The organism is Providencia sp. PROV182, from assembly GCF_028480325.1.
Classification (GTDB): Bacteria; Pseudomonadota; Gammaproteobacteria; order Enterobacterales; family Enterobacteriaceae; genus Providencia; species Providencia hangzhouensis.
The window spans coordinates 1-57,671 of sequence record NZ_JAMPOL010000019.1 but is presented as its reverse complement, the minus strand read 5'-3'; the positions used below and the strand labels follow the sequence as shown (position 1 = coordinate 57,671).

At 41.6% G+C, this 57,671-nt stretch carries 48 protein-coding genes and 4 tRNA genes (1 of these 52 running past the window's edge); 38 read left to right on the top strand and 14 right to left on the bottom strand.

Annotated features, from left to right (window positions below; all coding sequences use genetic code 11):
• On the bottom strand, positions 1-872 hold the 5' portion of the coding sequence (locus PR834_RS15650) for a YifB family Mg chelatase-like AAA ATPase (protein ID WP_272536767.1). 655 nt of this gene lie to the left of the window's left edge; only the first 872 of its 1,527 coding nucleotides appear in the window; it begins with the start codon at positions 870-872; its stop codon lies off the left edge, out of view.
• A 479-nt stretch (positions 873-1,351) separates the two neighbouring features.
• On the opposite strand from PR834_RS15650, the gene ilvL reads away from it, so the two are divergent.
• The 6 genes from ilvL (at position 1,352) to ilvA (ending at position 7,931) form a co-directional block, all read left to right on the top strand.
• Complete coding sequence (gene ilvL / locus PR834_RS15645) at positions 1,352-1,453, top strand: ilv operon leader peptide (protein ID WP_071524553.1); 102 nt, start codon at positions 1,352-1,354, stop codon at positions 1,451-1,453.
• Positions 1,454-1,585: 132 nt separating this feature from the next.
• The gene (ilvG, locus tag PR834_RS15640; protein WP_004906130.1) at positions 1,586-3,232 is read left to right on the top strand and encodes an acetolactate synthase 2 catalytic subunit; all 1,647 of its coding nucleotides are present in this window, start codon (positions 1,586-1,588) and stop codon (positions 3,230-3,232) included.
• Positions 3,229-3,498 (top strand): acetolactate synthase 2 small subunit, encoded by a 270-nt coding sequence (gene ilvM / locus PR834_RS15635; protein ID WP_004906129.1) that lies wholly within the window; start codon positions 3,229-3,231, stop codon positions 3,496-3,498. Before ilvG ends, ilvM begins: the two co-directional genes overlap by 4 nt.
• 11 nt (positions 3,499-3,509) lie before the next feature.
• Positions 3,510-4,436, top strand: coding sequence for a branched-chain amino acid transaminase (locus PR834_RS15630; protein WP_004906127.1), 927 nt, complete (start codon positions 3,510-3,512; stop codon positions 4,434-4,436).
• 67 nt (positions 4,437-4,503) lie between these two features.
• Positions 4,504-6,354: a dihydroxy-acid dehydratase gene (ilvD, locus tag PR834_RS15625; RefSeq protein ID WP_036958820.1), complete on the top strand. Its 1,851-nt coding sequence runs from the start codon at positions 4,504-4,506 to the stop codon at positions 6,352-6,354.
• Positions 6,355-6,356: 2 nt separating this feature from the next.
• On the top strand, positions 6,357-7,931 hold the full coding sequence (ilvA, locus tag PR834_RS15620) for a threonine ammonia-lyase, biosynthetic (RefSeq protein ID WP_272536766.1): 1,575 nt from the start codon (positions 6,357-6,359) through the stop codon (positions 7,929-7,931).
• On the opposite strand, the gene ilvY is transcribed toward ilvA, so the two are convergent.
• On the bottom strand, positions 7,923-8,819 hold the full coding sequence (gene ilvY / locus PR834_RS15615) for an HTH-type transcriptional activator IlvY (protein ID WP_004906122.1): 897 nt from the start codon (positions 8,817-8,819) through the stop codon (positions 7,923-7,925). The genes ilvA and ilvY overlap by 9 nt on opposite strands.
• Positions 8,820-8,993: 174 nt before the next feature.
• Here ilvY and ilvC point away from each other — a divergent pair, with 174 nt between their 5' ends.
• Complete coding sequence (gene ilvC / locus PR834_RS15610) at positions 8,994-10,466, top strand: ketol-acid reductoisomerase (RefSeq protein WP_036958818.1); 1,473 nt, start codon at positions 8,994-8,996, stop codon at positions 10,464-10,466.
• Positions 10,467-10,795: 329 nt separating this feature from the next.
• On the top strand, positions 10,796-12,820 hold the full coding sequence (gene rep, locus PR834_RS15605) for a DNA helicase Rep (RefSeq protein ID WP_094962448.1): 2,025 nt from the start codon (positions 10,796-10,798) through the stop codon (positions 12,818-12,820).
• A 52-nt stretch (positions 12,821-12,872) separates the two neighbouring features.
• Here the strand turns inward: rep and gppA are convergent, their stop codons facing one another.
• On the bottom strand, positions 12,873-14,375 hold the full coding sequence (gppA, locus tag PR834_RS15600; RefSeq protein ID WP_112308140.1) for a guanosine-5'-triphosphate,3'-diphosphate diphosphatase: 1,503 nt from the start codon (positions 14,373-14,375) through the stop codon (positions 12,873-12,875).
• A gap of 11 nt (positions 14,376-14,386) precedes the next feature.
• The gene (gene rhlB / locus PR834_RS15595) at positions 14,387-15,673 is read right to left on the bottom strand and encodes an ATP-dependent RNA helicase RhlB (protein WP_004906115.1); all 1,287 of its coding nucleotides are present in this window, start codon (positions 15,671-15,673) and stop codon (positions 14,387-14,389) included.
• 117 nt (positions 15,674-15,790) lie between these two features.
• Between rhlB and trxA the strand changes: the two genes are divergently transcribed.
• The 19 genes from trxA (at position 15,791) to PR834_RS15500 (ending at position 33,900) form a co-directional block, all read left to right on the top strand.
• The gene (gene trxA, locus PR834_RS15590; protein WP_004906112.1) at positions 15,791-16,117 is read left to right on the top strand and encodes a thioredoxin TrxA; all 327 of its coding nucleotides are present in this window, start codon (positions 15,791-15,793) and stop codon (positions 16,115-16,117) included.
• Between the two features lie 705 nt (positions 16,118-16,822).
• Positions 16,823-18,082, top strand: coding sequence for a transcription termination factor Rho (rho, locus tag PR834_RS15585; protein WP_004906109.1), 1,260 nt, complete (start codon positions 16,823-16,825; stop codon positions 18,080-18,082).
• 626 nt (positions 18,083-18,708) lie between these two features.
• Entirely contained in the window at positions 18,709-19,794 is a 1,086-nt protein-coding gene (wecA, locus tag PR834_RS15580) for a UDP-N-acetylglucosamine--undecaprenyl-phosphate N-acetylglucosaminephosphotransferase (RefSeq protein ID WP_004906107.1), read from the top strand.
• A gap of 29 nt (positions 19,795-19,823) precedes the next feature.
• On the top strand, positions 19,824-20,882 hold the full coding sequence (wzzE, locus tag PR834_RS15575) for an ECA polysaccharide chain length modulation protein (RefSeq protein WP_094962450.1): 1,059 nt from the start codon (positions 19,824-19,826) through the stop codon (positions 20,880-20,882).
• A 98-nt stretch (positions 20,883-20,980) separates the two neighbouring features.
• The gene (gene wecB / locus PR834_RS15570; RefSeq protein ID WP_272536765.1) at positions 20,981-22,111 is read left to right on the top strand and encodes a non-hydrolyzing UDP-N-acetylglucosamine 2-epimerase; all 1,131 of its coding nucleotides are present in this window, start codon (positions 20,981-20,983) and stop codon (positions 22,109-22,111) included.
• Positions 22,108-23,370, top strand: coding sequence for a UDP-N-acetyl-D-mannosamine dehydrogenase (gene wecC, locus PR834_RS15565; protein ID WP_094962451.1), 1,263 nt, complete (start codon positions 22,108-22,110; stop codon positions 23,368-23,370). Before wecB ends, wecC begins: the two co-directional genes overlap by 4 nt.
• Entirely contained in the window at positions 23,361-24,434 is a 1,074-nt protein-coding gene (gene rffG / locus PR834_RS15560) for a dTDP-glucose 4,6-dehydratase (RefSeq protein ID WP_181489940.1), read from the top strand. The genes wecC and rffG overlap by 10 nt, the downstream gene beginning before the upstream one ends.
• An 8-nt stretch (positions 24,435-24,442) precedes the next feature.
• Positions 24,443-25,324, top strand: a complete 882-nt coding sequence (gene rfbA / locus PR834_RS15555; protein WP_004906097.1) for a glucose-1-phosphate thymidylyltransferase RfbA — start codon at positions 24,443-24,445, stop codon at positions 25,322-25,324.
• Positions 25,302-26,042: a dTDP-4-amino-4,6-dideoxy-D-galactose acyltransferase gene (gene rffC / locus PR834_RS15550; RefSeq protein ID WP_164456177.1), complete on the top strand. Its 741-nt coding sequence runs from the start codon at positions 25,302-25,304 to the stop codon at positions 26,040-26,042. The genes rfbA and rffC overlap by 23 nt, the downstream gene beginning before the upstream one ends.
• The gene (rffA, locus tag PR834_RS15545) at positions 26,029-27,159 is read left to right on the top strand and encodes a dTDP-4-amino-4,6-dideoxygalactose transaminase (protein ID WP_094962453.1); all 1,131 of its coding nucleotides are present in this window, start codon (positions 26,029-26,031) and stop codon (positions 27,157-27,159) included. The genes rffC and rffA overlap by 14 nt, the downstream gene beginning before the upstream one ends.
• Positions 27,159-28,409: a lipid III flippase WzxE gene (gene wzxE, locus PR834_RS15540; RefSeq protein WP_165880551.1), complete on the top strand. Its 1,251-nt coding sequence runs from the start codon at positions 27,159-27,161 to the stop codon at positions 28,407-28,409. Before rffA ends, wzxE begins: the two co-directional genes overlap by 1 nt.
• Positions 28,406-29,488 (top strand): TDP-N-acetylfucosamine:lipid II N-acetylfucosaminyltransferase, encoded by a 1,083-nt coding sequence (locus PR834_RS15535; RefSeq protein WP_004906092.1) that lies wholly within the window; start codon positions 28,406-28,408, stop codon positions 29,486-29,488. Before wzxE ends, PR834_RS15535 begins: the two co-directional genes overlap by 4 nt.
• A complete protein-coding gene (gene wzyE, locus PR834_RS15530; RefSeq protein ID WP_094962456.1) occupies positions 29,485-30,840 on the top strand; it encodes an ECA oligosaccharide polymerase in 1,356 nt (451 codons plus the stop codon). The genes PR834_RS15535 and wzyE overlap by 4 nt, the downstream gene beginning before the upstream one ends.
• Positions 30,841-30,849: 9 nt before the next feature.
• Positions 30,850-31,617 carry a lipopolysaccharide N-acetylmannosaminouronosyltransferase gene (gene wecG / locus PR834_RS15525; RefSeq protein WP_036958810.1) on the top strand — a complete coding sequence of 256 codons (768 nt, stop codon included), beginning with the start codon at positions 30,850-30,852 and terminating at the stop codon, positions 31,615-31,617.
• A gap of 289 nt (positions 31,618-31,906) precedes the next feature.
• On the top strand, positions 31,907-33,283 hold the full coding sequence (gene thrP, locus PR834_RS15520) for a bifunctional threonine/serine APC transporter ThrP (protein WP_262961106.1): 1,377 nt from the start codon (positions 31,907-31,909) through the stop codon (positions 33,281-33,283).
• Between the two features lie 167 nt (positions 33,284-33,450).
• Positions 33,451-33,527, top strand: a tRNA-Arg gene (locus PR834_RS15515).
• Positions 33,528-33,606: 79 nt separating this feature from the next.
• A tRNA-His gene (locus PR834_RS15510) sits at positions 33,607-33,682 on the top strand.
• Between the two features lie 15 nt (positions 33,683-33,697).
• Positions 33,698-33,783: transfer RNA gene (locus tag PR834_RS15505), tRNA-Leu, on the top strand.
• A gap of 40 nt (positions 33,784-33,823) precedes the next feature.
• Positions 33,824-33,900, top strand: a tRNA-Pro gene (locus PR834_RS15500).
• 806 nt (positions 33,901-34,706) lie between these two features.
• Here PR834_RS15500 and PR834_RS15495 read toward each other — a convergent pair.
• The 5 genes from PR834_RS15495 to hemC all read right to left on the bottom strand — a co-directional run bounded on the left by PR834_RS15495 (position 34,707) and on the right by hemC (position 39,430).
• Positions 34,707-34,946: a hypothetical protein gene (locus PR834_RS15495; RefSeq protein ID WP_262961105.1), complete on the bottom strand. Its 240-nt coding sequence runs from the start codon at positions 34,944-34,946 to the stop codon at positions 34,707-34,709.
• Between the two features lie 319 nt (positions 34,947-35,265).
• Positions 35,266-36,459 (bottom strand): protoheme IX biogenesis protein HemY, encoded by a 1,194-nt coding sequence (gene hemY / locus PR834_RS15490; RefSeq protein WP_110591031.1) that lies wholly within the window; start codon positions 36,457-36,459, stop codon positions 35,266-35,268.
• Positions 36,460-36,461: 2 nt separating this feature from the next.
• A complete protein-coding gene (gene hemX, locus PR834_RS15485; protein WP_144140426.1) occupies positions 36,462-37,730 on the bottom strand; it encodes a uroporphyrinogen-III C-methyltransferase in 1,269 nt (422 codons plus the stop codon).
• A gap of 3 nt (positions 37,731-37,733) precedes the next feature.
• A complete protein-coding gene (locus PR834_RS15480) occupies positions 37,734-38,489 on the bottom strand; it encodes a uroporphyrinogen-III synthase (protein ID WP_094962459.1) in 756 nt (251 codons plus the stop codon).
• Complete coding sequence (gene hemC, locus PR834_RS15475; RefSeq protein WP_110591032.1) at positions 38,486-39,430, bottom strand: hydroxymethylbilane synthase; 945 nt, start codon at positions 39,428-39,430, stop codon at positions 38,486-38,488. Before hemC ends, PR834_RS15480 begins: the two co-directional genes overlap by 4 nt.
• A 592-nt stretch (positions 39,431-40,022) precedes the next feature.
• On the opposite strand from hemC, the gene PR834_RS15470 reads away from it, so the two are divergent.
• On the top strand, positions 40,023-42,596 hold the full coding sequence (locus PR834_RS15470; protein ID WP_181488797.1) for a class I adenylate cyclase: 2,574 nt from the start codon (positions 40,023-40,025) through the stop codon (positions 42,594-42,596).
• A 43-nt stretch (positions 42,597-42,639) separates the two neighbouring features.
• On the opposite strand, the gene cyaY is transcribed toward PR834_RS15470, so the two are convergent.
• Positions 42,640-42,957 carry an iron donor protein CyaY gene (gene cyaY / locus PR834_RS15465; protein WP_004906066.1) on the bottom strand — a complete coding sequence of 106 codons (318 nt, stop codon included), beginning with the start codon at positions 42,955-42,957 and terminating at the stop codon, positions 42,640-42,642.
• 235 nt (positions 42,958-43,192) lie between these two features.
• Here cyaY and lptM point away from each other — a divergent pair, with 235 nt between their 5' ends.
• The 9 genes from lptM (at position 43,193) to PR834_RS15420 (ending at position 51,759) form a co-directional block, all read left to right on the top strand.
• Complete coding sequence (lptM, locus tag PR834_RS15460; RefSeq protein ID WP_094962462.1) at positions 43,193-43,378, top strand: LPS translocon maturation chaperone LptM; 186 nt, start codon at positions 43,193-43,195, stop codon at positions 43,376-43,378.
• A 21-nt stretch (positions 43,379-43,399) separates the two neighbouring features.
• On the top strand, positions 43,400-44,224 hold the full coding sequence (dapF, locus tag PR834_RS15455; protein ID WP_094962463.1) for a diaminopimelate epimerase: 825 nt from the start codon (positions 43,400-43,402) through the stop codon (positions 44,222-44,224).
• A gap of 24 nt (positions 44,225-44,248) precedes the next feature.
• Positions 44,249-44,953, top strand: a complete 705-nt coding sequence (locus PR834_RS15450) for a DUF484 family protein (protein WP_272536764.1) — start codon at positions 44,249-44,251, stop codon at positions 44,951-44,953.
• Positions 44,935-45,864 (top strand): tyrosine recombinase XerC, encoded by a 930-nt coding sequence (gene xerC, locus PR834_RS15445; RefSeq protein WP_096864363.1) that lies wholly within the window; start codon positions 44,935-44,937, stop codon positions 45,862-45,864. Before PR834_RS15450 ends, xerC begins: the two co-directional genes overlap by 19 nt.
• Positions 45,864-46,580, top strand: coding sequence for a 5-amino-6-(5-phospho-D-ribitylamino)uracil phosphatase YigB (gene yigB / locus PR834_RS15440; protein ID WP_004906059.1), 717 nt, complete (start codon positions 45,864-45,866; stop codon positions 46,578-46,580). The genes xerC and yigB overlap by 1 nt, the downstream gene beginning before the upstream one ends.
• 87 nt (positions 46,581-46,667) lie before the next feature.
• Complete coding sequence (uvrD, locus tag PR834_RS15435; protein WP_036958803.1) at positions 46,668-48,830, top strand: DNA helicase II; 2,163 nt, start codon at positions 46,668-46,670, stop codon at positions 48,828-48,830.
• A 200-nt stretch (positions 48,831-49,030) separates the two neighbouring features.
• Positions 49,031-50,455, top strand: coding sequence for a hypothetical protein (locus PR834_RS15430; RefSeq protein WP_272536763.1), 1,425 nt, complete (start codon positions 49,031-49,033; stop codon positions 50,453-50,455).
• Between the two features lie 252 nt (positions 50,456-50,707).
• Positions 50,708-51,292: a 2OG-Fe(II) oxygenase gene (locus tag PR834_RS15425; protein ID WP_196725055.1), complete on the top strand. Its 585-nt coding sequence runs from the start codon at positions 50,708-50,710 to the stop codon at positions 51,290-51,292.
• A gap of 191 nt (positions 51,293-51,483) precedes the next feature.
• The gene (locus PR834_RS15420) at positions 51,484-51,759 is read left to right on the top strand and encodes a hypothetical protein (protein ID WP_096864360.1); all 276 of its coding nucleotides are present in this window, start codon (positions 51,484-51,486) and stop codon (positions 51,757-51,759) included.
• An 82-nt stretch (positions 51,760-51,841) separates the two neighbouring features.
• Here PR834_RS15420 and prfH read toward each other — a convergent pair whose 3' ends face one another.
• Positions 51,842-52,453 carry a peptide chain release factor H gene (gene prfH / locus PR834_RS15415; RefSeq protein ID WP_272536762.1) on the bottom strand — a complete coding sequence of 204 codons (612 nt, stop codon included), beginning with the start codon at positions 52,451-52,453 and terminating at the stop codon, positions 51,842-51,844.
• Positions 52,453-53,586 carry an RNA ligase RtcB family protein gene (locus PR834_RS15410; protein ID WP_094962469.1) on the bottom strand — a complete coding sequence of 378 codons (1,134 nt, stop codon included), beginning with the start codon at positions 53,584-53,586 and terminating at the stop codon, positions 52,453-52,455. Before PR834_RS15410 ends, prfH begins: the two co-directional genes overlap by 1 nt.
• A gap of 527 nt (positions 53,587-54,113) precedes the next feature.
• Here PR834_RS15410 and PR834_RS15405 point away from each other — a divergent pair.
• Positions 54,114-54,257: a Hok/Gef family protein gene (locus PR834_RS15405; RefSeq protein WP_112308132.1), complete on the top strand. Its 144-nt coding sequence runs from the start codon at positions 54,114-54,116 to the stop codon at positions 54,255-54,257.
• A 147-nt stretch (positions 54,258-54,404) separates the two neighbouring features.
• Here PR834_RS15405 and PR834_RS15400 read toward each other — a convergent pair whose 3' ends face one another.
• Positions 54,405-56,123: an amidohydrolase gene (locus PR834_RS15400; protein WP_272536761.1), complete on the bottom strand. Its 1,719-nt coding sequence runs from the start codon at positions 56,121-56,123 to the stop codon at positions 54,405-54,407.
• Between the two features lie 101 nt (positions 56,124-56,224).
• Entirely contained in the window at positions 56,225-57,577 is a 1,353-nt protein-coding gene (locus PR834_RS15395; RefSeq protein ID WP_096864356.1) for an APC family permease, read from the bottom strand.
• Between the last annotated feature and the right edge of the window lie 94 nt (positions 57,578-57,671).

The following is a 57,671-nucleotide window of genomic DNA, read 5'->3' as shown; positions in this document are numbered from 1 at the left end:
TCACCAGGTTTGGGAAGAGAGCCACCGCCAATTAAAGCGGAAATTGATGCACTATGGTGGGGCGCTCTAAAAGGCCTTATCGGCCAATTCATGTCTTCTCTTGTGTTTTCACTCAAGCTATGTAGTGAAGCAACTTCTAAGGCTTCCTGAGAAGTTAATGGGGGAAGTAAAGTCATTAGACGGCTTGCTAGCATAGTTTTTCCTGTCCCAGGAGGACCCAACAAGAGTAAATTATGTCCACCTGCAGCACAGATTTCTAATGCCCGTTTTCCATGTTCTTGGCCAATAATATCGTTGATATCACCTTCTTGCTTGGTTGGGATAGACGCTTGATGAACTTGTTGATTACAAACTAATGTGTGTTTGTTATGTAAAAAATGGCAGAGCTCTAATAAGGATGTCGTGAAATAAACGCTATTGTCTGGAAGTAGGCCTAGTTGGTATTGGTTCTCCGTTGATAGTATTAAAGAGCGCTGTTGTTTTAATGCTGATTGGGCCGCTGGAATAGCACTGTTGACATAGCGAACATCGCCAGACAAAGCAAGTTCGCCTAAAAATTCATACTGTTTTAATGGCTCGTGGGGGATTTGCCCTGATGATGCGAGTATGGCAATAGCGATGGCAAGGTCATACCGACCACTTTCTTTTGGTAAATCTGCTGGGGCTAAATTAACCGTCATTTTTTTAGCTGGATATTCAAACCCGCTATTTAGTAGAGCGCTTCGAACTCGATCTCTTGCTTCTTTTACTGCTGTTTCTGGTAGCCCAACAAGTGTTAAACCTGGAAGCCCATTACTAATATGTGCCTCAACAGTAACAAGAGGTGCTTCTAACCCAATTGATGCTCTAGTGTAAACAATTGCTAATGTCATAAGCCCTCCAATATTTTTTACAGAGTAATATTCTGCTGAAATTAGGTTTGTTTATCTTGAGTTGATAACATATTTGCGAAGCTGCTCGATAATTTAATTGCTTAGTTACTAGGCTGTTTCAATTTGCGTCGAGTAGCTTCGAGGACTTGTTATAACAGTGATTGCGTTAATTTTATAAAGAGTGGAAGCTATACTGAACTTGGATATTCATAAGAAAAAGTAATTAGTTTTTTGGCGTGAATCTTAATGGTATTGAATGGCTGGTGCGGATGATGTAGCTGATTATGCTATGTATTCTATTGAATTTTACTGAGAAACGGTAGTTTAAGTAGTTTATAATGCTGATTTGTTTATAACGATATGATTTTTAAATAATTTAATGTTTTGAAAATAAATAAATTAAATAAAAGTTGTCAAAACGATTTTAAAATGATAACTCTAAATAATAGATAATTAAGAATATTGAAAAAGTAAAACTCATGAACGCATTTATCCAAGCAGTTAGCCTAATTATTATTAGCGTGGTGGTGATTATTATCCCACCGTGCGGGGCTGCACTTGGACGACGAAGGCTAAAATAACAGCCAGATCTCACGAGAACCCCGCACCGAAAGGCGCGGGGTTTTTTTTGACATAAATGTTGATGAATGCAAACACACTAAATAAAACATAACAAATACAAATAGATAAAGTAGACGGACAGGAGATAAAGCATGAACGGAGCACAATGGTTAGTTCAAGCATTGCGAACACAGGGAGTTGATACCGTATTTGGGTATCCTGGTGGCGCAATTATGCCAGTTTATGACGCATTGTATGATGGCGGAGTTGAGCATTTGTTGTGTCGACATGAGCAAGGGGCTGTAATTGCTGCGATTGGATATGCACGTTCAACAGGGAAAACAGGGGTATGTATCGCAACATCGGGTCCTGGCGCAACAAATGTTATCACGGGATTGGCTGATGCATTGTTAGATTCCGTTCCTGTTGTCGCCATTACTGGGCAGGTTGCTTCTGAGTTTATTGGAACCGATGCCTTTCAAGAAATCGATGTTTTAGGGTTGTCCTTAGCTTGTACTAAGCACAGTTTTTTGGTTGAAGATATCGAGGATTTACCTCGCATTCTTGCTGAGGCTTTCGCAATCGCAAATAGTGGGCGTCCTGGTCCTGTACTGATTGATATTCCGAAAGATATTCAGCTACAACAAGCTGAGTTGTCTCCATTTTTAATGCCAGTAGAGCAAGAAGTCACTTCACCTTTATCTGAAATACAACAGGCAAGAATGCTATTAGAACAATCAGAAAAGCCTATGTTGTACGTTGGTGGCGGTGTTGGAATGTCTGGTGCCGTTAAAGAATTACGTGAATTTATTGAGTTTACAGGTGTTCCTTCAGTTGCAACGTTAAAAGGGCTTGGTGCCGTGAGCCCTTTAGATGAAAACTATTTAGGCATGTTAGGTATGCATGGTACTAAAGCAGCCAACATTTCAGTGCAACGCTGTGACTTACTCATCGCTGTTGGTGCTCGTTTTGATGATAGGGTAACAGGTAAGTTGAATACTTTTGCACCGAACGCCAAAGTGATTCATATCGATATAGACCACGTAGAATTAGACAAATTACGTCAAACACATGTTGCGTTACATGGTGATGCAAAAGTATTACTCCCTGAATTAATGCTTAAAAAATCAATTGCACCTTGGCAGCAGGAAGTTCAGCAACTTAAAAAAGAATTTGGTTGGCGTTATGACCACCCTGGTGAACCAATTTATGCGCCACTGTTATTGAAACAGCTGTCGGATAAAATGAAACCAAATACGGTTGTGACCACCGATGTAGGGCAACACCAAATGTGGTCAGCACAGCATATCACCGTTGATGGCCCTGAAAATTTCTTAACCTCTAGTGGGCTTGGCACCATGGGGTTTGGTATCCCTGCGGCAATTGGTGCACAGGTTGCTAGGCCTGAGGATACTGTAGTCTGTGTATCTGGGGATGGATCATTTATGATGAATGTCCAAGAGCTGGGAACCATCAAACGTAAGCAACTTCCTGTAAAAATCCTTTTGATCGATAATCAACGCTTAGGCATGGTTCGCCAATGGCAGGAACTGTTTTTTGAGCAGCGTTATAGTGAAACGATTTTGACGGATAACCCTGATTTTGTGGCATTAGCCAGTGCGTTTGGTATTAAAGGCCAACGAATTACTGATAAGTCAGAAGTTAATGCTGCATTAGATGAATTGCTGAATAGCGAAGGTGCCTATTTATTACAGGTATCAATTAATGAACTAGAAAATGTCTGGCCGTTGGTTCCACCTGGGGCTAGTAATGAAAAAATGATGGAGAAACCATTATGATGCAACATCAAATCTCGATATTGGCCCGTTTCCGTCCTGAGGTTTTAGAGCGTATATTAAGGGTCACTCGCCATCGTGGATTTCGTATTAATTCCATGAATATGGGGCAATCAACAGACGGCGACAATGTTAATATTGAACTCACTGTAAGTAGTCAAAGGCCATTAACTCAGCTTTGTGCACAGTTAACTAAGCTTTCAGACATTACAGAAGTTGAAGTACTACAACAAGAATCACGACTATTACGCACACAAAGTGCAATGTAAGGAATATACAAATGACTAAGAAAGCTGACTTTATTTGGTTTAACGGTGAAATGACGCCATGGGCTGATGCAAAGGTTCATGTTATGTCTCATGCTCTGCACTATGGTACATCGGTGTTTGAAGGCGTCCGTTGTTATGACTCACATAAAGGTCCTGTGGTCTTCCGCCACCGTGAGCATATGCAACGTTTGCATGATTCAGCGAAAATTTACCGTATGCCTGTCAGCTATAGCGTTGAAGAGTTAATGGAAGCTTGCCGTGCAACTTTGCGTAAAAATAACTTAGTCAGTGCGTATATTCGTCCACTAGTGTTTATTGGTGATGTTGGTATGGGCGTTAACCCACCAGACGGTTACAAAACCGATGTTATTTTAGCGGCGTTCCCATGGGGGGCGTATTTAGGTGAAGAAGCGTTAGACCAAGGTATTGATGCGATGGTGTCTTCTTGGAACCGTGTTGCACCAAACACCATTCCTACAGGGGCAAAAGCAGGTGGTAACTATTTATCTTCTCTACTAGTTGGTAGCGAAGCTCGTCGTCATGGTTACCAAGAAGGTATTGCATTAGATGTTCATGGGTATTTATCAGAAGGTGCGGGGGAAAATATTTTTGAGGTGAAAGACGGCATCCTGTATACACCTCCGTTCACATCCTCTGCATTACCGGGTATTACACGTGATGCAATTTTAACGTTAGCAAAAGATTTGGGTATTGAAGTTCGTGAGCAAACACTATCACGCGAATCTCTTTATCTTGCTGATGAAGTCTTTATGACAGGCACAGCTGCTGAAATTACGCCAGTACGTAGCGTTGATGGTATCCAAGTCGGCATTGGTCGTTGTGGCCCAGTAACCAAGCAAATTCAGCAAGCATTCTTTGGCTTATTTGATGGCACAACAGAAGATAAATGGGGCTGGTTAGATCCAGTAAACCCTTAATAATTAAATTGAAATAGATGTTACAGGCGGACGTTCCCCGCCTGTTTTAAACACGGGAGTTAAAGATATGCCTAAGTACCGTTCAGCAACAACAACTCATGGTCGTAATATGGCTGGGGCTCGTGCATTATGGCGTGCAACAGGCATGACCGATGCTGATTTTGGAAAGCCCATTATTGCTGTTGTTAACTCATTCACACAGTTTGTTCCAGGCCACGTACATTTACGTGATTTAGGCAAATTAGTTGCAGAGCAAATTGAAAATGCAGGTGGTGTTGCGAAAGAGTTTAATACAATCGCAGTTGACGATGGGATTGCCATGGGACATGGCGGAATGCTGTATTCCTTACCTTCCCGTGAATTAATTGCAGACTCGGTTGAATATATGGTAAACGCACACTGTGCGGATGCCATGGTGTGTATTTCAAACTGCGATAAAATCACGCCAGGCATGTTAATGGCGTCATTGCGCCTCAACATTCCGGTTATTTTTGTTTCGGGTGGCCCAATGGAAGCGGGTAAAACGAAGCTTTCAGACCAAATTATCAAGCTCGATTTGGTTGATGCCATGATCCAAGGGGCGAACCCAAATGTGAGCGATGCAGATAGCGAGCAAATAGAACGTTCAGCATGCCCAACGTGTGGCTCTTGCTCAGGAATGTTTACTGCAAACTCAATGAACTGCTTAACTGAGGCACTGGGGTTATCTCAACCAGGAAATGGCTCATTATTAGCGACTCATGCAGACCGCGAAACTTTATTTATCAATGCAGGTAAGCGCATTGTTGAATTAACTAAACGCTATTACGAACAAGATGATGAAAGTGCGTTACCACGCAATATCGCCAATAAATCTGCATTTGAAAATGCGATGACGTTGGATATTGCGATGGGTGGTTCAACTAACACAGTTCTGCATTTGCTTGCGGCGGCTCAGGAAGCCGAAATTGATTTCACCATGGATGATATCGACCGTTTATCACGTAAAGTTCCGCATTTGTGTAAGGTTGCACCGAGTACACAAAAATACCATATGGAAGATGTTCACCGTGCTGGTGGTGTTATTGGTATTTTAGGTGAACTGAGCCGTGCAGGTTTGTTGCAAGAAAACGTAACTAATATTTTAGGGCTAAGCTTCCAAGAAACATTAGCGCAATATGATGTGATGTTAACGAAGGACGAGTCTGTTAAATCGATGTTTTCCGCGGGCCCTGCTGGGATCCGTACGACAAAAGCCTTTTCACAGAATTGCCGCTGGCCATCATTGGATACTGACCGTGAGAATGGGTGTATCCGTAGTATTGAGCATGCGTATAGTTTGGATGGAGGGCTGGCTGTCCTGTCTGGAAATATTGCAGAAGATGGCTGTATTGTTAAAACCGCTGGAGTTGATGAAGGCAGCTTAACATTCCGTGGCCCAGCCAAAGTGTTTGAAAGCCAAGATGACGCAGTAGAAGCCATTCTGGGTGGCAAAGTCGTTGAAGGAGATGTGGTTGTTATTCGCTATGAAGGGCCAAAAGGTGGTCCAGGCATGCAAGAAATGCTTTATCCAACTTCATACCTCAAATCAATGGGATTAGGGAAAAGCTGCGCATTAATAACGGATGGCCGTTTTTCGGGTGGTAGTTCTGGCCTTTCTATCGGTCATATTTCGCCAGAAGCAGCGAGTGGTGGCTTATTAGCATTAGTTCAAGATGGCGATATTATTGATATTGATATTCCAAAAAGAACGATGGTGCTGGATGTGAGTGAAAGCGAATTGAATCAACGCCGTGAAGCTGAATTAGCTCGAGGCAATAAAGCTTACACCCCGCGTAATCGTCAGCGTGAGGTTTCTTTTGCTCTGCGTGCTTACGCTTCTTTGGCGACGAGCGCAGACAAAGGTGCTGTTCGTGACAAGTCGAAATTAGGGGGCTAATTGTGGCTGCAGCAAAACCATTACCGGCTGCCCCAATCGGAGCCGATTACTTAAAAGCGGCGCTAAGTGCGCCGGTTTATGAAGCTGCACAAGTAACGCCTCTTCAACAGATGGATAAAATATCTTCACGCTTGGGCAATACCATTTTAGTAAAGCGCGAAGATAGGCAGCCTGTACATAGCTTTAAGCTCCGTGGTGCTTACGCCATGATTGCGAGTTTAACCGAAGAGCAAAAAAGCAAAGGTGTGGTGACCGCTTCTGCAGGGAACCACGCTCAAGGCGTTGCATTATCGGCAAACCGTGTGGGTGTGAAAGCAAAAATCGTCATGCCAGTCGCAACAGCAGATATCAAAGTGGATGCAGTACGAAGCTTCGGTGGCGAAGCTATTTTACATGGCGCTAATTTTGATGAAGCGAAAGCGAAAGCCATTGCAATGGCAGAAGAGGATGGCTACACCTTCGTTCCACCTTTTGATCACCCTTCAGTCATTGCAGGTCAAGCTACGATAGCACTGGAACTATTGCAACAAGATGTTCATTTAGACCGAATTTTTATCCCAGTAGGTGGCGGTGGGTTAATTGCGGGCGTCGCTGTGATTATTAAGCAGTTAATGCCAGAGATTAAAATTATTGGTGTGGAGTCTGAAGATGCCGCCTGTCTAAAAGCAGCATTAGAGGCGGGACACCCTGTTGATTTACCCCGTGTTGGCTTGTTCGCAGAAGGTGTGGCAGTCAAACGTATTGGCGATGAAACCTTCAGATTGTGCCAGCAATATGTTGATGATGTTATCACTGTTGATAGTGATTCCATTTGTGCAGCATTGAAAGATATTTTTGAAGATGTTCGCGCGATAGCAGAGCCTTCAGGCGCTTTGGCATTGGCTGGATTGAAAAAATATGTACAGCAGCACAACATCAAAGGCGAACGTTTAGCACATATTTTGTCCGGTGCGAATATGAATTTCCACGGGCTGCGTTATGTTTCTGAGCGCTGTGAAATTGGTGAACAACGAGAAGCTTTGCTGGCAGTGACCATTCCTGAGCAAAAAGGGAGTTTCTTACGTTTTTGCCAGTTACTAGGCCATCGAGCCATTACGGAGTTTAACTATCGATATACGGATGCCGATCCTGACCGTGCTTGTATTTTTGTTGGGGTGCGTTTAAGTGGCCGTGATGGCGAGCGCTCGGAGATTATCCAAGAACTTAGAAGTAACGGCTATGAAGTCAATGATTTATCAGATGATGAAATGGCAAAACTTCATGTGCGTTATATGATTGGTGGTCGCCCATCAAAGCCATTAGATGAAAGATTGTATAGCTTTGAATTTCCAGAGTCTCCAGGTGCATTACTGAGATTCTTAGAAACACTCGGGACTCATTGGAATATTACGTTATTTCATTATCGCAGCCATGGTACAGATTATGGGCGAGTGCTGGCGGCGTTTGAACTGGCTGGGCCAGAAGTACGTTTTGATAGGCATCTTGATGCGTTAGGTTATGAATATCATGATGAAACAGGAAACCCGTCTTTCCGTTTTTTCTTAGCGCCGCAAGATAGCCAAAGAACCTTAGATTGAGTTGTCTGGGAGTAATTCCCAAAACGCTTTAATTAATGGTTCACTCAGGCGTTTGCTTAATAGGCAAACGCCGAGTTCAAAAGGTTCTACCATTGAAATATTATCGAGCTGTGAAATACGGCTGCGTACGGGTTCTGGGCTGTTATCAACGACCACACTAGGAATCAAGGCAATACCGCATCCCAAAGCCACCATTGACACAATTGCCTCATGGCCTGATACCGTCGCATAAATGACAGGGTTATTGATATTATGGCGACGGAACCAGAGTTCGATACGTTTACGAGATGGGCCGTGCTCAGGCAGGATAAAGGGGACGGTAGACCAATCAGGTTCCGCTTCTGTTACCATGCTTCGTACAGCACAGGGTAGTGATGGAGCAATCAAAACGAGAGGGATTTCGCCGATTTTTGCAAAACGGACGTTATCAGGTAAGCGCTCGGGTTTCCCGGCGATGCCAAGATCAGCTTCATGAGTTTCCACTTTTTCGACAGCATCCGCTGCGTCCCCTGTCGTGAGTTTAATTTCCACTAATGGGTGTAGCGCACGGAATTTATCTAAAACTTCGGGTAAATGACTATAAGCTGCTGTAACTGAGCAAAAAAGATGTAGTTCCCCACTGAGCGATGGACTTTGCTGGTTGAGAGCATGTTGCAGCTGTTGATATTGCAATAATGTTTGTTGGGCAAATTGCTTAAGGTGTTCCCCTGCTTGGGTCAATTTAACTGAGCGGTTATCTCGCACAAATAGTGGGTGACCAAGCTGTTCTTCGAGACGTTGTATTTGTCGAGACAACGTGGAAGGGCTGACATGCATCGCTTTAGATGTGCGCCCGAAGTGGCAACTTTGTGCTAAATGCAAAAAAAGCTTGAGATCGCGAATGTCCATTTTGCCCTCTAATTAACATAATTAATGGCGTTGCAGATATTGCAACATTGTATTGTTAATATATCAATTTAAGCAATGCGAAACATCGCATATAGTAAATCCATAAACGCTCAAAAATGAGCGACAGGCAGACTGCCTGACATAACGAACACAACAGAACAATGGAGTATGACAATGGCGAATTATTTTAACACATTGAATTTGCGTGAGCAGTTAGCTCAATTAGGCAAGTGCCGTTTTATGCAGCGCGAAGAGTTTGCAGATGAAGCAGGTTTTCTGAAAGGTAAAAAAATCGTCATAGTCGGTTGTGGAGCGCAAGGTTTAAACCAAGGCCTGAATATGCGTGATTCAGGTTTAGATATTGCTTATGCATTACGTGATGAAGCAATTGCAGAGAAACGTGCTTCATGGCGCAAAGCGACAGAAAATGGTTTCAAAGTTGGTACTTATGAAGAACTGATCCCTACCGCTGATTTGGTTATTAACTTAACGCCAGACAAGCAGCACTCAACCGTTGTTCGCGCTGTTCAGCCTATGATGAAACAAGGTGCAGCACTGGGTTATTCACATGGCTTCAACATTGTTGAAGTTGGCGAAGAAATTCGTAAAGATATTACTGTTGTGATGGTAGCGCCAAAATGCCCAGGTACTGAAGTTCGTGAAGAATACAAGCGTGGTTTTGGTGTTCCAACGCTGATTGCAGTACACCCAGAAAATGACCCGAAAGGTGAGGGTATGGCGATTGCCAAAGCGTGGGCAGCAGCGACTGGTGGCCACCGTGCAGGTGTTCTGGAATCCTCATTTGTTGCAGAAGTTAAGTCTGACCTGATGGGCGAGCAAACGATTCTGTGTGGAATGCTGCAAGCGGGTGCATTACTGAGTTACGACAAAATGGTCGCAGACGGTGTTGAGCCAGGCTACGCAGGAAAATTAATTCAGTTTGGCTGGGAAACTATCACCGAAGCACTGAAACAAGGCGGTATCACGCTGATGATGGACCGTTTGTCTAACCCTGCAAAAATTCGTGCTTATGCATTATCTGAACAACTGAAAACCATTATGGCGCCATTGTTCCAAAAACATATGGATGACATCATTTCAGGTGAATTTTCTGCAACCATGATGGCAGACTGGGCAAATGATGATAAAAACTTGCTGACATGGCGTGAAGAGACAGGCAAAACAGCATTTGAAAATTACCCTGAATATGAAGGGAAAATCGCAGAACAAGAGTATTTTGACCACGGTGTTCTGTTAGTTGCAATGGTTAAAGCAGGCGTTGAGTTAGCGTTCGATACGATGTTAGAAGCGGGTATCTTAGAAGAATCGGCTTACTATGAATCACTGCATGAATTACCACTGATTGCGAACACCATTGCTCGTAAACGTTTATATGAAATGAACGTGGTTATCTCTGATACTGCAGAGTATGGTAACTATCTGTTCTCATTCGCAGTTGTGCCAATGCTGAAGGATTTCATGACGAAATTACAAGCAGGGGATTTAGCGAAACCAGTTGCCGATAATGGCACTGATAACGCACAGTTACGTGATATCAATGAAGCTATCCGTAACCATCCGATTGAGAAAATCGGTAAGACGTTACGTGGTTATATGACGGATATGAAGAAGATTGCGGTCGGCTAACTCATTATCCTTCCCCTTTCACGCTCTAGGGGTGTCAGCTTCTTAAGATTACCCAAGTCACATACTTTAGTATGCTCCTTGGGATAATCTTATTTGCTTCCTACCTAGAACGCGAAATGCTTTGGATAATCACCATGTTTTCTCTTGCAATAGTGTAGAAAAAAGCATTGATGTTATAAAAGAAAAAGAACAAAACCACATTATTCGGATGGATGATGTGGTTTTTTGTTTTTTATAAATAGAGAAGATCGTTGCTCAAGAGTTGGGTCGGTTTCTGCTACAATCTGTAGCGAATTCCTTTTTGAATAACTGAGTGATGTAGATAAGCCATGCGATTGAATCCTAGCCAACAGCAGGCAGTTGAATTTGTCGATGGCCCGTGCCTTGTATTGGCGGGGGCGGGGTCAGGCAAAACACGTGTTATTACCAATAAAATTGCGCATTTAATTCGCCAATGCGGTTATCAGCCTCGGCAAATTGCAGCGGTGACTTTCACCAATAAAGCGGCGCGGGAAATGAAAGAGCGCGTGGCACAAACCTTGGGTAAAAAAGAAGCGCGTGGTTTGATCATATCCACCTTCCATACATTAGGCTTGGAAATTATTAAGCGTGAATATAAAGCGCTGGGTATTAAAGCCAACTTTTCGCTATTTGACGACCAAGACCAGATGGCATTGTTGAAAGAACTCACTTTTGACTTACTAGAAGAAGATAAAGACTTACTCAAACAATTGATCTCAGCGATCTCTAATTGGAAAAATGATCTTATCTCGCCACAACAAGTTATAGGCCAAGCACGGAGTGAGAAAGAGCATCACTTTGCCGAGTGTTATCGCCGCTATGAACTTCATCTGAAAAGTTGCAATGTGTTGGATTTTGATGACTTAATCAGCAAACCTACCATGTTGTTATATCAAAATGAAGAAGTTCGTGAACGCTGGCAGCAAAAAATTCGCTACTTGCTGGTGGATGAATATCAAGATACCAATACGAGCCAATATCAGTTGGTTAAATTGCTTGTGGGGCAGCGAGCAAGGTTTACGGTTGTGGGTGATGACGACCAGTCAATCTATTCATGGCGTGGCGCAAGGCCACAAAACTTGGTTTTATTGAATCAGGACTTCCCTAAGTTAAATGTCATTAAGCTTGAGCAAAATTACCGTTCATCTGAACGAATTTTAAAGGCTGCAAATATTTTAATTGCCAATAACCCTCATGTATTTGAAAAAAAATTATTTTCTGAATTGGGATATGGAGCGCCACTTCGGGTTCTTACGGCAAACAATGAAGACCATGAAGCTGAAAGAGTGATTGGGGAGCTTATTGCACACCATTTTATTAATAAGACGGAATATAAAGATTACGCCATTTTGTATCGCGGTAATCATCAATCGCGTATTTTTGAAAAAATGTTGATGCAAAATCGTATTCCGTATCGCATTTCGGGGGGGACTTCGTTTTTCTCCCGCCCTGAAATTAAAGACTTATTAGCTTATTTGCGAGTATTGACGAACCCTGAAGATGACAGTGCTTTTTTACGCATAGTAAATACTCCACGACGAGAGATTGGTCCTAAAACTATCCAAAAACTTGGGGAATGGGCAAACCAGCGAGGGAAAAGCTTATATCAGGCCAGCTTTGATCTAGGGCTTGAACAAATTTTAAAAGGCAAAGGATTAGAAGCATTACAGCGTTTCACTCATTGGATGGACAGTATTGTTCGAACGTCGGAACGTGAACCTTTAATTGCGGTGCGTGATTTACTGCGCGAAATGGATTATGAAAGCTGGTTATATGAAACGTCGACCAGTACTAAAGCTGCTGAAATGCGAATGAAAAACGTCAACCAATTGTTCACATGGATGAGTGAAATGGTGGAAGGTGATGATCTCAATGACCCAATGACATTGAGCCAAGTGGTTACACGCTTTACGCTGCGCGATATGATGGAGCGTGGTGAGGATGATGAAGAATCAGACCAAGTTCAACTCATGACGTTGCATGCGTCTAAAGGCCTTGAATTTCCTTATGTTTTTTTGGTCGGTATGGAAGAAGGGCTGCTGCCACATCAAAGCAGTATTGATGAAAATAATATTGATGAAGAACGCCGTTTAGCTTATGTAGGGATCACAAGAGCGCAAAGAGAGTTATTCTTTTCTCATTGTCGTGAGCGTCGTCAATATGGTGAATTGATCCGTCCCGAATTAAGCCGTTTTCTCCTTGAATTGCCACAAGATGATTTACAATGGGAGCAACAGCGTAAAGTGGTTAGTGCGCAGGAGCGTATGCAGAAAGGGCAATCAGCTTTAGCCGATATTAAAGCGCGTTTAGGGCTAAATAAAAAAAGTGAGTAACCACAACTAATTGAATTTCCACACTAGAGTAGACCTAGTGTGGAATATATTATCAATTTGAACTATTACGTTCTTCCAACTCTAAAATCCAATTCACATAGCCCTGCCATTGAACTTCTTGCTGTAAATTTTCCGCTCGTAGAGGGTGAGCAGATAACCAACGATAAGGCAGTGTAATGGTTAGCCTTTGTGCATTCACATTAAGTCTTAGTGCAGGCAAGGTATCATCCCGTCTGCGGCTCGCAAAAATAATGGCGAGGCGGAGTAAACGACATAAATCATATGCATGCTGCATGGGTAGCGCGTTTTGTTGGCTTAATGGTGTTAAATCGACAGGGCCTTGCTGATTTTTCAATAATGCAGCAAGTAACCGTTTTTGAGCTGGAGTGAAGCCAGGTAAATCAAGGTGTGTTATGAGGTAGCTCGCGTGCTCGGGGCCTTTACGGAAATCGACACTCAAGCCGATTTCATGTAAGGCGCATGCACTCGATAGTAAATCACGACAGCGTGTATCTAAGCCCCAATCTTTCGCGACTTGTAAATAAAAATATTCTGCAAGTTGACGGACTCGGCCAGCTTGTTCGATATCGACTTGGAAGCGCCGTTGAATATTGCGAACGGTACGAGCGCGAATATCCTGCTCAATAGGAAGCTGTAACATACCATAGACAAGCCCTTCACGAAGTGCTCCGCCAGCAAGTGTCATGTTATCAATGTCTAATGCTTCAAAGATAGCAATCAAAATAGACAAGCCGCTTGGAAAAACAAGGGCACGTTCGAAGGTTAAGCCGTCAATTTCAAGCTCTTCAAGTTTTTGGCATTGAATGGCTTTGCGCTTAAGCTGTTGTAACTTAGAAAGGGTGATCAGTTCATCCATGCCTTGGGCAATCATGATTTCCTGAATGGCTTGTACAGTACCGGATGCTCCAACACATATTTTCCACCCATGTGTCTTGAGTGACTCTGCAATAGGGGCGATGACATTATGTGCAGCGGCTTGAGCCGCTGAGAAGTTTTCTTCGGTTAAACTTCTATCGCCAAAGTAGCGTTCAAGCCAAGTCACACAACCCATTTCAAGACTATAGAGTTGCTCCGCTTTTGCGCCAGTACCTGTAACAAGTTCAGTACTTCCCCCACCAATATCAACCACTAAGCGTTGATCTGGCCCACCAGTTGTATGTGCAACACCTTGATAAATTAAGCGAGCTTCTTCTTCCCCTTGAATAACTTTTACAGGGTTTCCTAAAATTTGACTGGCTTTTTCGATGAAAACATCGGCATTTTTAGCTAAACGCAAAGTCGCAGTCGCGACAACACGAATTTGTGTATTCGGAATATCTTGTAAGTGTTCCGAAAACAGGCGTAAACATTGCCAGCCTCGCTCCATTGCTTGCTTAGAAAGCAGGTTATTGTTATCTAACCCTGCAGCAAGACGAACTTTGCGTTTAACCCTAGAGATCACCTGAATGCTACCAGCGGTTTCACGTACGACTAGCATATGAAAACTGTTTGAGCCTAAATCGATGGCGGCATAAAGAGAAGAAGATTTCAGCATATCGTTTTTACTCAGCCTGGACGTTTATGGTTGTTACGTGGGCCATTGTGGCGACGCTGCGAATTTGAATTACGGCGCTGGCCTCCAGGACGTGGGCGATGACGGCGTTTTGGTGCCGGTAAATCGCTCAATAATGCATCACTGTTATACTTACTAACAGGAATTGAGTGTTGAATATATTCTTCAATAGCAGGGAGGTTAAGTGAATATTCTTCACAGGCTAAGCTAATTGAGTTTCCACTTTCACCAGCACGACCAGTACGACCAATACGGTGTACGTAATCTTCACAGTCATCAGGTAAGTCGTAATTAAATACATGAGTAACTGATGGAATATGTAAACCACGAGCTGCAACATCAGTTGCCACTAAAATATCTAAATGGCCTTGTGTGAATTGCTCTAATATACGCAGTCGTTTTTTTTGTGCGACATCGCCGGTCAACAAACCTACACGATGACCATCGGCAGCTAAATGCGCCCAAATATCATCACAACGGTGTTTTGTATTGGCGAAAATAATACAACGCTCTGGCCACTCTTCTTCAAGAAGCGTTTGGAGTAAGCGCATTTTTTCTTCATTAGAAGGGTAAAATAACTCTTCTTTGATACGATGACCTGTTTTTTGTAAAGGTTCGACCTCAACATATTCAGGGTTATTCATTTGCTCGAAAGCTAATTCTCTTACTCGGTAAGATAAAGTTGCAGAAAACAGCAAATTAAGCCTTTCTGCAGCACCTGGCATACGACGGAAAATCCAGCGAATATCTTTAATAAAACCAAGGTCATACATGCGGTCGGCTTCATCAAGTACCACAACTTGAACTGCACTTAAGTCGACATGGCCTTGTTTCGCGTAGTCGATTAAACGGCCTGTTGTACCAATAAGGATATCAACACCGTTTTGTAAAACCTTAAGCTGCTCATCATAGCCGTCACCACCGTAGGCTAGCCCCATTTTCAGGCCAGTATACTCAGCTAGCTCTTTAGCATCCGAATAAATTTGTACCGCGAGTTCGCGTGTCGGTGCCATAATCAGCGCACGAGGCTGATTCGCTTTTTTACCCTCAATAGCGGGGTGAGTTAATAAATAATGGAATGTAGACGTTAAAAAAGCTAACGTTTTACCTGTACCAGTTTGCGCTTGACCCGCCACGTCTTTGCCTTCGACAGTAAAAGGCAAGGTGGACGCCTGTATAGGCGTGCAAAAATTGAAGCCTTTTTTATTCAGAGCTTCAATGACTTTAGGGTGCAATGCGAAGTCGGAAAACTTCTTTTCTGTCAAGTGTGCTTTACTCATAGTATGTTAGAATATCAGTTAACGGTTGGTTTACGAAAGTGTATCTTTTGAAATAAAGCATACTGCTGCCAATAATGTTACACTAAGTCTGCAAAAGATGATCCTTTGGAGTACAACATGAGCGATAAAATTATACATATAACTGATGCAAGTTTTGCAACTGAAGTTCTGAACGCAAGTTCACCTGTTCTCGTCGATTTTTGGGCAGCATGGTGTGGTCCTTGTAAAATGATCGCGCCTATTCTTGATGAAGTTGCTGAAGAATATACAGGCAAACTGACCATCGCAAAACTGAATATTGATGAAAACCCTGCTACCGCTCCAAAATATGGAATCCGTGGTATCCCGACCTTGCTTTTATTCAAAAATGGTGAAGTCGCAGCAACGAAAGTTGGGGCATTATCAAAAACGCAACTGAAAGAATTTTTAGACGAAAATCTGTAAGTTATCGTTATATGTAAGCTAAAACGTTTAGCGGTATATCTATTTTATCTAGAGAGCCGCTAGACGTCTTCACTTAAGCATGATAAGTTATCGTCATTCCTCGTATAGCACCCATATGAATTACCTTGTATTCCATTGCTCTTATCTTACATATCTAGCTTGTTAGTTCAGTATTGTGATGATTGTTATTGATCAAAAAACTGATGGCGTAATGATTTTAAATATGAAAATTGAAAGTTTAGACATTGAGTTATAGCAGTATTCAATATCTTCGGTTTCAATGCATCTCTCATATGAATTAAAGATAGCGCATAAGCGAACGCAATGAAATTCAATATTTTTATATCATAGGGATATAAAAACGAAGTGGGACAGGTTTGTCTTTAGCAATTATGTGTTTTTTAATGCTAATCTGACATTAAATTTGCGATATTGGGATGGATGTTGTCCTAAATGTACAAAAAACTATTGCTAATATTGTGTGTGTTTCTAATAATATGTCACACATCATCAAGATGAGTTGCAGTCAAATGTTAGAGCAATCTTAGTAATGGCTAGCACAAGATTTTTTTGCATTGTTGTTTGCTTTTGGTAAAAATTAGTGAGCAACAGGGCAGTATAAAGTTAAACTGGCACTTAATAGTAAGCTGCCGTCAATTTACGTTCATAGTTCGAGAATTACCCCGAGTTAAAGAACCCACCATTATGAATCTTACCGAATTAAAAAATACGCCAGTATCAGAATTGATTACGTTAGGCGAAAACATGGGGCTAGAGAACTTAGCCCGTATGAGAAAGCAGGATATTATTTTCTCTATTTTGAAGCAGCATGCGAAAAGTGGCGAAGATATTTTCGGCGATGGCGTACTGGAAATATTGCAGGATGGATTTGGTTTCCTCCGTTCAGCAGACAGTTCTTACCTCGCAGGTCCTGATGATATCTACGTTTCTCCTAGCCAAATCCGCCGTTTTAACCTACGTACAGGTGACACAATTTCAGGAAAAATTCGTCCTCCTAAAGAAGGTGAACGTTATTTTGCCCTCCTGAAAGTCAACGAAGTTAATTACGACAAACCTGAAAATGCCCGCAGTAAAATTCTTTTCGAAAACCTCACTCCATTACATGCAAACCGTCGTCTGCGCATGGAACGTGGTAATGGTTCAACTGAAGATTTAACTGCTCGTGTACTAGACTTAGCGGCTCCAATCGGTCGTGGTCAACGTGGTCTGATTGTGGCTCCACCGAAAGCCGGTAAAACAATGTTACTGCAAAATATTGCAGCGAATATTGCACACAATTACCCTGATTGCGTTCTGATGGTTCTGTTGATCGATGAACGTCCTGAGGAAGTGACAGAAATGCAGCGTTTGGTTAAAGGTGAAGTTATTGCTTCAACTTTCGATGAGCCTGCAGCACGTCACGTCCAAGTCGCTGAAATGGTGATTGAAAAAGCGAAACGTCTAGTTGAACATAAAAAAGACGTTATCATTTTACTCGACTCTATTACGCGTCTAGCTCGTGCATATAACACGGTTGTACCTTCCTCTGGGAAAGTATTAACCGGTGGTGTGGATGCTAACGCATTACACCGTCCAAAACGTTTCTTCGGTGCTGCTCGTAATGTTGAAGAAGGTGGAAGCCTGACAATCATTGCAACTGCACTGGTTGATACTGGTTCTAAGATGGATGAAGTTATTTACGAAGAGTTTAAAGGTACAGGTAACATGGAACTGCACCTATCTCGTAAGATTGCAGAAAAACGTGTTTTCCCTGCAATAGACTACAACCGTTCAGGTACGCGTAAAGAAGAGTTACTTACATCGCAAGATGAGTTACAAAAAATGTGGATCCTACGTAAGATTATTCACCCAATGGGCGAAATCGATGCGATGGAGTTCCTCATCAGTAAGTTAGCGATGACAAAAACCAACGAAGAGTTCTTTGATTTTATGAAAAGAGCGTAACCGTTAAGGTTCTCTGCGTATTATAAAAAAGGTGCCTGTTATGGCACCTTTTTTTTGTTTTCATACTCGATAGTTGTGTATAAAAATTAAAGCCTACCATATTAAGCAGGTTTAATATTTTACTGATTTATTTTCAATAAATTAAGAACATGTTTTATTTGGTTCATTTATAAATAGCATTGGGTAACAGATGGAGTTTTTATTAAAAAATTAATAATAAACGATAGGAAATACTAACGAATATTCTTTAATTTATTGAATTAAAAGATAAATTTATGAAAATATTTATTTTGTGATTAGCGTTAAATTTATTTTCGCCACTTTATTATTTAATCATCAAGCGCCTATTTAAACATCAATCGATTAACTCAATTTTAGAGTATTGCTTTTATGGCATGCATATTGCAGCTATTCAGTATAAAATTACCGGATGTTTCGTTATTAAATCAAACACACTAATAAAGTGTAAAAACTAATAATGTTACAGGAATCTCTTTATGAATAAAGATTCGTCTTATAGCAGATTTCAGTACCAAGATGATAATGCATTGGCGTATGCTGGTTTATCTGCATTCGCTAACAAATTAGTTTTGAAAGTTAAATATAAAGATTAAGAGAGTCAAACAGTGGACACCATACACTTTGTAACCAATCTCTTCTACGTTTTCTTGTTTTCATTAGTTTTTATTTTTCTGGCTCGAGTTGTTGCAATAAAAATCGGGTTAGTTGATAAACCTAATTTCAGAAAGAAACACGTAGGATTAGTTCCTCTTGTTGGGGGAATTTCCGTTTTCTTTGGGATCTGTTTTGCATTTTATATTACCGGAGAATACATTCCTCATAAGTGGCTATACATCGCTTGTGCAGGGTTATTAGTCTTTATTGGCGCATTAGATGATAGGTTTGACATTAGTGTGAAACTAAGGGCTGGTATTCAAGCGATCGTTGCGGTTGTTATGATGACAGCGGCAGGGTTGAAACTTGATTCACTCGGTCATGCCTTTGGCCCATGGGAACTGGTACTGGGTCCATTCGGTTATATCGTTACCCTATTTGCAGTATGGGCAGCAATTAATGCTTTTAACATGGTTGATGGCATTGATGGGTTACTCGGTGGCTTATCTTCTGTTTCTTTTGGCGCTCTCGGCTTTTTGCTATATCAAAACGGTAACTATGCGTTAGCATTTTGGTGTTTTGCCTTTATTGCAGCTATCCTTCCTTATATTCTTCTGAATTTAGGTGTGCTAGGCCGTCGTTTTAAAGTTTTCATGGGAGATGCGGGAAGTACGCTGATTGGGTTCACTATTATTTGGATCCTTGTGGCTTCGACCCAAGAAGAAGTACATCCGATTAACCCAGTTACCGCTTTATGGATTATTGCGATCCCGCTAATGGACATGGTTGCCATTATGTATCGTCGAATTCGTAAAGGGATGAGCCCATTTTCACCCGATCGCCAGCACATTCATCATTTAATTATGCGTTCTGGTTTTACACCAAAAGGGGCATTTGTACTGATTACACTATCAGCGGCCGCTTTAGCATGTGTCGGTATTATTGGTGAACACTTAACATTTGTACCTGAATGGGTAATGTTGGCATTATTTTTGCTTGTATTTATGATGTATGGTTACTGCATCAAACGAGCTTGGAAAGTCGCCCGTTTTATTAAGCGAGTGAGACGTAGAGCACGTAGAGGAGCAGTACGGTAACGACAAAACGAAAATAGAGGTTCTGTGCAGTGAATAACTCAGAAACACAACCGAGTCAGCATCAATCGCCAATAGAGCCGGAATTGGATATCCGTGGTTTATGTCGCTCACTGTGGCAAGGTAAAATTTGGATCGTTGCATTTGCCGTTATTTTTGCAGCAATTGCCTTGGGAGCGTCCTATTTTATGCAGCCGAAGTGGAGTGCGACAGCAATTACGGATTTACCAACCGTCAATAATCTGGGAAGTTACTATTCTCAGCAGCAATTTCTGCGCAACCTCGATTCCCGTATTAATACTACGGGGCAAGAAGGGCAATTACCGACAATTGCAAAAGAAGCTTATCAAGAATTCACAAAGCAGCTTGGCTCTTATGATACACGTCGTCAATTTTGGCTAAATACGGATTACTATAAGCAGCGCTTAGAGAATGATCCTAAAGCAGATGCCGCATTATTGGATGAGCTCATCAACGATATTGAGTTTACGCCAGCAGATGAAGTCAAAAATTTAACAGATAGCATTAAGTTAGTGGCGGAAACTTCCGCAGATGCGAACCAGTTGCTGCGTCAATACACTCAGTTTGCTAACCAACGTGCCACAATGAATCTAAATGATGAAATTAAAGGCACTTGGGCAACGAAAATGCAATCCATGAAGGCATTAGTTAAACGTGAAGATATGGTGGCCAAGGCCGCTTATGAGCGACGTTTGAATGCACTGGAACAAGCATTAAAAGTTGCAGAAAAACAAGGTATTGTACGTAATCAAAGCGCAACACCTGTGGATGAAATCCCAGATTCAAAAATGTTTATGTTAGGTGCCCCTTTATTACAAGCACAAATTGAAACATTGAAAGCAACCGGCCCCGATCACGACAGTGATTACGACCAAAATATTGCCATGTTATCAACATTGAGCGTCGGGCCTACCCTCCAAGATAATTTTCAAGCATATCGCTATTTACGTACTCCTGAAGAGCCCGTTAAACGCGATAGTCCTCGTCGAGCCTTTATGATGGTTCTATGGGGAGCCATAGGGATGTTAGTAGGTGCCGGAGTGGTACTTGCTCGCCGCCGCCCATCTTGATTTTGGGATAAGCCACTGGCGAATTTTCCAGTGGCATATAAAGTTATTAAGATTATACAAAGCAGCTCACTGCGAAAGATAAATATAAGAGAGTCACTGTGAAAGTATTGACTGTATTCGGCACACGACCTGAAGCTATTAAAATGGCACCACTGGTTCATGCATTGGCTGAGGATACAGACTTTGAAGCTAAAGTTTGTGTTACGGCACAGCATCGTGAAATGCTAGATCAAGTACTGAAACTGTTTGAGATCATTCCAGATTACGATCTCAATATTATGAAGCCAGGGCAAGATTTAACTGATATCACTTGTCGTATTCTTGAAGGGTTGAAAAGCGTTTTTGCTGATTTTCAACCGGATGTTGTTCTTGTTCATGGCGACACAGCTACAACGATGGAAACTAGCCTTGCGGCATTTTACCATCGTATACCAGTAGGGCATGTTGAAGCGGGATTACGTACAGGAAACCTGTATTCGCCATGGCCTGAAGAGGCAAACCGTAAGATTGCTGGCCATTTAGCGATGTATCACTTCGCGCCAACTGAAAATTCACGCCAAAATTTGTTAAAAGAATCTATCCCTGACAGTCATATTTTTGTCACCGGTAATAGTGTGATTGATGCGTTATTGTGGGTACGTGATAAAGTCATGAGCGACCAGCATATGATGGAGAAATTGGCTGCAAATTACCCATTTATCGACCCAAATAAAAAAATGATTTTAGTCACGGGCCATCGTCGAGAAAGTTTTGGTGGTGGCTTTGAACGTATTTGTCACGCTTTAGCAGAAATTGCACAAGCGCATCCCGATGTGCAAGTCGTATATCCAGTTCACTTAAATCCAAATGTGAGTGAGCCTGTTAAACGTATACTGCATGATATTGATAATATTATTTTAATTAGCCCTCAAGACTATCTACCGTTTGTTTATTTGATGAACCATGCTTATTTGATTCTAACAGACTCAGGTGGTATTCAAGAGGAAGCACCTTCTCTCGGTAAGCCTGTTTTGGTGATGAGAGATACCACAGAACGACCAGAAGCTGTTGATGCAGGTACTGTTCGTCTTGTGGGAACAGATACACAAAAAATTGTGAAAGAAGTTAATCGGTTACTGACAGATGACGCGGAGTATCACGAAATGAGCCGCGCACATAACCCTTATGGGGATGGTCATGCATGTCAGCGTATTCTTGCAGCATTGAAAAGTAATCAGGTGAAATTATGAGTTTTGAAACTATTTCTGTTATTGGCCTTGGTTATATTGGTTTACCAACAGCAGCAGCCTTTGCATCACGTAAAAAACAAGTGGTTGGTGTCGATGTTAACCAACATGCCGTTGATACTATTAACCAGGGTAAAATCCACATCGTGGAGCCAGAACTGGATATCGTGGTCAAAAAGGCGGTTGAAGAAGGCCATCTGAAAGCTTTTACTAAGCCGCAACCTGCAGATGCTTATCTGATTGCTGTGCCTACGCCATTTAAAGGCGAGCACGAACCTGACCTCGCGTATGTACGTGCTGCAGCTGAGTCTGTTGCTCCGGTGCTGAAGAAAGGGGATTTAGTCATCCTTGAGTCTACATCGCCAGTAGGAACAACAGAGCAAATGGCAGAGTGGATGGCAGCTGCTCGCCCTGATTTAACCTTCCCTCATCAAGCAGGGGAAGAAGCCGATATCGATGTAGCGTACTGCCCTGAGCGTGTGTTACCAGGTCAAGTGATGGTCGAATTAATTAAAAATGACCGCGTTGTTGGTGGTATGACGCCAAAATCCTCTCTGCGTGCAAGTGAGCTATACAATATTTTCCTTGAAGGTGAGTGTGTAATTACTAACTCAAGAACTGCGGAAATGTGTAAGTTAACGGAAAATAGCTTCCGTGATGTGAATATTGCTTTTGCGAATGAATTATCATTAATTTGTGCGGAACAAGACATCAATGTGTGGGAGTTAATCAGCCTCGCGAATCGTCATCCACGCGTTAATATTTTGCAACCAGGCCCAGGTGTTGGTGGGCACTGCATCGCGGTTGACCCATGGTTTATCGTTGCGCAAAATCCAAAACAATCACGTCTTATTCATACCGCTCGTTTAGTCAATGATGGCAAACCAATTTGGGTTGTTGACCAAGTGAAAGCGGCAGTGGCTGATTGCTTAGTGGAAACCGGTAAAAAAGCCAGTGAAGTGACCATTGCCTGTTTCGGCCTGTCATTTAAACCTAATATTGATGATTTACGTGAAAGCCCAGCAATGCACATCACCAAAATGGTGGCGAACTGGAACCCAGGTAAAACGTATGCGGTTGAGCCACACATTGATGAATTACCGACCTCTTTAAAAGGCATTTCTGAGCTAGTTTCGATTGAAAAAGCCGTTAATGAAGCGGATGTGATCTTAATGTTAGTTGACCACAATATGTTCAAAGGCATCCAAGGCTCTGCGATCCCACAAAAATGGGTTGTGGATACAAAAGGAGTATGGCGTTGAAACGCATTTTAATCACTGGAGGCGCCGGGTTTATCGGCTCTGCTGTTGTTCGTCATATTATTGAAAACACTGACGACAGCGCAGTGGTTCTGGATTGCTTAACCTATGCAGGTAACTTAGAGTCCCTTGCAACGGTTGCGAATAACCCGCGCTATGCTTTTGAGCAGGTGAATATTTGTGATAGAGCTGCATTAGATGCCGTTTTTGAAAAATACCAACCCGATGCCGTGATGCATTTAGCGGCAGAAAGCCATGTTGACCGTTCAATTGATGGCCCTGCGGCATTTATCGAAACCAACATTGTGGGAACTTACACATTGTTAGAGGCGGCTCGCCATTACTGGTCTGCACTGAATGATGAGAAAAAAGCGGCTTTCCGTTTTCATCATATTTCGACAGATGAAGTTTATGGCGACCTCGAGGGGCCTGATGGTTTCTTCACAGAAACCACGCCTTATGCGCCAAGTAGCCCTTATTCCGCATCGAAAGCATCGAGCGATCACTTGGTTCGTGCATGGCAAAGAACCTATGGTCTGCCGACGATGATCACCAATTGTTCAAATAACTACGGGCCGTATCATTTCCCAGAGAAATTGATCCCCTTAATTATTTTGAATGCTTTAGCGGGTAAGCCTCTGCCTGTTTATGGGAAAGGTGAGCAAATTCGTGACTGGCTGTTTGTTGAAGACCATGCACGAGCACTGCATTTAGTTGCGACAACCGCACAACCTGGCACCACCTATAATATTGGTGGTCATAATGAGCGCCGTAATATTGACGTTGTAGAAACGATTTGTGAGCTGCTTGAAGAGCTGCATCCGCAGAAGCCACAAGGTGTGGCGCACTACCGTGACTTAATCACGTATGTGAAAGACAGACCGGGCCACGATATGCGTTATGCCATTGATGCCGCGAAAATTGAGCGCGAATTGGGGTGGACGCCACAAGAAACCTTCGAATCAGGTATCCGCAAAACGGTGCAGTGGTATTTGAACAATGAAACGTGGTGGCGCCGCGTACAAGACGGTTCCTATGCGGGCGAACGTCTAGGTCTAGGAAATTAGGTGACAGTATGAAAGGTATTATATTAGCTGGAGGGTCGGGGACGCGTTTGCATCCTATCACTCGCGGTATTTCTAAACAGTTATTGCCTATCTACGATAAGCCGATGATTTACTACCCGCTTTCAGTCCTGATGTTGGCGGGAGTTCGTGAGATTTTAATTATCTCTACCCCTGACGACTTGCCGATGTTTAAGCGTTTATTAGGGGATGGTCATGAGTTTGGGATTGAGCTGAGCTATGCAGAACAGCCATCACCAGACGGCCTTGCGCAAGCGTTTATCATTGGTGAAGAGTTCATTAACGGTGATTCGTGCTGTTTAGTATTGGGCGACAATATCTTTTTCGGCCATTCATTTAGCCCAAAATTAAAATCTGTTGCTAAACGAGTAAATGGCGCAACGGTTTTTGGTTACCAAGTGATGGATCCTGAGCGTTTTGGTGTCGTGGAATTTGACGATAATTTTAAAGCACTGTCGATTGAAGAAAAGCCGGTTAAACCTAAATCGAATTGGGCGGTGACAGGGCTGTATTTCTATGACTCACAAGTAGTTGAATTTGCAAAACAAGTTAAGCCTTCTGAACGAGGTGAGTTAGAAATCACGTCAATTAACCAAATGTACTTAGAACGTGGCGAATTAAACGTTGAATTGCTCGGTCGTGGTTTTGCTTGGTTAGATACAGGTACCCACGATAGCCTCATTGAGGCAGGTACTTTTGTACAAACCGTTGAAAAACGCCAAGGCTTCAAAGTTGCTTGTTTAGAAGAAATAGCATGGCGTAACGGCTGGCTGACAGACGAGCAAGTCGCTTTTTCAGCACAACAGCTGAAAAAAACAGGTTATGGGCAATACTTAGAGGATTTATTACGTGTCCGTCCGCGCCAGTATTGAGAGCCTGCCATGGGAGAGCGAATTTTTTCATCGCTCAACGGCAAAGTTGAATTTTACGGGGGATAATCTCGAGACCCTCCTTGCTTATCAAATAAATGAATACGATATCGTGCAAGCAAAAGTCGCCGCGTCTGAAACGCAGCTGATTGATGATTTGGCTGGTATGGGTTTTTCATTTGTTGAAGGTGAAATCGATTTCGCTCTTACTATTGGCACAGAAAATGCTTATTTAAAGGCAGGTTTAACAGCGGAAGATCACATTGTTGTCGCACAAGTGGATGATATTCCTACTTTACGGCAAGCCGCTGAGTCTGTCTTTAGCAAAAGCCGCTTTAGAGCACCTTGGTATCGTGATGGTGATAGCGGTCAGTTTTATGCGTTGTGGATAGAAAAATCAGTACTTGGTACGTTTGATCACACTTGTTTACTAGTTAAAGACGCGTCTGGTGCGATATTGGGCTTTGTGAGTTTACGGCATCTTGATGCAGAAACAGCACGGGTTGGCCTACTAGCGAAAATGCCAGAAGCGAAGGGGCAAGGTGTAGGGCGTAAGTTGATGTCTGCAGCATTTAATTGGTGTGTGGAACACCAAAAAACACAGTTAAATGTGGCCACGCAAATCAGTAATGTTGCGGCATTAAATCTTTATTCACGTAGCGGTGCAGCAATTGCCAGTACCGCTTATTGGTTATACAGGGGACAACATGATTCCATTTAATAAACCACCAGTTGTAGGTACTGAATTAGAGTATATGAGACAAGCCATGGAAAGTGGCAAACTGTGTGGTGACGGTGGCTTCACGAAACGTTGTGAAGAATGGATGGAAAAACGGTTTAATTGCCCGAAAGTGCAGTTAACGCCATCTTGTACGGCCTCATTAGAAATGGCGGCGATCCTGATTGATACTAAGCCGGGTGATGAAATCATCATGCCAAGCTTTACTTTTGTATCAACCTCTAACGCATTTGTATTACGTGGCGCTAAAATCGTGTTTGTTGATATCCGTCCGGATACCATGAATATCGATGAAACTAAAATTGAAGCCGCAATCACTGAACGTACGCGTGCCATCGTTCCAGTCCATTATGCAGGTGTTGCTTGCGAGATGGACACCATTATGGCTATCGCGAAAAAACACGATTTATTCGTGATTGAAGATGCGGCACAAGGTGTGATGTCGACGTATAAAGGCAAAGCACTGGGGACTATCGGCCACATTGGCTGTTATAGCTTCCATGAAACTAAAAACTATTCTTCAGGCGGTGAAGGTGGGGCAACGCTTATCAATGATAAAGACTTGATTAGCCGTGCTGAAGTGATCCGTGAAAAAGGAACGAACCGTAGCCAATTTTTCCGTGGTCAAGTCGATAAATACACATGGCGTGATATCGGCTCAAGCTACTTGTTGTCTGATTTGCAAGCGGCTTACTTATGGGCACAGTTAGAAGAAGCCGACAAAATTAATGAGCGCCGTTTACTACTATGGAAACGGTATGATGAAGCGTTGCAGCCATTGGTTGATGCGGGACGTTTAGTCCTAGCAACTGTGCCAGAAGGCTTAAAACATAATGCCCATATGTTCTACATCAAACTTAAAGATATCGAAGAGCGTACCGAATTCAATGATTACATGAAATCTCATGGCATTTTGACGGTATTCCACTACGTTGCATTACACACTAGCCCGGCAGGTATTGAGTTTGGCCGTTTCCATGGTGAAGATAAATATACAACATCAGAAAGTGATCGCTTAGTGCGTTTACCGATGTTCTACAACATGACTGATGACGAACAGCAGACGGTCATTGAGCGAATCAAAGCGTTCTTTGCCTAATGTCTCTTGCTAAAGCATCGGTTTGGACTGCTGGCTCTACCCTGATTAAAATCGGGGTAGGCCTGTTAATCGTTAAGTTGTTTGCAGTCTCATTTGGGCCCAGCGGTGTGGGGCTGGCGGGTAACTTCCGCCAATTGATTACTGTACTAGGGGTGTTATCTGGTGCAGGGATTTTCAATGGTGTCACAAAATATGTTGCAGAGCACCACCAAGACCCACAAAAATTACGTGCGGTTCTGGGAACTTCATCGACGATTATTTTAGGATTTTCAGCGCTACTTGCGCTTATCTTTTTACTTTGCAGTGCGCCAATTAGCGTGGCGTTATTTGATAGTGAAAAATACAGCTCAGTTATTCAAATAGTCGCCTTAATTCAAATGGGTATCGCGTATGCGAACTATTTTCTGGCTATTTTGAAGGGCTACCGAGACGCATCAGCAAACGCATTAGCCATTATTTTAGGTAGCGTAATTGGTGTAATTGCTTATTATTTATGCTATCTAGTGGGCGGGTATGAAGGTGCACTAGCGGGGTTAGCATTAGTTCCTGCACTTGTGGTATTGCCTGCGGCTGGGATGATAATTAAACGCAAGCAGTTTGCGTTATCGTCATTGAAGCCAGCATGGGACAAAGCGATTGCGACTAATTTAGGCAAATTTACGGTCATGGCGATGCTAACGGCAGTCACACTGCCAGTCGCTTATATCATGATGCGAAACTTACTTGCCCAAACCTATAGCTGGGATGAAGTGGGGTTATGGACCGGTGTGACCACCATTTCAGATGCCTATTTGCAGTTTATTACCGCGACATTTTCAGTGTATTTATTGCCGACGTTATCGCGTTTGCAGCATAAAAATGAAATCACAGCAGAAATTGTTAAAGCATTGAAGTTTGTTTTACCTGCTGTTGCCGTTGTGAGTTTTACAGTTTGGTTACTACGTGATTTCGCGATTTGGTTGCTGTTCTCAAAAGAATTTACAGGGATGAGAGACCTGTTTGCATGGCAGCTAGTCGGTGATGTATTGAAAGTGGGGGCGTACGTATTTGGCTATTTGGTCATTGCCAAAGCCGCATTGCGTTTTTATGTCCTCACTGAAGTGAGTCAATTTTTATTATTAACGGGCTTTGCCCATTGGCTTATCCCTGAACATGGTGCAGTAGGTGCAACTCAGGCTTATATGGCCACTTATATTGTCTATTTTACCTTATGTTGTTGCGTATTTTTGATTTACCGTAGGCGAGCATGACAACCTTAATACATGTACTGGGATCGAATCTCCCACACCACAACCAGACGGTACTGACGTTTTTTAATGACGTCATTTGCCAAGAAATGGCTTCGTCATCAACGCCGCATTTTATGGTGGTAAGCGATGATGCGCAGCTTGCTGACGCTTATCCTCAGCTAAAAATAGATGTTTTTGCGAATAAACAGGCCATTGCTAATAGTGTTATACAGCGTGCCAAGGCAGACCGCCGTACTCGCTTTTTCTTTCATGGGCAATTCAACGCCCCTATTTGGTTAGCGCTATTATTTGGTCAAATCAAATCCCATCAGTTTTGGTGGCATATATGGGGAGCTGACCTCTATGAAGAATCTAGCTCTCTAAAATTTAAGTTATTCTATATTTTGCGTCGTTTAGCGCAGAAAAAAGTAGGGCATGTGTGTGCAACACGTGGCGATTTGTGCTATTTCCACCAGTCGAACCCTAAAGTGCCTGCCACTGTGTTGTATTTTCCAACACGAATGGACCCCGCATTGACAATTAGCGAGCCTAAGGCACGTGAAGGTTCTCAACTGACTATTTTGTTGGGTAACTCAGGTGACCGTTCTAATCGTCATGTAGAGGCGCTGAGTGCGATTAAACAGCAATTTGGTGATGAGGTTAAGGTTATTGTCCCAATGGGCTATCCTGCAAATAACCAAGGCTATATTGAACAAGTCGAACAGGCTGCAAATAGTGAGTTTACTTCAGGGCAAGTAGAAATTCTGAAAGAGCGCATGGAGTTTAGCGAGTACCTTAATTTGCTCAAATCCTGTGATCTTGGCTATTTTATTTTTAATCGCCAGCAAGGTGTTGGTACGGTTTGTTTGCTAATTCAATTTGGTATTCCTTTTGTGATCAGCCGTCAAAATACATTTTGGCAGGATCTAACTGCTCAAAATGTCCCTGTATTTTTCTATGGTGACAACCTGACGATACCACTAGTGGATGAAGCTCAGCGCCAAATGAGCTTATTAGATAAACAGCATATCGAATTTTTTGCTCCTAACTTTACTGAAGGCTGGAAAGCCGTTCTCAGTGCCGTGGAGGAGCGAGCATGACACTGACGGAGTTAGGTGGCTTAGCACTGGTCTACCTGATATCAATTATTTTTATTGGTACTTTGTTGTACAAAGAGTTTTTACGTGCTCGGTTTAACTTCAATATTTTCTTTTCAATGCTGTATTTATTGACGTTTTACTTTGGTTTTCCATTAACTTGTGCGTTAGTGTTCCAATTTGATGTTGCGGTTGTGAAAGCGGATTACTTACTTTACGCCCAACTAGCGGCTACCAGTTTTTATGCGATTTATTATGTTGCTTATAAAACACGGCTTTCTAGGCAACCAGACGCACCACGGCGTGCGTTGTTTAGCATGAACAAAGTGGAAACGAATCTAACCTGTCTGTTATTGATACTGATTGCAGTCGTGACAGTAGGTATATTTTTCATGCAGAACGGTTTTTTGCTGTTTAAGCTAAAATCCTATAGCCAAATTTTCTCCAGCCAAGTTTCTGGCGTGGCATTAAAACGCTTTTTCTATTTCTTCATACCGGCAATGTTGATTGTTTATTTCTTGCGACCGACACAGAAACGTTGGATTTTCTTCCTCGTTAGTACCGTTGCATTTGGTTTCTTGACCTATGTTATCGTTGGAGGAACCAGAGCGAACATTATTATTGCTTTCGCACTATTCTTATTTATTGGGATTGTCAGGGGTTGGATTACGCTGTGGATGCTAGCTGCAGCCGGGGTCGCAAGTATTGTAGGTATGTTCTGGTTAGCCTTAAAGCGCTATGGGCTAGATGTCAGTGGTGCCGAAGCGTATTACACTTTCTTGTATTTAACACGGGACACATTCTCCCCGTGGGAAAACTTAGCATTACTGCTAAGCCACTATGATGAGATGGACTTTCAAGGCCTAGCGCCGATTATCCGTGACTTTTATGTTTTTATTCCTTCTTGGGTTTGGCCAGAACGCCCAGATACGGTATTGAATTCCGCCAACTATTTTACGTGGGAAGTACTAAACAACCATTCTGGACTGGCAATTTCCCCAACACTGATTGGTTCATTGGTGGTGATGGGTGGGGTGATTTTTATACCACTCGGAGCCATAGTTGTGGGGCTTATCATCAAATGGTTTGATTGGATCTATGGCATGAGCCTGAAAGAACCGAATCGCTATAAGGCTGCCATTATGCAGGCATTTTGTTTTGGTGCCATTTTTAACATTATTGTTTTAGCGCGTGAAGGCGTGGATTCTTTCGTCTCACGGGTGGTTTTCTTCTGCTTAATATTCGGACTGTGTCTGGTGTTAGCAAAATTACTGTATTGGTTATTTGAAAGTGCAGGGCTTATTCGCACAAAAACAGCTTCTTTTTTAAGAAGCCAACAGCGTGAAAGCCGCTAAAGGAGTATCATGGAATCGTCATCAACTCAGTCTTCATCCGTTACACAGCCATCTATTCCACAATATAGTATTCGTGGTCATAATATTTGGGGCTTTAAAAATATGGCCCATTTTTTAGACTACTTATTTGCTGGTGGGGAAACGAAAACGGGAACGCTCGTTGCGATTAATGCAGAAAAAGTGATGATCGCTGAACAAGATACGGCTTTAAATACGTTACTAGGCCAAGCCGAATATTTATATGCTGACGGAATTAGTATTGTCCGTGCTATTCGTCGTAAATACCCCCAAGCTGAAGTTTCCCGCGTGGCTGGTGCTGACTTGTGGGAAGGGTTAATGGAACGGGCCGGTAAAGAAGGTACGCCAGTTTTCCTAGTGGGTGGCAAACCAGAAATTCTAGAGCAAACTGAAAGCAAGCTACGCTCGCAGTGGAATGTGAACATTGTAGGTTCGCAAAACGGCTATTTTACTGCTGAAGAGCGAAGTGCATTGTTCGAACGCATTCGTGCAAGTGGTGCAAAAATTGTCACTGTTGCGATGGGGTCCCCGAAACAAGAAATTTTTATGCGAGATTGCCGAAGTGTGTACCCAGATGCCTTATATATGGGCGTTGGGGGGACTTATGATGTGTTTACAGGGCATGTAAAACGTGCACCGAAAGTTTGGCAAAACTTAGGGTTGGAATGGTTGTATCGCTTACTATCTCAGCCTTCCCGTATTACTCGCCAGTTTAAATTACTGAAATTTTTAGGTTACTATTACGGCGGTAAGCTTTAATTTTTATAGTGATTTGATTTTTATCGTTATTATCGATGTATTTTACTGGCCGCAAGTAGGCCTAATCCCTTGCTTGCGGTCTGAATTCTCCGAATGACTGGTCTCTTTCTTCAAATATTTCTATAATCCCTCAAAAATAATCATATTCGCACCAGTTTGTGCTTAATCTTGCGGCTATGGCATTTTTTTAATCGCCTAATTGATGCTTTTCAAATAATTGCAGTGATTATTACTAACTGAGTTTCAATTAAAACTGCATTTTAAATATCTAATTTTGACAGGGGTATGTATGGGAAATCCACAGCAAGGGCTTCAACGTGGGTTAGAAGCACGGCATATCGAGCTGATTGCGCTCGGTGGGACTATTGGCGTTGGGTTATTTATGGGGTCGGCCAGTACACTAAAATGGGCTGGGCCTTCTGTCTTACTGGCTTATATTATCGCAGGAATTTTTGTTTTCTTCATTATGCGTTCAATGGGGGAAATGCTATTTCTTGAGCCTGTAACCGGTTCTTTTGCTTCGTTTGGTTATAAATACTTAAGTCCGTTTTGGGGATGTCTCACTGCGTGGGGCTACTGGTTTATGTGGGTGGCCGTTGGTATCTCAGAGATCACTGCCATTGGCGTATATGCTGAATATTGGTTCCCTGACGTGCCTCAATGGATTTTTGCCATTATTGCCGTGGTATTAGTCGCATTAGCTAACCTAGCTGCTGTTCGGCTGTATGGAGAGCTTGAGTTCTGGTTTGCCATGATCAAAGTGACCACGATTGTAGTGATGATTTTAATTGGCTTAGGGCTGATTTTTTTTGGCCTTGGTAATAATTTTGAACCGATTGGGCTAGCAAATCTCACTGAGCATGGTGGTTTCTTTGCAGGGGGTTGGAAAGGTTTCTTATTTGCGTTGTGTATCGTTGTGGCCTCTTATCAAGGGGTTGAATTAGTTGGGATCACGGCAGGTGAAGCGAAAAATCCTCAAGTTACATTAAAAAAAGCGATCAATAATATTTTATGGCGCATATTAATTTTTTATGTGGGTGCTATTTTTATTGTTGTGACACTCTTTCCGTGGACGGAAGTGGGTTCACAAGGTAGCCCATTTGTTCTTACGTTTGCGAAAGTGGGGATTGTGTCCGCAGCCGCTGTAATTAACTTTGTGGTGTTAACTGCGGCGTTATCTGGTTGCAATAGTGGCATGTATAGTGGTGGGCGAATGCTATATGCCTTAGCGCAAAATAAGCAATTACCTAAGTCATTATTGAAATTAACGAAAAATGGCGTACCAGCACGTTGCGTTGGCTTTACTATTCTCTGTTTAGTGGCGGGTTCTAGCTTGAATTACATCATACCGAATCCAGAAAAAGTCTTTGTGTATGTCTATAGTGCGAGTGTGTTACCAGGTATGGTGCCTTGGTTAGTGCTATTGACCAGCCAAATCCGTTTTCGCCAACAAAACAAAGAAAAGCTTATTGGGCATCCTTTCAAATCGATCCTTTTTCCATGGGTTAACTATGCGACCTTATTATTTTTAGCCTGCGTATTGGTTGGGATGGCGATTAACCCAGATACCCGTTTATCTTTAATCGTTGGCGCCATCTTTTTAGGGGGCGTTTCACTGCTCTATTTCATTATTCGCCAGTTCAATAGCCGCAATGCAAAAGTTTAGTGGTAGTGCTTCGACGGATTTTTATTAGTCGTATAGTGAAAAAGAGGGTAAATATGCTCTCTTTCTCAGCGAAATGGATAAAAGGCAAGCAATCGATATTTTTATTTCAAAAAGGACTAGACAGCGGGAGGATAAATCCGTACTATCCTCTCCCGCAACGGCGTTAAGCGCCCGTAGCTCAGCTGGATAGAGCGCTGCCCTCCGGAGGCAGAGGTCTCAGGTTCGAATCCTGTCGGGCGCACCAAATTTAGCGCTTCGCTACGGTTGGCAAAATGACGTTGTATGTAGTAATATAGCAACGCTTTGAAAAAAGTGAAGTTATGGTGGCTATAGCTCAGTTGGTAGAGCCCTGGATTGTGATTCCAGTTGTCGTGGGTTCGAGTCCCATTAGCCACCCCATTTTTTTGTGACATTGCGAGGGTGGCGGAATTGGTAGACGCGCTAGCTTCAGGTGTTAGTGTCCTATGGACGTGGGGGTTCAAGTCCCCCCTTTCGCACCACGAAGAAATGTAATAGGTATTAATAAGTACTACAAAATTTCGGCGAGTAGCGCAGCTTGGTAGCGCAACTGGTTTGGGACCAGTGGGTCGGAGGTTCGAATCCTCTCTCGCCGACCAATTTAAAGAAACCCGTCTTAACCGACGGGTTTTTTGCTTTTTATGCTTTATAATCATCACACTTCAACCCATCGCATTGTTGTCTGCGTTAGTCTCCTAGAATCACATATTTGTGTATATTCATCGGTATATCTTCACTTACCGCCTAGCTATAACCTGAATTGTTTAAAGTCTACTTAGTGCTGTTTCTTCAATAATGATTGGCTATGGTTAATTGCTTGTTTTTATTTGTAATTTAGCAGGTTAACTAGCCTGTGTCGTAAAATAGATACAATTCATTATATTGGTGTCGCCAAAAGGAGACATTTTACTTGTTGATTTATAAGGGAATATAAATAACTGTTTTATGCTGTCTCTAAACTGCGACAAAATAGCAAGATAAGATACAGGCACCACATTAGTGAATTCTTTAATGTTAGGGGGATTTCTTTCCAAGAAGGAAAATTATGTGTAAAACCGAGAGATGAGAGCTAAGCCAAAAGAGTAAGCTTAAAAAAACTTCGTTTTAAAAAGTTGGCATGCATTGTGCATTATTTTATATGTAGATGCTCATCTCACTTCTTATGACAGCGAAGCTTCATAAACCCAGAGATGACGCAAAGCCGATTATCGGTGCCTATTGTCCAACTTAGATGATCAAGAGCTCATCCTCTTACCATCAACGAACGGGCGAAACGTTGAGTGAGGCACCATCCGTCTGTAGACCTGATTGTATTTTACACCTGCCTTGTGCAGGTGTTTTTTTTGTTTATGTAAAAAGCCAAGCCCCTTAGAAAATGACTAAGAGGCTGAAAATAAGATAGGTATTAGCTTCTACCTTTACTAAACCATTTACTAAACCATTTACTGAACCAGCGAGTAATATAGGTATAGCAGAGGATAATGAATGTAATAATGAAAATGTCTTTACTAAGATCTTCGGTATTAAAACCAATAATCATAATAAAAACAAAAGGTGATAATACTAACAGCAGAAGATCAAAGAATATTTGTAAACGGTTTGGGGTTGCAATAATCCAGCGCCAAATAGTTTTAATTACATTCATATCGATATCCCTAATTCATTCAAAGCAAAGATGTATATAAAGCTTTATACACTATGTGTTTATTTTATAACATAGCCAAGTGTGTTTTGCTGATCCTTAAATAACGATTATTGGTTAAACATTGAGTTATTGATCTGTAATGTTACTAATCATAAACCTCATATTCTCCTTTTCCGATGATTTAATACGACTAACGCAATGTATTTAAATTCTTTTCTGCGTTTTGATTGGGGAAGCTAGGCTTAGTGGCAGTTAAGTTTATGAATAAAAAAACTCCACTAAAAGGTGTGGAGTTTTTAGAAAAGGATAAGCAAGAATATTAGTTTCGTTCTTGTTTTAATGAATGGTTTAATGCATCTTGGCGAATTTTTGCCGCATCACTAGATTTATGTTGCCTGTCAAACGCATCGGCTAACCATGATGCATCCTGAACATCAAAACGTTGTGCTAAAGCGGCCTTAAAGTAGGTCTCTGCTTTGTCCCATTGGGCATGCTGTAGCGATAAAACACCTAATGTACTGTTGAGTAACGGGGTGGCACCGTTTTGCTTTTGCAGATGTAAAAGGGTTTTTTCGATAACTTCAGGGCGTTCACTATTCAGTTTTGGCACTAGCAGGAGTAAGCGTTCATCATATTGCTGTTTTAAACCATCAATAATCATTTTTTCTGCACTTGCAGTATCGCCACATTCAATTAAATGTTCTGCTAAGAAAGCTTGCAATGCGGTTTCATGACGAACTCGGCGAGGTTGTGCTTTCCACCAAGCTTTTAGCCCATCACTACCCCCTTCAGCCATATATTGGTTCATCAACCCTTTGTAAGCCTTTAATTTCAATGCATCGAGCTCATCTTCATTGTGTAACTGTACTTTAGCCATAACAGGAAGTAATTCAATCAGTGACTGATAGGCGCCCGAACGTAAATAAGCTTGTTCCGCAAGACGCAATACTTCAGGGTGTCTTGGGGCTTTGTCGAGAAGTTTATCAATACCATTGCGAGCAGCATGGACTTCTCCTTCCGCTAATTGGATACGGACACGGCTGATATCAACAGGAAGCTGGTCACTTCCTGCGGCTTCGGCGGCTCTATCCAAGTATTGGTGAGTGCGATATTCATCACCACGCTGTTGAGCAGCTTCGGCTGCCATGAGGTAGTTAATGACCGGTTGTTGAGAAAAATCAGCATGTTTGCTCATTAATTTTTCAACTTGCTCGAAATCACCTTCTGCTAATTTCAGTAGCGCTTTTTGTGTTTGGGTATGCGCTTTGTGGTATTTACGACCACTTACCCAACCTCGGGTACGTGATGTCGTGCTGATAAAGCGGCGGTAGCACCAACCAAGGAATAACAGCACAAACTGGAGCAAGATAAAGCCCAAAACGAGGCTGGTTACACTGGTCGTAATGTCATAATTATCTGTACGGATAAAAACATAACCTTGGTGACCCGCTAATAATGGGCCTAAGATTATCCCTGCAATAAGTACTATAAATAGGATCAGGACTTTTATCATAATTACCCCCTATTGCCAGCAGGCTCTGCTGATTCTGAAGGGTGTGAATTGTCAGCTGACTCTGCTTTTTGCGTATCCGTGGCAGGAACAGCGGCATCTGCTGCGGCTTCTGTTGGTGCTTCAGTCGCATCCGCTGCGGCATCAACGGCACCATCGCTAACTTTTGTATTGTCGGATGACTGAGAAAGTAAGCTACGAACCCGTGTTTGCATGATTTTTTCTAGCTTTTCTTGGCTTTCCAAGGTATCAGGCATGTCAATATCAATCGGCTGATTGATTAGGTCGTCAATGGTTGATAGGAATGCTTTGGTTTCCGGCGCCTCAGTATCAAAATAGGCTCTTACCCAAGTCGATGCCTGCTCTAATGACTGTTTGTAGGTGGCTTCTTGATAACGTGGTACGGCTTGCGCTGCAATTAATAGCTGAGAGCGAATGTTTTCACGTAGGTAAATGTCTTGATTTGGTGCAAGGAGAGGGGCTTCTGAGCCATCACGAGCTCGTACTGTGACAAAGTCATTTGCAAAACTTTTCCAGCTACGCGCCAAATTTTGTTTCCAATCCGAAATATCATCGCTAATGTCAGCGTTATCCTCAGCTTTCGCATCTCCACTGTTTAAATCTGCTAAACGTAAGTTATCGACTTCATTGCTTAGTTGGTTTAAACGTAAAATAATGCCGTCATAGTCAACTTGGTTGATTGCGGCTAATTTAGCCATATCACTGTTAATTGATTTACGAATGTCGAGTAGGCTTGGGTCATTCATTTCTGCCAAGCTTGAGTCAGCGCTTTTTAGCAAAACGGCCGCGGTTACTGGGTCGCGATCATTCCACAGCTTTCTTCCCGCCATTTTGACCATAAAGTCAGCTTGTGCAAGTAGCCAACTTTTAACATCAGCGCTAGATAACGCAGTAACGTGCGCTTGCAGCTCTTGCATGCGGCGGTTGAGATTCTCTTCATATTCACGAGAATGGCTTTTTATTTCAGCATTAGCCGCAACTAATGCATCTAACCGCTGCCTGTCTGAGTTTTGTTGTTCGATTAAATCACTTAATTTTTGTTTTAATTCATTGTTTTCATTGACTAAGGTGGCATTACTTTGTTGAGTGAAATAGTACAGCCCACCGCCAATAGCGATGATAATAGCGATAGCAATTACACCGCCTATCAGACCAGAACGTTTTTGTTCCGAAGAAGGTTTAGTTTTTGGGTGCTGTTGTTCTGCACCAGCTTCTGGGGTAACCGTCTCGGTTGTTTTATCGTGTTCCGTCATAAATTAGCATCCCATATCGATTGAAATTAATGCTTCTAATAAAGCATTATTATCTGCGCTATTAGCTACACAGACCTTTTGCCATCCGCCTCTGCGGGCTTGGTCTGCAATCCGTTCACTGACGACAAGTAGGCGGCGGGAAAACCACCAAGTTTGGTATTCTTCAGTGATTAATTCTTCTAACAAGGCTAACATTTGACCACTCGTGATCACAACATCTGTAATACCGGTTTGAAACCACTGCTGATTGAACAGAGCTTTATCATAATCAACCGGGTACCTTGTATAACATTCACAATAACTGACTTGCGCACCTCGAGCCCGTAATGTTGACGCGAGAAGCTCTCGCCCGCCATTTCCACGTAATAACAGGGCGTTTTTCCCTTCGAGAAATTGAAGCTCAGGGTGTGTCAGTAGTATTTCACTGGTTTCGCCTTGCTCCGCCCAACGTATGTCTTTTCCGGTTACTTGCTGAAAATATTGCCCTGTAGAGCGGCCAATTCCGTAGTAAGATAACTTATCTGACCAGCTACGCCCCATTTGTTCAAGTGTTAAATTTGCATATTCGACTGCATTTTTAGATAAAAGAAAGACTAAATCATTTGCAGTAAGGCTATCAAGTTGAGGAATAAGGGTATTTAATTCAGCACCGGGCCCTATGCGAATTAAAGGAGAGGCGAAGGCTTCCCCCCCTTTGGTGGTGATTGCCGTGATCAGCTCTGAACATGCGGGCTCAGGGCGAGTGACAAGCACTTTCATGCAGGCGGGTTTCCTTGATAGACATCCGCCAAAATATCCCTTGCACCGCGTTCAAGTAATTCTTCAGCCAATGATACCCCTGCTTGGTTAGCTTCACTTGGTGAAACTCGTCGTTCTCCACGAATAATCACACTACCGTCTGGCGCTCCAACCAAGGCGCGTAGCCATATTTTGTCATCTTGCCAAATAGCATAACTGCCAATGGGAACTTGGCAACCACCTTCAAGGCGCATATTCATTGCTCGTTCAGCCAGAACACAGGTCGATGTTGCGTCATTATTTAGTTTCGCGAGTAACTCACGGGTTTTACTATCATTTAAACGGCATTCGATGCCGACAGCACCTTGGCCAACGGCAGGCAAGCATTGTTCAGGGGCAAGGGCGGTTTTAATTCGAGTTTCTAGCCCCAAACGTTTTAACCCTGCAACGGCCAAAATAATGGCATCATATTCACCGTTATCTAGTTTTGATAAGCGTGTTCCGACATTGCCGCGTAAGTCACGAATGACTAAATCAGGGCGGAGCTCCCTTAATTGGCATTGACGACGCAAACTCGATGTTCCGACAATACTGCCTTTTGGTAGTGCCTCAAGGTTGTCATAGTGGTTTGAGACAAAGGCATCTCGGGGGTCTTCACGTTCACAAATCGTGACTAATCCTAAGCCTTCAGGAAATTCAACAGGGACATCTTTCATCGAATGAACGGCAATGTCTGCGCGCCCTTCTAATAAGGCAAGTTCTAATTCTTTGACGAATAACCCTTTCCCGCCAACTTTCGCGAGAGGTGTATCAAGGATGATATCGCCTTTTGTCACCATAGGCACGAGTTCAACCAGCAAACCTGGGTGAAGTTGCTCTAATTTGTCTTTGACAAAGTGCGCTTGCCATAGGGCTAAAGGGCTTTTGCGCGTTGCAATACGCACGATATTTGTTGATGTCATTTTACTGTTTTCTCTGGCGAAAAATGCCGCAGATTAACCATACAATTGGCCTTAGTTTTAACATGTTAAGGATATTTTTTCCAGTTAGGCGCAAAACCACTCTCTGAATTGTTGATAACTGATTTACTTTTTCTTCCATGATGCAAGAACGCGATTCAAAATGAGATGACCTAGAATAGCTATTAAGCAATTTCTTTAGCTTATCGTGCTATCTTTCGTGTGAAACACTCTGCGGTTTGTATTAATTCGTGTTGAAGCGAGTAAGCGCAGACACTGTGCGTATTGTACTTAATATCGTTTGATTTTGCTGTTTTACTAAACAATTGGGTAAAAAGAAATTATTCCATTGAAAAACAAGGGATATTTTATAGATTAAAAAATAAAAAGCCTTTTTATACAATATGTTGAAAAGCATTTTGTATCAAAAATAAGCGTATAAAATTATGTGATCTACTTTACCCTTTTGATGCAAGGTGTTAAATTGATCACGTTTCCGACAATCCATTTGAAAATTATTTTAAATCTATCTCTATCTGTTGGGTGCTGGGAAATTCTCAGGTTTGTATTACTTTCATTCAATCAGGCGTAACCTTTGTATCTCTATATTGAAACCTTAAAACAAAGACTGGATGCGATAAACCAATTACGGTTAGAACGTGCAACAGCTTCTATGAGTGAAACCTTCTCGAAGGTTTATAGCTTGCTGCCTGTCTTGTTTCATTATCATCATCCAATGATGCCTGGTTTTATTGAAGGTAATGTCCCCCATGGTGTCTGTTTTTTCTCTCCTGATACAGAGCAAAAAAAATGGTTGGCACCTTTCGAACGTTTTTTACCCACGATTGAAACCGAAGCGAATGGCGAATTACCTATTACGGGTATTTATTCGATGGGAAGCACTTCATCTGTTGGGCAAAGTCAGTGTTCAGATATTGACGTTTGGGTTTGCCATCCTTCTTGGTTGGACCATGAAGAAAAACGTTTTTTGCAAAAGAAGTGTACCTTAATTGAGCAGTGGGCTGCGTCTTTGGGGATTGATGTCACTGTTTTTTTAATCGATGAAAATCGTTTTCGCCATCATGCTAGTGGGCATATTGGTGGGGAAAACTGTGGTTCAACGCAACATATCTTATTGTTAGATGAATTTTATCGAACAGCTGTACGTATGGCGGGTAAACGTTTGCTGTGGACTATGGTGCCAGTTGAAGAAGAGCAGCATTACGATGAATATGTTATGGGGTTATATGCACAAGGCGTGCTAACACCGAATGAATGGCTTGATTTAGGTGGTTTAAGTGAGCTTTCTGCGGCGGAATACTTCGGTGCAAGTCTATGGCAGCTATACAAAAGTGTTGATTCCCCCTATAAAGCCGTATTGAAGAGTATTTTACTGGAATCCTATTCATGGGATTACCCTAACGGTAAATTATTAGCGATGGAGTTTAAGCGTCATTTACATGCAGGCGAAATTGTGTGTTATGGCTTGGACTCATACTGTTTGATGTTAGAGCGTGTGACACGTTACCTGACTGAAATTAATGATCTAACTCGTCTTGACCTTATCCGCCGTTGTTTCTACCTAAAAGTGTGTGAAAAACTATCTGAAAAAGAGGATAACACATGCTCAGGCTGGCGCCGTGATGTGTTGTCTCAATTGGTTGAATCATGGGGGTGGGGAGCAGAACGTTTGTCTATTCTCGACACACGTAATCAATGGAAAATTGAGCGTGTCCGTGAGGCACACAACGAGTTACTTGATACGATGATGCAAAGTTATCGTAATCTCATTCGCTTTGCGCGTAGAAATAATTTAAGTGTTAGTGCAAGCCCACAAGATATTGGGGTACTAACCCGTAAATTATATGCGGCTTTCGAGGCGCTCCCTGGTAAGGTGACATTAGTTAATCCACAAATTTCACCTGATTTGAGCGAAGCGCATCTCACCTTTATTTATGTACCCGAGGGGAGAGCTAACCGTAGTGGTTGGTATTTGTATAACCAAGCGCCAAATATTGAGGCCATTATTGGTCATCAACCTCTTGAATATAATCGCTATTTAAATAAATTAGTGGCATGGGCATATTTTAACGGCCTGTTGACTGAGAATACTCAGGTTTATATGCATAACGGGAAGTCTCAGTGTGATGAACGAAAGCTGCTTGAGTTGATGCATGATGTATCAAGCCATTTCCCTATCAGGTTACCCGCTCCAACGCCAAAAGCGCTTTATAGCCCTTGTGAAATCCGCCATCTTGCAATCATTGTTAACTTAGAAAAAGACCCAACACAGGTATATTCTGAGCAAGTCGTCCATGTTGATTTTAGAAAACTGGATATTTTCAGTTTTGGAGAATCACAACGGTGTCTGATTGGTAGTATTGATTTGTTGTATCGTAATTCGTGGAATGAGGTAAGAACGTTACATTTCAGCGGAGAACAATGCATGTTAGAAGCACTTAAGACCATTTTAGGGAAAATGCATCAAGATGCATCACCTCCTGAAGCGGTTGAAGTGTTTTGTTATAGTGAGCACTTACGCGGGCTGATTCGTACCCGTGTACAACAGCTGGTATCGGAGTGTGTAGAACTGCGTTTATCAAGCAACCGAAATGACCCTGGGCGTTTTAAAGCATTACGTATTGCCGGGCAGACGTGGGGTTTATTCTTTGAGCGCCTAAATGTATCTGTGCAAAAACTTGAAAATGCCGTTGAGTTCTATGGGGCTATCTCCCATAACAAACTACATGGCTGGCCAGTTAAACTTCAGGCGAAGGGTGATAACCATTTGCCTGCTGTTGTCGATGGTTATGCAAGTGAAGGGATTGTACAGTTTTTCTTTGAAAATACCGCAGATAACACGGGTTTTAATATTTACGTTTTAGATGAAGCAAATCGGGTTGAAATTTATTCCCACTGTGAAGGGTCAAAAGAAGACCTCGTCCGTGACGTGAGTAAATTCTATTCTTCTTCCCACGACCGGTTTACCTATGGTGCAAACTTTATCAATTTCAATTTACCGCAGTTTTACCAAATCATTAATCAAGATGGTAAAAACCAAGTTGTTGCATTTTCTGGTGCGACATGGCCATTTACGGCAGAAGATGATGACGTTGGGTATGAAAGGCAATCTAGCCAACCGCAGCACCCACAAGCACATTATTATTGATGGTAGGCAGTTTTGCGCTGCCCACCGTATAAATTCGTAAAGCTTAGAACGAAAAGGGCTCTTGGCTTTGAAAAGCAATTGCCTCGGCTAGTTTAGTTTTGAATTCATGCCCTGAACGGTCACAAACCCAATTACCTTGTTTATAATCATAATGGTACCCACCCTGTTTAGTTGCTAACCATATTTGGTGGAATGCCTCTTGTTTGTTAATAATAATTTTACTGCCATCTTCAAAGCTAAGAGTCATCACACCACCATTGATTTCACAATCAATATCGGCATCACCCTCATAATTATCTAAATGCTCCTCGATGGTGCTCAGTAGCGTTTCTGCTAGCTGATGAAATTCGCTGTCATTCACGATTAATTTCCTGTTTGCTCACAATGGTTTAATTGAAATTATTATTGTTAATTGAAATTATAGGAGGGAACCTGCATTGGGGTCAATCTCAGCATACCCACTAAAAATTTCAGACTAAATTTAGCCTAAAGTATATAATATCAACATGCTGGATAAACAGGCGTGATTTGCGAGGCCACTCCTGTTATTGTGTAAAATATCAGATGTCAAAAGTGAGTATTACGGGCGAAAAAGAATGAAAAAAAGTTTAATTGGGCTTAGTGCACTAGTTGTTTTATTTACCCTTTCTGGCTGTGGCTTAAAAGGCCCGTTGTATTTTCCGCCGGAAGAAACTGCAGCTCCGGCTAAGGCATCTGATGTGCAACCTACCGCACAAGACAGTACTGCCAAAGAGCCAGCTCAAACACCAAATAATCAGTAAGCCACCTCTATGGAGCGTGAAATGCAATTTTCTAAAATGCATGGCTTAGGCAATGACTTCATGGTTGTCGATGGCGTTACACAAAATGTATATTTTTCGCCTGAATTGATTTGTCGGTTAGCAGATAGGCATACAGGCGTTGGGTTCGATCAACTACTATTAGTTGAAGCCCCTTATGACCCTGACCTTGATTTTCATTACCGTATTTTTAATGCAGATGGCAGTGAGGTCGCTCAATGTGGTAATGGAGCCCGCTGTTTTGCTCGTTTTGTTAGGCTCAAAGGCTTAACGAATAAGCAAAAAATTAAAGTCAGCACTCAGTCGGGTCGTATGACATTAACCATAAATGAGAATGATGATGTCTGCGTTAATATGGGCGAACCTGATTTTGAACCACAGAGAGTGCCATTTCGCGCAGTTAAAGAAGAAAAGACCTATATTATTCGAGCACAAGAACGTACAGTGCTGTGTGGGGTTGTCTCAATGGGTAACCCGCATTGTGTCATTCAAGTTGAAAGTATTCATACGGCAGAAGTCGAAGTTTTAGGCCCCGCTTTAGAAAATCATGAGCGTTTTCCAGAACGTGCCAATATTGGCTTTATGGAAATTATCAGTGCTGACCATATTCGCTTGCGCGTTTATGAACGTGGAGCAGGGGAAACTCAAGCTTGTGGTAGCGGAGCATGCGCAGCTGTCGCGGTTGGGATTACTCAAGGGCTACTAGCGAAGCGGGTTAAAGTCGATTTGCCGGGGGGCTCATTAGATATTTCTTGGGAAGGTCCTGGGTCGCCTCTTTATATGACAGGTCCTGCAACGCATGTTTATGATGGAGTCATTCAACTCTAATTTTGAATAGCCGAAGAGGAAAAAATGGATAAAACCAAAAAAGCACAGGAAATGGTTCATCAAATTGATGAGCTTGATGTCGTGCGCTATTTAACGGAAAACCCTTATTTTTTTCTTCGTAATGCACAGCTGTTGGAGCAACTAAAAGTCCCACATGTTGTGCGGGAAGCGATTTCATTGCCTGAGTTAGTCATGAGCCGTCAACGGTTGAAAATCAAAGAGCTCGAACAAGATATTCGGTTTATGGTTGAGCAAGCTCATGAAAATGTAGAGCTTTTTGATGAGTTGTTAGTGTTGGTGATTGAAATGTCATCAGCAGAAAGTTTACAGAAAATGCTGTTAGCGCTAAACCGTTGGGCAAAAAAACTGGGTTTATCCGGTGCTCAGGTACGCTTGTTTAGTGACAGTTGGCATTTGTCTGCACCTTTGGATGCACATCAATTAGTTATCTCGCGTCGTGTTTTTGAACCCGTGAGGATTCAACGCTTTGGTGATAAGCGTAACTACCTCGGCCGGTTAAATGGCCCTGAAATCCAACTACTTTTACCTGATGCGTTAAATGTCGGCTCAGTCGCCATTTCATTGTTTGGTCATCATGGTGAATCAGGTATGGTCATCTTTACTAGCCGTGATCGTGAACATTATCAACATGGTATGGGAACGGTCATGTTGGAGAAAGTCGCTCAAATTCTACCGAGGTTATTATGCCAATGGATAGAACGCCTGTAAAAAACCAGCCGGAAGGGCTGATGAGCCAAATTGAGGCCTTTCTGTATTATCTGCGTGTTGAACGCCGGCTAAGTCCGGTTACTATTACTAACTATCGTCGCCAACTGAGCGTTATTGTGGAGATGTTAGCCTTATTAAATATCCACGAATGGCAAAAAGTAGATGCGACGATTGTGCGCAACATTGCGGCTAAAAGTCGCAAATCGGGTTTACAAGCAGCAAGTATGGCGTTGCGGTTATCATCGCTGCGTAGTTTTTTTGATTGGATGGTACACCAGGGGGAATTACCCGCAAACCCCGCAAAAGCAATCCATGCCCCTAAATCCAAAAAGCGCCTTCCTAAGAATATGGATGTGGATGAAGTCTCCCAACTTTTGAACATGGATAGTGGCGACCCTCTTGTTGTACGTGACCGAACGATGCTTGAAGTGATGTATGGCGCGGGGTTACGCTTATCTGAACTAGTCGGGCTAGATGTTCGCCATCTTGATTTAAATACGGGCGAAGTGTGGGTAATGGGGAAAGGGAGTAAAGAGCGCAGAGTGCCAATGGGTAAAACTGCGGTGAGTTGGCTACAACGTTGGCTTGAGATGCGAGAGCTCTATGACCCTGAAGATGACGCCGTTTTTATTTCAACCCAAAGCGGTAAACGTATTTCGAATCGGAACGTACAGAAACGTTTTGAGCAATGGGGAATAAAACAAGGGGTTAATAGCCACATTAATCCCCATAAATTACGCCACTCTTTTGCGACACATATCCTTGAATCAAGTGGGAATTTACGTGGAGTGCAAGAACTTCTTGGGCATGCAAATTTATCAACAACACAAATCTATACGCACCTTGATTTTCAGCACTTAGCAAACGTGTATGATGTGGCTCATCCGAGAGCAAAGAGGGAGAAACCTTAATGCATTTTTACCGTCCGTTATCACCCATTCTGGCGATCACGTTTGATTTGGATGACACGCTTTACGATAACCACCCAGTTATTGATAAAACGGAAGAAGAAGTTTTACGTTTTGTTCGTGAATATGATCCGCGCTTTAATCATTTTAGTAATGAAGATCTTTATGCTTTTCGCCGTCTTGTTGAAGAACAAGAGCCTGATATTTATCATGATATATCACGTTGGCGTTGGCTCTCTTCCAAAATGATGCTTTGCCATTATGGTTATTCGAAAGAAGCGGCACAAAAAGGGGCGGATGACATCATGGCGCATTTCACATATTGGCGAAATAGAATCGATGTCCCGAAATCCACCCATGAAACATTGTGCCAACTTGCAGAAAAAGTTCCGTTGGTGGCGATTACTAATGGTAACGCAGAGCCGGAAGCATGTGGGTTAGGCCAATATTTTCAATTTGTATTGAAAGCGGGGCCTGATGGGCGCTCAAAGCCATTTTGTGATATGTATCGTTTAGCAGCAAAGCGACTTGAAATTGAGCCACAATTTATTCTTCATGTCGGGGACAACCTGTTAACGGATGTTGAAGGTGCAATTAACAGCGGTATGCAAGCTTGCTGGATAAACACAGAACAAAAAACACTGATGGAAGAGAAAGAGGGTCGTTTATTACCGCATGTAGAAATTTCGCGGTTGGATTCTCTCTTATCATTGGTATAATTATTTCCTGTATAAAAATACAGTGGCAATAGCCATTGTTAATAACCTCACAGTGGTATTAACCACTGTTTTGCTTTGATGGTAACTATGGACGTCTCTTATCTGCTTGAAGGCCTTAATGACAAACAGCGCGAAGCGGTTGCCGCCCCGCGTACCAATTTACTTGTCCTTGCGGGGGCAGGTAGTGGTAAAACTCGGGTGCTAGTGCATCGAATTGCATGGCTGATGTCTGTGGAAAATGCTTCCCCATTTTCAATTATGGCAGTGACGTTCACGAACAAAGCGGCAGCAGAAATGCGCCATAGAATCAATCAATTGATTGGTACTAGTGAAGGCGGTATGTGGATAGGAACATTCCATGGCTTAGCGCATCGTTTATTACGCCAACATTATATGGATGCCAATTTACCGCAGGATTTTCAAATTCTCGATAGTGATGACCAATACCGTTTAATTCGTCGCTTACTTAAGGCGATGAATTTAGATGAAAAACAATGGCCACCACGTCAGGGTATGTGGTACATAAACGGTAAAAAAGATGAGGGTTTGCGTCCTCAGCACATTGAAGCTTACGGAAACCCAGTCGAAGCGACATGGCTAAAAGTATACCAAGCTTACCAAGAAGCCTGTGATAGAGCCGGACTGGTGGATTTTGCTGAGCTATTATTACGTGCCCATGAACTGTGGTTAAACAAGCCCCATGTACTACAGCATTATCGTGAGCGCTTTACGAATATTCTCGTCGATGAATTCCAAGATACCAATAATATCCAATATGCATGGATCCGTGTACTCGCTGGGGAAACTGGCAAAGTCATGATTGTTGGTGATGATGACCAATCAATCTATGGCTGGCGTGGGGCTCAAGTAGAAAATATCCAGCGCTTTCTCAATGATTTTCCTGGTGCAGAAACTATCCGCCTTGAGCAAAACTACCGTTCAACGAATAATATATTAAAAGCGGCGAACGCATTGATCGCGAATAACAGTGACCGCTTAGGGAAAAATTTATGGACAGAAGGCGGAGATGGTGAACCCATTTCCCTCTACTGCGCTTTTAATGAGTTAGATGAAGCACGTTATGTGGTTGGGCGCATTAAACAATGGCATGAAAATGGTGGAGCCCTACAAGATTGTGCCATGCTGTACCGGAGTAATGCACAGTCTCGTGTATTAGAAGAGGCGCTCATCCAAGGTGCTATGCCATATCGTATTTATGGTGGGCAACGTTTCTTTGAACGCCAAGAGATTAAAGATGCACTTTCTTATTTAAGATTAATAGCAAATCGTAATGATGATGCTTCCTTCGAGCGGGTGGTCAATACACCAACACGTGGCATCGGAGATAGAACATTAGATACTGTTCGCCAAACGGCACGGGATCAACAACTAACATTATGGGAAAGTTGTGAGTACTTACTTCGCGAGCAGGTGTTGGGAGGTCGGGCAGCCGCTGCAATCGAGCGTTTCTTAGAATTAGTCGATGCATTAGCTAAAGAAACCCAAGACATGCCATTACACGTTCAAGCTGATAGAGTGATTAACGACTCAGGCCTACGAGCGATGTATGAGCAAGAAAAAGGCGAAAAAGCACAGGCTCGAATTGAAAACTTGGAAGAGTTAGTCAATGCAACCCGTGATTTCAGCTATCAAGACGAAGACCAAGACTTAATGCCATTGCAGGCTTTTCTTTCTCATGCAGCATTGGAAGCAGGAGATGGACAAGCGGATGTTAGTCAAGATGCCGTTCAATTGATGACTTTGCATTCGGCTAAAGGCCTGGAGTTTCCAGTTGTATTCATTGTGGGAATGGAAGAAGGTATGTTCCCAAGCCAAATGTCGATGGATGAAAGTGGTCGTCTTGAAGAAGAACGTCGCCTTGCTTATGTCGGTATTACCCGAGCAATGGAAAAACTGACTATCACCTACGCTGAAAGTCGTCGTTTATATGGCAAAGAAGTTTATCACAGGCCTTCTCGTTTTATCGGTGAGCTACCAACCGAGTGTGTTGAAGAAGTTCGTTTGCGAGCGCAGGTTTCAAGACCAGTTAGCCATCAACGCCTTGGTACCCCGATTAGCCAAAATGATTCGGGTTATGCATTAGGGCAGCGTGTAGTTCATCCTAAATTTGGAGAAGGCACGATTATTAACCTTGAAGGTAGTGGTGAACACTGTCGTTTACAAATCGCTTTCCAAGGTCAAGGAATTAAATGGCTGGTGGCTTCATATGCGAAGCTTGAGAAACTGTAATAGACAAGTATAAATAAAGTAGAAATCTGAATAATATTTCTACTTTATTTATTTAAATGAAATATAGGTTTAAAATAATTATAATTTGTTTTTATTATACAAATAATAAATTAGTCACTCCTTTGTCTTTAATATAATATAAAAACGCAATATAGATATCAAATTATGTTTTTAATTATATGAAAATCAAAGGGATTAATATGGAAATTAATTTTAATTTAAATAGTTATGATTTTAAAAAAATAGACTCGTTAATTTTTTCTGCTGAAAATCGTTTAAATAAAATTAAGAAACTGAAGTCTTCATTAGTAATGAAAATTCAAGATGAATATGGTTATGAATATTTATCTGAAAAAACAAATATAAATAGTGAAGTGACCGCTAAAATAGATGAGGTGAATAAAGCTATTAAATTTTTTGAAGGTAATTTACTAGCAATGAAAAATCTTGCTAGTAAATATAACAAGGAAAATATCGGTAATGAGATTTTATATTTTGAGGCTAGTGAGTTTTCTAAGTATAAAATAGAGTTGGAAATAAATAAGCAAAATAAAAATATTGGTGGTGACCATAAACTACTAGAAAGTATTTTTGTAATCAAAAAAATCCCTCATGAGACAAAAGAGGGTATGTTAAATAATGAAAAATCTACTTTAGTAAAGATAAATAATGAAATAACCCATCTAAATACTTCGTTTAATAAAGTTAAAACAGGTATTGTATCTATCTCAATAAATTATCATAACGCTAAGCTAAAATCATTGAAAAACAGAGCATCTAAGTTATTAGAAGATGAACGAAAAATTGATTTACAGTTAGATAACATAGAAATTGAGACAATAAAAAATAAAAAAGAGATAGATGATGAAATTGAAAAATTTGTTTCGTCTATAAATGATTTGAAATCTCGTTCAGTACAGATATTAAATAAAGGAAGAGCTTGGGGCTCCAGTTCGGTTGTTACTGATAAATATAGCCAAAAACAGATAGATGATTCGATGAGAATGTTAGAGGAAAAAGTTCATAAAAATGTAAAAGTATTTGATGAACAATTAAATGTGTTTAAAGGCCTAAGTGAGTTGAACGAACATAAAACTAATTCAGAAATAGAAGAAATAAGGTCATTACGTAGAAATATTTCATTGTATAGAGTAGAAAGCCCTAGCATAGCAAAAGATAAGCATGTATTAAATGAGTTAAGTAGGATAAGTGAACTACAGGAATCAAATTTACTAAAAGTATTAGACGAATTAAATCAATATATTGATAAGCTAAATATTGAAATGGAAAAACAAGGCGAATTAGAAGTGAATTCAGGGCCTTTTAAAAATCATCTATCTTTAAATATTAAAAGATATAATGAAGAAATGCATAGCATTAAAGAAACTATCAAAGATGTTGAACTTCACTGGTCAATTCGTTCTCAAAAAATGATTGAAAATCAAGATGGTAATACATTAGTTCAACCCGTAATTCAAAGCGAATTAATTTCAGAACGAATTACGGCTTTCCAATCGACGGAAGAGGGAAATAGTGAAGTAAATAAAAACCTAGGGCAGGTAAGTCTTCTTAACCCAGTGGCACGTTGTTCTTGTGGTGGTATTGGAAGAACTGCATTCTGCTAAGTCAATCAATCGTTTAATTTGATTTTATAGTAAGCACTCAATATGGATGGAGTGCTTTTTTACTATGGAATGAGTATGTTATTTATGTAATTTTGAATCTCTTTTCTAGTTTACTCTATGATAACTATCACTATCTTTTTAGTGATTGACTTTGATATGCCGTATCAATCATCAGGATTTAAGTTTTTAATTTTAAAACTATATCTCAATGAAGTATAAAATATTACCTAATTAACTTTTCTAAGACTCATCATGTCAATGGATAAACTTATTGATTCACTTTCCTCACAAGGTTGGTATGTGTGGGACGATTTCATGAGCCTGCAACATATACAAACCATCAAAAATAGTATCCCAGATACCCTACAGGATGCACGTATTGGGCGCGGCGATACCTTACAAGGAAATAAAAGTATTCGTACTGATCAAACTGTTTGGCTAGAACCTGAAATGGGGGAGCCTATCGTTAATTATCTCGATAAAATGGAGCAGGTTAGGCAAGAGCTTAACTGCCAGCTTTATCTTGGTCTGCGTGATTTTGAAACGCATTTCTGCCGTTATCCTAATGGTGGGTTTTATAAAAAGCATCTTGATAACCCAAGAGGACAAGGGCGTCGCAAGGTAACCACTGTTTTATATATGAATGAAGCATGGCAAGCTGGAGATGGAGGTGAACTTGTTGTCTATGATAAAGAAAACAATCAATTGTTTGAATTGGAACCGCTTGCAGGTCGAATAATTTTTTTTATGTCTGAAGAATTTCCACATGAAGTGTTACCGACTCAACAAAAACGAGAAAGTATCGCAGGCTGGTTTTTAACAGAAAAATTACTCTAATCCGTTCAGGCTATTACCACCTCTTATTGAGGTGGCTGATAGAGATTCTTCCATATTTATAATATCTAATTAATATTATATTATTTTCTTTAAAATTTAAGATTAACTCTATTCAATTTAACTTGTTTTAATCGGTTATATCAGCCATTTTACTTGTGATTTTTCAATGTACATATAAAAGGAGCTTGTAGATGAACAGCGTTGATAAATTTGGTTATGGTGATAAGCAGATTCAACAAGGAATGAGTATCATGGAATATGAAAAACAATTAGAAACAGCATTTAATAGCTTAATGAATAAAAATAAGGGTGATATTGTACCTATTAATTATGATGTTGATCATTCGTCACTAATACAAACAACAAATTGTTTTTCTTCACAAAAAGAATATAGTTTTATCATTGAACCAAATTATTATATTGCTGAATGTCAATTTAATAATTCAATGTGTTATTTAGTGAATTAAATATTGTCTGGGTAGTAAAGCACAAAACAGTAAGGTAGATATCTTAAATTATATACCACCTCTTATCTGAGGTGGCATTGTTTTATTTTAAACGTTTAAATTCATTTCCTGAAAAAGTAATTACAGCGTTTCCTCTTTCAATTTGATAATGGGAATGATGACGTTGTTTATCCAGTTCATTAAGTTGCTGCGATTGATGTTCATTCAATTTCCATTGAATTAACTGTTTCGCAAGCTTTTTGTTAGCGTGCTGGCTGCGTTCAGATTGCACTTTGACAGTGATACCCGTAGCGACATGTTTTGCTCTAACCGCAGACGAGGTTTTATTAACGTGCTGCCCTCCAGCCCCCTGTGCTTTAGTAAATTCAAACTCAATTTCACTCTCTTCAATTGGTTTAATGGGAGAGAAACGGGTGACACTCAAAAACCAATTTTTACGTTTATGTCGTGGCCTAATTTGGCTTTGGCACTGCCATTGAATAGTGCCAGTCCATTTTTGGGATAGTATTTCTGCATTCTCACCTTCCAATGAAATTAAGGCAGATTTCAGTCCGTAGCGTGATGGAAAAAACTCAAGTGCATCGGCAATGACTGAAAGCTTTTTAGCCTCTTGGAAAAAACAAGCAAGTGCTTTTTCCACCGCTATGCAACATTCTTCAGGCCCCTGCGCAGAGGAAAACTGTAATAATATCATTAGCAATCTCCACTGGTTTTATAGGTTATAACAGGTTTAAGGCGTGCAACAACTTGGATGATGCCAATATTCACCATGCTTTCAATTACAGTATCAATAGATTTATAAGATTGAGGGGCTTCTTCGTAAATCAATTGTTTGTTTGCGCAGATAACACGGCTACCTAATACCGTCCTTGATAATTGAGTCGGTGTATATTTATGTGATAAACGCCCTTTACACTCAGCCCGCATCCACTTCCGTCCAGCTCCATGAGCAAGAGAATTCAGACAAACTTGACTTGGTTGTGGAGAAACGAGATAACTGTAATCACCTCGAGAACCAGGGATAACGACTAGCCCGCGATCTGATGGTGTCGCTCCTTTTCGATGTATCCACCCTTCAATACCATTGATTTTACAGTATTCAACTAGGTTATGATTAAGGTCGAGTACGAGTTTTCCCTTTGATTTTACTTGTTGCAGCATACGTAAACCGATCATTTGCCGATTTAGTTGGGCAAAATCTAATGCATTCTGATGAGCTTCCAGATAATCTTTTGCATCTTGAGTATTGTCTATAAGTCCATCATGGCTATATTTTTCTACATGTTGGCGAAGGATTGATTGGCCTAAGCCACGAGAGCCACTATGCACTAATAACAGTAATTGTTGTTTATTTAATCCACATATGCTGAACAATTCTGGATTTAATATTTCATCAACGCCCTGAAATTCAGCAAAATGATTTCCGCCACCAATAGAACTTAATGATGACATAAAGTCATGTGATTGCATGTTATTTGGAACATGCTCTTCAAGCCATGACAAAGGCGCATGATCTGACATTTCAGAAAGTTGTTTTTCGAGTTTATCGAGGTTAACTTTCGATTTTTTAATATCAGTTTGGAACAGCGCCATTCCACAACCGATGTCATTACCAACTAGCGCAGGATAAAAGCGCTTGGTTGAGAAAAATGCCGCACCAATTGGGTATCCACGGCCTGGATGTAGGTCAGGCATGCCAACAACAGAGACCATATTAGGTAAGTTTGCGGTTGTTTGTAACTGTTGGATTGCTTTACTTTCAATCCATGTTGATTCTGTGGCGATATAGCTGACTTGCTGATCCACAGTATGTAAGGTATTGCCCATAAGCTATTAACTCATTTTTAATTGAAAAATAAGGTGAATTAGCAGGCAAAATTAAGAAAATAGATTAACTAACGAGAGTGGCTATTTCTGAGTGTGCCCGCAAAGAGTTTGATTAATTGTTGTCATGGTAAACCTCCTTGCAGTTAGTAGATGAATATAAAACGCTGCGGATACTAACGGTAACTTTTTTCTTTTGCAAGGGCTATTTTAAAGATAGCCGATTTTTAGCCTTTTTCTGAAACCAATATATAAAATCAATATATAAATTAATTAATATTATACAAACTAATAATTAGATAATTAAATTTATATTTTTATTTATTCCAATGGAATTGAGCGTGAGTGAAATATAAAAATTTGCTATCATTTGGGCGGGTGCTTGAGCCTTTCTGGTTCAAGCTTATTATGTTGGATAAAATGTTTGGATTAGAAATGGAAAAGCCCCGTTAGTTATTATTAACCAACGAGGCCCAAACCTAACCCGACAGTTAGGATTGTGCCTCTTAACCATTAAGAGGTCAAGGGAAATGAGCAAGTTCGCAGTGATTGCGTTTGTTTCAGCGTGTATTACCGTGTTTAGTATTTCAGTACTAATGCGAGACAGACTTTGTCTAATTGTCATTAGTCATGGAAATACAGTTGTTCAAACAACGTTTTCTTACGAAGAGTAATGTTGCTTTACGAGGGAGCGTATTCCCTCGTAATTTCCCGATTTAATTGTGTGTATTCAGGTTTGGAATTAAGTGCCCAATTAAAAACACCCCAAGATATTATTTAATCTTTGGGGTGTTTATTTAATTAGTTATCTAAATAAATAATTAAGCAATATGTACAGTTTTTCCACCAATAATTGTACGTAATACTTTTACATTTTCAATATCATCAGCGGGGATCTCAAATACATTGCGATCTAGCACGATCATATCAGCAAATTTTCCAGCCTCTAATGAGCCGAGTACATCTTCACGGTGCTGTGCATAAGCAGAGTCAATGGTTGCAGAGCGCAAAACTTCAATTACCGTCAAATCTCGGTCATTATCGAGTCTCGGTGCTTTTTGGCCATTAATATCGCGGCCACGGCGTGTCGCTGCGACTTTTAAATCATACCATTCATCGAAATCATCGATTGGCCAGTCACTACCAAATGCAACAACCGCGCCAGCATCGACAAATTTAGCGATGGGTTCAAGTTGCTCAAAACGTTCATCACCGAGCATTTTTTTCTCAAAAGCCGCTAGCTCTGGAGTTGGGGCTGCCCACTGGAAAGATAAACAAGCGATGGTTTTTAAGCGCGCAAAACGGGCGTAATCATCCGCATGGACTAGTTCATTGTGAGCGAGTCCTGGGCGAATATCTTTTTCTGGGTGCGCTGCTCGCATTTTTTCAATCGCATCTAATACGATGGAAACGGCACCTTCACCAACAGTATGCAAGTGAGGGTTATAGCCTGCTGCGGCAATTTTTTCCATTAATTCATCAAGAATTTCAGCTGTGAAATACAGATCACCATAGTTATCCGTTTCTACCCAATTAGGCGTGTCATCTGTGCCTTGATTAATGCGGTATGGCTGCAATAACGACGCTGTCATTGTTGGAAATTGCATGACACCATCAACAAACATTTTAATATTATTCAAGCCAATACCTGGGGTTGGTATCCAATCAGCTTGGTGCCATTTTTTGGCAAATGCAACGGCTTTATCCACGGCTGCCGCTACTGAAGCAACATCTGGTGTTTCATCGGGGGTGATTTCACGAGCAGCTTGGAAACGGATCGTAAGGTCACCACGTTGCTGTAATTGAGAAAAGGCTTCAAGCTGTTGTTCTGAAACGCGGGCGTCCATCACCATCGTCACACCTTGCTGGTTAAGTACTTTCTGTACTAATTCAGCAACTTCAATTGCTTGGTCGTCACGAATTGAAGGAATGCTATCGGCAGCACGCATAGCGGGTGCATCTTCAAGGATGCCATTCAACTCACCGTTCTCGTATTTGCCAATTTTACCATCAGGTGGCTCAGGCGTGTCTTTAGTGATACCAAATAGTTCGAGAGCACGGCTATTGGCTAGCAATGTATGGCAGTCATTTGAAAATAATACGACAGGGCGTTTTGTATTGAGCTTGTCCATATCTTCACGATACATATCAACACCCGCCGGGATCATTCCTTGACGTAGCCATGCAGTGACTTTGAGCCAATCATTTTCCCCGGTACGAGGGTCTTTATCGAGGTGATCTTGTACACGCTCTAAAATTTGCTCGATAGTTAACGATTCATAATTTAAATGACAACCGAAGAGTTGAATACCGCCCCAAAAAGGGTGCATATGACCATCAATGATACCAGGCATCATCATTTTGCCTTCGAGATCGATACTCTCTGTTTCAGGGCCAACATACTGATGAAGTTCATCAGAAGTGCCTGTGGCAAGAATGTAACCATCACGAACAGCAACCGCATCGACAACGCGATTTTTATCATCCGCAGTATATATATAACCGTTAAAATAAATAACGTCAGCTAATTGATTATTCATTGTAAACCGTCTGTATCAGTGGTGCTTTGGTGGCACCAGAGCTAAAAAAACAACGGGGAAGGCAAGTGCTCCCCCGTAATCATTTATAAGACTTGAAATGCTTAGTTAATAATCATTTCAGTTTCATCGTCAGAGATTGCAGGTGGACGACGAGTAAAACCATGGGTCAGCAGTGCTAAGTAAATTGCCCCTGCGGCTAGCCACCATAAACCCACTTTAAAGGCTTCGCTATCAAGGCTTGTCCATAACCATAATGTTAGGATAACACCAATAGAAGGCATAATCAGGCAAGTGATAATTTTTGTATTATCCAGCGGTGCTTTACGGTCAATGTAAAAATGTTTAATGACCGATAAATTCACAAAAGTGAATGCAATTAAGGCACCAAAACTAATCATTGAGGCGACCATGCTGAGTGAAAGCACTAATGAAAGCAGTGATGCTAACGCAACAAAGATAATTGAGTAAACCGGTGTATTGAGTCTTGGATGCAGATAAGCAAACAGCGAACGTGGTAACACACCTTCACGGCCCATCGCATAGAAAATACGCACAATACTGGCTTGTGAGGTCATTGCCGAGGCAAATACACCGATAACATAAGCGGTGATAAAGCTAGAAGCCATCATCGCACCACCAACTTGTTTCATTACCGCAAGGCTAGCAATATCTGTGTTAGGAATGAAATCTTGCCACATCGGGTAAACCAAGTGCGCACCATAGGAAATGATGACAAATAGCGTACCTGCGATAAACACGGTGTATAGAATCGCTTTTGGTAACGCACTACGTGCATCTTTGGTTTCTTCTGCCATGGTGGAGATCGCATCAAAGCCAAGGAAGGCTAAGCAGAGTACCGCTGCACCAGCAAATAACCCTGATACTTGTTCTGACATTACCGTAATAGGTGCCAATAAAGCATCAGTATCCAATACAAATGAAGTTTTAAAACTCAAGTATAGGAACACTGCGATAAATACAAATTGCATTAAAATGATTAGCATATTCATTGAGGAAACTAATTTAATTCCCAAAATATTCATAATGCTAACAATTGTGATGGTACTGCAAATAATCACATACATTGGGATATCGGGGAACGCTTCATGAACAAAGATCCCAATTGCAATGTAGTTAATAATTGGCAGAAAGAGATAGTCGAGCAATTGTGCCCAACCCACTAAAAACCCGAGTGTGCCGCCAAAGGTTTTTTGCACGTATGAATAAGCAGATCCTGAAAGAGGAAGTGCGCTTGTCATGCGGCAATAGCTCATGGCGGTAAAAAAGACGGCAGCTAATGTAATTAAATAAGCGATAGGCAGATGGCCCTCACTCAATACAGTTACTTGTCCATAGGTGGTGAAAATTCCGAGTGGCACCATATAAGCCAGCCCGAAAAAAACTAACGCAGGAGTGGTCAGTACGCGTTTCATTTGAACGGTATTCTGTTGCATTTTTAAGCCCTTCCCAAAAGCCCTTAACAACGTTAACTCTGTCTGAATGCACAGGCCGAGTGAACCTAAAATGCAGCCGTACTCGTCATACTTC

Bases quoted from the DNA above. Each gene is read 5' to 3' on its own strand.
- ilvL (WP_071524553.1), top strand. From the start codon at position 1,352: ATGAACGCATTTATCCAAGCAGTTAGCCTAATTATTATTAGCGTGGTG.
- ilvG (WP_004906130.1), top strand. From the start codon at position 1,586: ATGAACGGAGCACAATGGTTAGTTCAAGCATTGCGAACACAGGGAGTT.
- ilvM (WP_004906129.1), top strand. From the start codon at position 3,229: ATGATGCAACATCAAATCTCGATATTGGCCCGTTTCCGTCCTGAGGTT.
- PR834_RS15630 (WP_004906127.1), top strand. From the start codon at position 3,510: ATGACTAAGAAAGCTGACTTTATTTGGTTTAACGGTGAAATGACGCCA.
- ilvD (WP_036958820.1), top strand. From the start codon at position 4,504: ATGCCTAAGTACCGTTCAGCAACAACAACTCATGGTCGTAATATGGCT.
- ilvY (WP_004906122.1), bottom strand. From the start codon at position 8,819: ATGGACATTCGCGATCTCAAGCTTTTTTTGCATTTAGCACAAAGTTGC.
- ilvC (WP_036958818.1), top strand. From the start codon at position 8,994: ATGGCGAATTATTTTAACACATTGAATTTGCGTGAGCAGTTAGCTCAA.
- rep (WP_094962448.1), top strand. From the start codon at position 10,796: ATGCGATTGAATCCTAGCCAACAGCAGGCAGTTGAATTTGTCGATGGC.
- gppA (WP_112308140.1), bottom strand. From the start codon at position 14,375: ATGCTGAAATCTTCTTCTCTTTATGCCGCCATCGATTTAGGCTCAAAC.
- rhlB (WP_004906115.1), bottom strand. From the start codon at position 15,673: ATGAGTAAAGCACACTTGACAGAAAAGAAGTTTTCCGACTTCGCATTG.
- trxA (WP_004906112.1), top strand. From the start codon at position 15,791: ATGAGCGATAAAATTATACATATAACTGATGCAAGTTTTGCAACTGAA.
- rho (WP_004906109.1), top strand. From the start codon at position 16,823: ATGAATCTTACCGAATTAAAAAATACGCCAGTATCAGAATTGATTACG.
- wecC (WP_094962451.1), top strand. From the start codon at position 22,108: ATGAGTTTTGAAACTATTTCTGTTATTGGCCTTGGTTATATTGGTTTA.
- rffG (WP_181489940.1), top strand. From the start codon at position 23,361: ATGGCGTTGAAACGCATTTTAATCACTGGAGGCGCCGGGTTTATCGGC.
- rfbA (WP_004906097.1), top strand. From the start codon at position 24,443: ATGAAAGGTATTATATTAGCTGGAGGGTCGGGGACGCGTTTGCATCCT.
- rffA (WP_094962453.1), top strand. From the start codon at position 26,029: ATGATTCCATTTAATAAACCACCAGTTGTAGGTACTGAATTAGAGTAT.
- wzxE (WP_165880551.1), top strand. From the start codon at position 27,159: ATGTCTCTTGCTAAAGCATCGGTTTGGACTGCTGGCTCTACCCTGATT.
- PR834_RS15535 (WP_004906092.1), top strand. From the start codon at position 28,406: ATGACAACCTTAATACATGTACTGGGATCGAATCTCCCACACCACAAC.
- wzyE (WP_094962456.1), top strand. From the start codon at position 29,485: ATGACACTGACGGAGTTAGGTGGCTTAGCACTGGTCTACCTGATATCA.
- wecG (WP_036958810.1), top strand. From the start codon at position 30,850: ATGGAATCGTCATCAACTCAGTCTTCATCCGTTACACAGCCATCTATT.
- thrP (WP_262961106.1), top strand. From the start codon at position 31,907: ATGGGAAATCCACAGCAAGGGCTTCAACGTGGGTTAGAAGCACGGCAT.
- PR834_RS15495 (WP_262961105.1), bottom strand. From the start codon at position 34,946: ATGAATGTAATTAAAACTATTTGGCGCTGGATTATTGCAACCCCAAAC.
- hemY (WP_110591031.1), bottom strand. From the start codon at position 36,459: ATGATAAAAGTCCTGATCCTATTTATAGTACTTATTGCAGGGATAATC.
- hemX (WP_144140426.1), bottom strand. From the start codon at position 37,730: ATGACGGAACACGATAAAACAACCGAGACGGTTACCCCAGAAGCTGGT.
- PR834_RS15480 (WP_094962459.1), bottom strand. From the start codon at position 38,489: ATGAAAGTGCTTGTCACTCGCCCTGAGCCCGCATGTTCAGAGCTGATC.
- hemC (WP_110591032.1), bottom strand. From the start codon at position 39,430: ATGACATCAACAAATATCGTGCGTATTGCAACGCGCAAAAGCCCTTTA.
- lptM (WP_094962462.1), top strand. From the start codon at position 43,193: ATGAAAAAAAGTTTAATTGGGCTTAGTGCACTAGTTGTTTTATTTACC.
- dapF (WP_094962463.1), top strand. From the start codon at position 43,400: ATGCAATTTTCTAAAATGCATGGCTTAGGCAATGACTTCATGGTTGTC.
- PR834_RS15450 (WP_272536764.1), top strand. From the start codon at position 44,249: ATGGATAAAACCAAAAAAGCACAGGAAATGGTTCATCAAATTGATGAG.
- xerC (WP_096864363.1), top strand. From the start codon at position 44,935: ATGGATAGAACGCCTGTAAAAAACCAGCCGGAAGGGCTGATGAGCCAA.
- yigB (WP_004906059.1), top strand. From the start codon at position 45,864: ATGCATTTTTACCGTCCGTTATCACCCATTCTGGCGATCACGTTTGAT.
- uvrD (WP_036958803.1), top strand. From the start codon at position 46,668: ATGGACGTCTCTTATCTGCTTGAAGGCCTTAATGACAAACAGCGCGAA.
- PR834_RS15430 (WP_272536763.1), top strand. From the start codon at position 49,031: ATGGAAATTAATTTTAATTTAAATAGTTATGATTTTAAAAAAATAGAC.
- PR834_RS15425 (WP_196725055.1), top strand. From the start codon at position 50,708: ATGTCAATGGATAAACTTATTGATTCACTTTCCTCACAAGGTTGGTAT.
- PR834_RS15420 (WP_096864360.1), top strand. From the start codon at position 51,484: ATGAACAGCGTTGATAAATTTGGTTATGGTGATAAGCAGATTCAACAA.
- prfH (WP_272536762.1), bottom strand. From the start codon at position 52,453: ATGATATTATTACAGTTTTCCTCTGCGCAGGGGCCTGAAGAATGTTGC.
- PR834_RS15410 (WP_094962469.1), bottom strand. From the start codon at position 53,586: ATGGGCAATACCTTACATACTGTGGATCAGCAAGTCAGCTATATCGCC.
- PR834_RS15405 (WP_112308132.1), top strand. From the start codon at position 54,114: ATGAGCAAGTTCGCAGTGATTGCGTTTGTTTCAGCGTGTATTACCGTG.
- PR834_RS15400 (WP_272536761.1), bottom strand. From the start codon at position 56,123: ATGAATAATCAATTAGCTGACGTTATTTATTTTAACGGTTATATATAT.
- PR834_RS15395 (WP_096864356.1), bottom strand. From the start codon at position 57,577: ATGCAACAGAATACCGTTCAAATGAAACGCGTACTGACCACTCCTGCG.